The sequence below is a fragment of the Phycisphaeraceae bacterium genome, from assembly GCA_019636675.1.
In the GTDB taxonomy this organism is placed as follows: Bacteria; Planctomycetota; Phycisphaerae; order Phycisphaerales; family UBA1924; genus JAHBXC01.
Genome location: JAHBXC010000003.1, coordinates 287,892 through 345,562 on the forward strand (window position 1 = coordinate 287,892; position 57,671 = coordinate 345,562).

General features: G+C 70.2%; 45 protein-coding genes (2 of these 45 cut by a window edge). 18 read left to right on the forward strand and 27 right to left on the reverse strand.

What is annotated here, in order from left to right; translation table 11 throughout:
- The 3 genes in view from KF684_11510 to KF684_11520 are tightly spaced (each overlapping or abutting the next) and all read right to left on the reverse strand, a layout consistent with a single transcriptional unit that may run on beyond the window.
- Positions 1–614, reverse strand: the 5' portion of a protein-coding gene (locus tag KF684_11510) for a hypothetical protein (protein ID MBX3353549.1). 1,153 nt of this gene lie to the left of the window's left edge; 614 of the gene's 1,767 nt are visible here — the first part of the coding sequence; its start codon is at positions 612–614; the stop codon falls past the left edge of the window.
- On the reverse strand, positions 614–2,329 hold the full coding sequence (locus KF684_11515) for a hypothetical protein (GenBank protein MBX3353550.1): 1,716 nt from the start codon (positions 2,327–2,329) through the stop codon (positions 614–616). The genes KF684_11510 and KF684_11515 overlap by 1 nt, the downstream gene beginning before the upstream one ends.
- Complete coding sequence (locus tag KF684_11520) at positions 2,317–3,237, reverse strand: menaquinone biosynthesis protein (protein MBX3353551.1); 921 nt, start codon at positions 3,235–3,237, stop codon at positions 2,317–2,319. The genes KF684_11515 and KF684_11520 overlap by 13 nt, the downstream gene beginning before the upstream one ends.
- Before the next feature lie 69 nt (positions 3,238–3,306).
- Here KF684_11520 and KF684_11525 point away from each other — a divergent pair, with 69 nt between their 5' ends.
- Complete coding sequence (locus tag KF684_11525) at positions 3,307–3,951, forward strand: acetyltransferase (protein MBX3353552.1); 645 nt, start codon at positions 3,307–3,309, stop codon at positions 3,949–3,951.
- A gap of 524 nt (positions 3,952–4,475) precedes the next feature.
- On the opposite strand, the gene KF684_11530 is transcribed toward KF684_11525, so the two are convergent.
- From KF684_11530 to KF684_11540, 3 genes are read right to left on the reverse strand one after another with little or no spacing between them, the layout of a single operon-like run.
- Positions 4,476–4,895 (reverse strand): PEGA domain-containing protein, encoded by a 420-nt coding sequence (locus KF684_11530; GenBank protein ID MBX3353553.1) that lies wholly within the window; start codon positions 4,893–4,895, stop codon positions 4,476–4,478.
- A complete protein-coding gene (gene lptB, locus KF684_11535) occupies positions 4,892–5,701 on the reverse strand; it encodes an LPS export ABC transporter ATP-binding protein (protein MBX3353554.1) in 810 nt (269 codons plus the stop codon). The genes KF684_11530 and lptB overlap by 4 nt, the downstream gene beginning before the upstream one ends.
- A 54-nt stretch (positions 5,702–5,755) precedes the next feature.
- Positions 5,756–6,139, reverse strand: coding sequence for a DUF4870 domain-containing protein (locus tag KF684_11540; GenBank protein MBX3353555.1), 384 nt, complete (start codon positions 6,137–6,139; stop codon positions 5,756–5,758).
- Between the two features lie 119 nt (positions 6,140–6,258).
- On the opposite strand from KF684_11540, the gene pdxA reads away from it, so the two are divergent.
- Positions 6,259–7,332 (forward strand): 4-hydroxythreonine-4-phosphate dehydrogenase PdxA, encoded by a 1,074-nt coding sequence (pdxA, locus tag KF684_11545; GenBank protein MBX3353556.1) that lies wholly within the window; start codon positions 6,259–6,261, stop codon positions 7,330–7,332.
- Here the strand turns inward: pdxA and KF684_11550 are convergent.
- Complete coding sequence (locus KF684_11550) at positions 7,316–7,801, reverse strand: hypothetical protein (GenBank protein ID MBX3353557.1); 486 nt, start codon at positions 7,799–7,801, stop codon at positions 7,316–7,318. The genes pdxA and KF684_11550 overlap by 17 nt on opposite strands.
- A gap of 273 nt (positions 7,802–8,074) precedes the next feature.
- Between KF684_11550 and KF684_11555 the strand changes: the two genes are divergently transcribed.
- Both KF684_11555 and KF684_11560 read left to right on the forward strand, forming a co-directional pair.
- Positions 8,075–12,391 carry a PQQ-binding-like beta-propeller repeat protein gene (locus KF684_11555; GenBank protein ID MBX3353558.1) on the forward strand — a complete coding sequence of 1,439 codons (4,317 nt, stop codon included), beginning with the start codon at positions 8,075–8,077 and terminating at the stop codon, positions 12,389–12,391.
- A 64-nt stretch (positions 12,392–12,455) separates the two neighbouring features.
- Positions 12,456–14,015 carry a SpoVR family protein gene (locus tag KF684_11560; protein ID MBX3353559.1) on the forward strand — a complete coding sequence of 520 codons (1,560 nt, stop codon included), beginning with the start codon at positions 12,456–12,458 and terminating at the stop codon, positions 14,013–14,015.
- A 6-nt stretch (positions 14,016–14,021) separates the two neighbouring features.
- Here KF684_11560 and KF684_11565 read toward each other — a convergent pair whose 3' ends face one another.
- The 5 genes from KF684_11565 to KF684_11585 all read right to left on the reverse strand — a co-directional run bounded on the left by KF684_11565 (position 14,022) and on the right by KF684_11585 (position 18,791).
- Positions 14,022–14,921: an OmpA family protein gene (locus KF684_11565; protein MBX3353560.1), complete on the reverse strand. Its 900-nt coding sequence runs from the start codon at positions 14,919–14,921 to the stop codon at positions 14,022–14,024.
- Between the two features lie 47 nt (positions 14,922–14,968).
- Positions 14,969–15,748, reverse strand: coding sequence for a MotA/TolQ/ExbB proton channel family protein (locus KF684_11570; protein ID MBX3353561.1), 780 nt, complete (start codon positions 15,746–15,748; stop codon positions 14,969–14,971).
- Between the two features lie 210 nt (positions 15,749–15,958).
- Positions 15,959–17,527 (reverse strand): leucyl aminopeptidase family protein, encoded by a 1,569-nt coding sequence (locus KF684_11575; GenBank protein MBX3353562.1) that lies wholly within the window; start codon positions 17,525–17,527, stop codon positions 15,959–15,961.
- Positions 17,528–17,693: 166 nt separating this feature from the next.
- On the reverse strand, positions 17,694–18,260 hold the full coding sequence (locus KF684_11580) for a CHRD domain-containing protein (GenBank protein ID MBX3353563.1): 567 nt from the start codon (positions 18,258–18,260) through the stop codon (positions 17,694–17,696).
- Positions 18,261–18,476: 216 nt separating this feature from the next.
- A complete protein-coding gene (locus tag KF684_11585; GenBank protein ID MBX3353564.1) occupies positions 18,477–18,791 on the reverse strand; it encodes a (2Fe-2S)-binding protein in 315 nt (104 codons plus the stop codon).
- Positions 18,792–18,961: 170 nt separating this feature from the next.
- Between KF684_11585 and KF684_11590 the strand changes: the two genes are divergently transcribed.
- Entirely contained in the window at positions 18,962–19,675 is a 714-nt protein-coding gene (locus tag KF684_11590; GenBank protein ID MBX3353565.1) for an Rrf2 family transcriptional regulator, read from the forward strand.
- Between the two features lie 123 nt (positions 19,676–19,798).
- Positions 19,799–21,397 carry a lysine--tRNA ligase gene (gene lysS / locus KF684_11595; protein MBX3353566.1) on the forward strand — a complete coding sequence of 533 codons (1,599 nt, stop codon included), beginning with the start codon at positions 19,799–19,801 and terminating at the stop codon, positions 21,395–21,397.
- A 267-nt stretch (positions 21,398–21,664) separates the two neighbouring features.
- On the opposite strand, the gene KF684_11600 is transcribed toward lysS, so the two are convergent.
- Positions 21,665–23,269: a hypothetical protein gene (locus KF684_11600; GenBank protein ID MBX3353567.1), complete on the reverse strand. Its 1,605-nt coding sequence runs from the start codon at positions 23,267–23,269 to the stop codon at positions 21,665–21,667.
- A 297-nt stretch (positions 23,270–23,566) separates the two neighbouring features.
- Here KF684_11600 and carB point away from each other — a divergent pair, with 297 nt between their 5' ends.
- Entirely contained in the window at positions 23,567–27,037 is a 3,471-nt protein-coding gene (carB, locus tag KF684_11605) for a carbamoyl-phosphate synthase large subunit (GenBank protein ID MBX3353568.1), read from the forward strand.
- A 9-nt stretch (positions 27,038–27,046) separates the two neighbouring features.
- Here the strand turns inward: carB and KF684_11610 are convergent, their stop codons facing one another.
- Positions 27,047–29,815, reverse strand: coding sequence for a hypothetical protein (locus KF684_11610; protein MBX3353569.1), 2,769 nt, complete (start codon positions 29,813–29,815; stop codon positions 27,047–27,049).
- A 138-nt stretch (positions 29,816–29,953) separates the two neighbouring features.
- Between KF684_11610 and KF684_11615 the strand changes: the two genes are divergently transcribed.
- Positions 29,954–30,337: a DUF721 domain-containing protein gene (locus tag KF684_11615; GenBank protein MBX3353570.1), complete on the forward strand. Its 384-nt coding sequence runs from the start codon at positions 29,954–29,956 to the stop codon at positions 30,335–30,337.
- Between the two features lie 33 nt (positions 30,338–30,370).
- On the opposite strand, the gene KF684_11620 is transcribed toward KF684_11615, so the two are convergent.
- The 4 genes from KF684_11620 to KF684_11635 all read right to left on the reverse strand — a co-directional run bounded on the left by KF684_11620 (position 30,371) and on the right by KF684_11635 (position 36,075).
- Positions 30,371–33,091 (reverse strand): hypothetical protein, encoded by a 2,721-nt coding sequence (locus KF684_11620; protein ID MBX3353571.1) that lies wholly within the window; start codon positions 33,089–33,091, stop codon positions 30,371–30,373.
- Between the two features lie 144 nt (positions 33,092–33,235).
- Complete coding sequence (locus KF684_11625) at positions 33,236–33,826, reverse strand: HIT domain-containing protein (GenBank protein MBX3353572.1); 591 nt, start codon at positions 33,824–33,826, stop codon at positions 33,236–33,238.
- Positions 33,827–33,939: 113 nt separating this feature from the next.
- Positions 33,940–35,622, reverse strand: a complete 1,683-nt coding sequence (locus KF684_11630; GenBank protein ID MBX3353573.1) for a glycine--tRNA ligase — start codon at positions 35,620–35,622, stop codon at positions 33,940–33,942.
- 159 nt (positions 35,623–35,781) lie between these two features.
- Positions 35,782–36,075, reverse strand: a complete 294-nt coding sequence (locus KF684_11635; protein ID MBX3353574.1) for a hypothetical protein — start codon at positions 36,073–36,075, stop codon at positions 35,782–35,784.
- Between the two features lie 399 nt (positions 36,076–36,474).
- Here KF684_11635 and KF684_11640 point away from each other — a divergent pair, with 399 nt between their 5' ends.
- On the forward strand, positions 36,475–36,828 hold the full coding sequence (locus KF684_11640; protein MBX3353575.1) for a PilZ domain-containing protein: 354 nt from the start codon (positions 36,475–36,477) through the stop codon (positions 36,826–36,828).
- A gap of 148 nt (positions 36,829–36,976) precedes the next feature.
- Here the strand turns inward: KF684_11640 and radA are convergent, their stop codons facing one another.
- Positions 36,977–38,464: a DNA repair protein RadA gene (gene radA / locus KF684_11645; protein ID MBX3353576.1), complete on the reverse strand. Its 1,488-nt coding sequence runs from the start codon at positions 38,462–38,464 to the stop codon at positions 36,977–36,979.
- A gap of 123 nt (positions 38,465–38,587) precedes the next feature.
- On the opposite strand from radA, the gene KF684_11650 reads away from it, so the two are divergent.
- Both KF684_11650 and KF684_11655 read left to right on the forward strand, forming a co-directional pair.
- Positions 38,588–39,262, forward strand: coding sequence for a hypothetical protein (locus KF684_11650; protein MBX3353577.1), 675 nt, complete (start codon positions 38,588–38,590; stop codon positions 39,260–39,262).
- A 188-nt stretch (positions 39,263–39,450) separates the two neighbouring features.
- Entirely contained in the window at positions 39,451–40,128 is a 678-nt protein-coding gene (locus tag KF684_11655; GenBank protein ID MBX3353578.1) for a hypothetical protein, read from the forward strand.
- A gap of 769 nt (positions 40,129–40,897) precedes the next feature.
- On the opposite strand, the gene KF684_11660 is transcribed toward KF684_11655, so the two are convergent.
- From KF684_11660 to KF684_11670, 3 genes are all read right to left on the reverse strand, one after another.
- Entirely contained in the window at positions 40,898–42,130 is a 1,233-nt protein-coding gene (locus KF684_11660; GenBank protein MBX3353579.1) for a PD40 domain-containing protein, read from the reverse strand.
- A 61-nt stretch (positions 42,131–42,191) separates the two neighbouring features.
- Complete coding sequence (locus KF684_11665; protein ID MBX3353580.1) at positions 42,192–43,505, reverse strand: amino acid permease; 1,314 nt, start codon at positions 43,503–43,505, stop codon at positions 42,192–42,194.
- Between the two features lie 239 nt (positions 43,506–43,744).
- Complete coding sequence (locus tag KF684_11670; protein MBX3353581.1) at positions 43,745–44,323, reverse strand: DJ-1/PfpI family protein; 579 nt, start codon at positions 44,321–44,323, stop codon at positions 43,745–43,747.
- 267 nt (positions 44,324–44,590) lie between these two features.
- Between KF684_11670 and KF684_11675 the strand changes: the two genes are divergently transcribed.
- From KF684_11675 to lexA, 4 genes are all read left to right on the forward strand, one after another.
- Positions 44,591–45,106, forward strand: coding sequence for a hypothetical protein (locus KF684_11675; GenBank protein ID MBX3353582.1), 516 nt, complete (start codon positions 44,591–44,593; stop codon positions 45,104–45,106).
- A gap of 177 nt (positions 45,107–45,283) precedes the next feature.
- Positions 45,284–45,766 (forward strand): hypothetical protein, encoded by a 483-nt coding sequence (locus KF684_11680; GenBank protein MBX3353583.1) that lies wholly within the window; start codon positions 45,284–45,286, stop codon positions 45,764–45,766.
- A 157-nt stretch (positions 45,767–45,923) separates the two neighbouring features.
- The gene (gene dprA / locus KF684_11685; protein MBX3353584.1) at positions 45,924–47,165 is read left to right on the forward strand and encodes a DNA-processing protein DprA; all 1,242 of its coding nucleotides are present in this window, start codon (positions 45,924–45,926) and stop codon (positions 47,163–47,165) included.
- An 820-nt stretch (positions 47,166–47,985) separates the two neighbouring features.
- On the forward strand, positions 47,986–48,600 hold the full coding sequence (gene lexA / locus KF684_11690) for a transcriptional repressor LexA (GenBank protein MBX3353585.1): 615 nt from the start codon (positions 47,986–47,988) through the stop codon (positions 48,598–48,600).
- Between the two features lie 15 nt (positions 48,601–48,615).
- Here the strand turns inward: lexA and KF684_11695 are convergent, their stop codons facing one another.
- The 3 genes from KF684_11695 to KF684_11705 form a co-directional block, all read right to left on the reverse strand.
- The gene (locus KF684_11695; protein MBX3353586.1) at positions 48,616–49,977 is read right to left on the reverse strand and encodes a hypothetical protein; all 1,362 of its coding nucleotides are present in this window, start codon (positions 49,975–49,977) and stop codon (positions 48,616–48,618) included.
- A gap of 87 nt (positions 49,978–50,064) precedes the next feature.
- Complete coding sequence (locus KF684_11700) at positions 50,065–51,177, reverse strand: hypothetical protein (GenBank protein ID MBX3353587.1); 1,113 nt, start codon at positions 51,175–51,177, stop codon at positions 50,065–50,067.
- On the reverse strand, positions 51,170–52,201 hold the full coding sequence (locus tag KF684_11705) for a hypothetical protein (GenBank protein ID MBX3353588.1): 1,032 nt from the start codon (positions 52,199–52,201) through the stop codon (positions 51,170–51,172). The genes KF684_11700 and KF684_11705 overlap by 8 nt, the downstream gene beginning before the upstream one ends.
- Positions 52,202–52,309: 108 nt before the next feature.
- Here KF684_11705 and KF684_11710 point away from each other — a divergent pair, with 108 nt between their 5' ends.
- Both KF684_11710 and KF684_11715 read left to right on the forward strand, forming a co-directional pair.
- Positions 52,310–53,107: an SDR family oxidoreductase gene (locus KF684_11710; GenBank protein ID MBX3353589.1), complete on the forward strand. Its 798-nt coding sequence runs from the start codon at positions 52,310–52,312 to the stop codon at positions 53,105–53,107.
- Positions 53,104–54,084, forward strand: coding sequence for a hypothetical protein (locus KF684_11715; GenBank protein ID MBX3353590.1), 981 nt, complete (start codon positions 53,104–53,106; stop codon positions 54,082–54,084). The genes KF684_11710 and KF684_11715 overlap by 4 nt, the downstream gene beginning before the upstream one ends.
- A 6-nt stretch (positions 54,085–54,090) precedes the next feature.
- Here KF684_11715 and KF684_11720 read toward each other — a convergent pair whose 3' ends face one another.
- On the reverse strand, positions 54,091–55,077 hold the full coding sequence (locus KF684_11720) for a hypothetical protein (GenBank protein ID MBX3353591.1): 987 nt from the start codon (positions 55,075–55,077) through the stop codon (positions 54,091–54,093).
- 95 nt (positions 55,078–55,172) lie between these two features.
- Between KF684_11720 and KF684_11725 the strand changes: the two genes are divergently transcribed.
- Positions 55,173–56,906, forward strand: a complete 1,734-nt coding sequence (locus tag KF684_11725) for an NAD+ synthase (GenBank protein MBX3353592.1) — start codon at positions 55,173–55,175, stop codon at positions 56,904–56,906.
- On the opposite strand, the gene KF684_11730 is transcribed toward KF684_11725, so the two are convergent.
- Positions 56,835–57,671 carry the 3' portion of a hypothetical protein gene (locus KF684_11730; GenBank protein ID MBX3353593.1) on the reverse strand. It continues 48 nt past the right edge of the window, so the window shows 837 of its 885 coding nt (coding positions 49–885); the start codon falls outside the window, past its right edge; it ends in the stop codon at positions 56,835–56,837. The two genes, KF684_11725 and KF684_11730, sit on opposite strands and share 72 nt — an antisense overlap.

Sequence of the window (57,671 nt, forward strand, 5' to 3'; positions counted from 1 at the left end):
CCGCCCAGCTGCATCAACACCAGGATCACCGAGTGCCCGAAGCGCGTGAACGCCGTGGGCGTGTCGACCACCACCAGCCCCGTCACGCAGGTCGCGCTGGTCGAGGTGAACAACGCGTCGATGAAGCCCAGGCGCTGGCCCTCCGGCGTCGTCGCCGGGAGCATCAGCATCCCTGCGCCGGTGAGGATCACCGATCCGAACCCGCCCACGAGCACCAGCGGCGGGGAGACGCCCTTCTCGATGAGCAGCAGCAGGAACCGCACCAGGCGGGCCGCGAGCAGGGCCGCGGCGCACAGCGCCACCGCCTGGGGGAACGCGATCAGGAAAAGCCCGAGCACGCAGGCGACCAGCTCGATCCGCCCGGCCCGGTCGATGACCTCGGACCGCCCCTCGGCGTCGATCGCGCGCACCACCCGGACCACCGCGTAGAGCAGGTACCCGGCCAGCAGGGCGAACTGGACCATCGCGAGCGTTCGCACCGACAGCGGCGGCTCGCGCAGCCCGAACGCGAGGATGCTCGGCGCGTTGGCGGCGAGCGCCACGACGAGGCGTGTCCAGAACCCTCGCGAGAACGACGCGACGGGCTTCAGGTTGAGCAACTCGCGGGTGGGCATCAGCGCGCTGGAGGGTACCTTCGGCGAAGCGACGGCGTCGGGTTGAGACCCATCGCTGCGCGAGTGGCCTTGCGGACCCTCGCCCCGCAGGAGGGGAGCGTCAGCCCGAAGCCGGCGCCGACCTCCTCGAGCGTGAGGGGAGGGCGCCCGTCCAGCCCGAACCGCGCCCAGAGCAGGGCCTCGTCGCTGTCCGGGGCGTTGTCCGGGGGGCTGTCTGGGGCATGGGAGGCGCGGTCTGTGCCGGTGAGTCGCGGGCCGGGCTCGACGAATCGCCCCCAGGGCGTGGCGTCGCGCGTCCAGTCGTCGAGGGAGACGGCGCGAGTCCTCGACCGTCGAGCGCCGGCCCGGGGCGTCTCGCGTCGCTCGCGCAGGGCGTCGGTGAGGGCGTGGGTCAGGGCGACGGCGGCGCGTCCGGCGAGGCGCCCCTTCGCGAAGGGGTCGAAGCGCAGGGCCGCGTCGGCGAGGGCGCGCATCGCCGCCAGGTGCACGGCGCGCGCGAGGGGGTCGGGCAGGTCGAGCAGCGAGCCGCCCACGCGCTCTTCGATCGCGCCCAGGGCGACGCGCCGCTGGGTGCGCGCGAGTTTGACGACGAGCCGGTGGGCCCAGCGCAGGTCGGTCTCGGCGCGATCGAGCGCCGCCGCCGAGGGCGAGTGCGCCGGGAGGGAAGCGAGCGTGCGCCGCGCGCGAAAGCGCAGGAACGCGAGGGCGGTCGCGAGGGTCGCCTCGTCGCGCGGGTCGAGGGGCGGCTGGGCGCGCGCCTCGTCGACGAAGGCGCTCGCGTCGAGCGCCTCGGTCGCGAGCAGGCCCTCGCGCACGAGGGGAGGCGCGAGGAGGACCTCGTGCGCGTCGTCGCGTTCGAAGGTGGGCGCGACCGGCCCGCGCAGGTCGAAGGCGCGCAGGCGGACGAGGGTGCGCTCGAGGGCGATGCGCGCGACGGATTCGCGCGTGCGTCCGGTGGCGCTCGCCAGCTCGGCGAGGGGCACGCCGCGACGGTGCGCGTGCATGAGCGCGTCGCGCCGTCGCTCGTCGACGCCCCGGGCGCGCGGGAAGATCGGGTCGTCGGCGGCGCGGTCGTGGGCGAGCAGGACGCGGCGCACGGTCTCTCGCGCGCGCCCGGTGCGCAGCGCGATGCGCTCGGACGCCTGCGTGACCGTGCAGCCGAACCGGGCGCGATACCGGCGCGCGCGCCGGACGATCATCGCGCGCTCGTCGCCCGTGGTGCGCCTGAAACCGCCGGCGCGCGCGAGCAGCGCGGGCTGAAGCGTCTCGAACCCCTCGACGGCGCCGGGCGTGAACACGATGCGCTCCTCGCCGTCCGCGGCGCGCACGCGGCGCGCGACGAGCCCGCGCCGGCGATAGCGCTCCAGCGTCCGTCGCGAGACGGACCATCGCGCGCACAGGTCTTCGACGCGCAGCGCCCCGGGCGTTTCGTCCTCTCGCAGGGCGATGGCGCCGCAGATGTGCTCCGCCAGCGCCGACAGCTCGGCGTAGAGCGCCTCGCCGGCGAACAGCGCGCCCTCCTGGGCGTTCTCGGGCCGGTACCCGGTGAGCCGGTGCACGAGCCAGTGCTCGGCGTACGCGCGCTCCGGGTCGATCTCGCGCGCCAGGGCCTCGACCGCCGCCAGCGCCGCGATCGCTCGTGCGCGTGGCGCGAACCGGAACTGCTGCGCCAGCTCGCGCAGCGCCCCCACGCGCAGGGCGGTCAGACGGGGCATGGCGCGCCCTGGGCGCGCGGCGCGAGCGCCTCGTCGAGCCAGCGCAGACGGCGCACGCCCCCCAGCGCGCCGACGCCCTGCGCCATCGCGAAGAACCGCTCGACCGCCTCGCGCTCGCGCGGGCCGACCTCGTAGCGCAGCAGGTCGTGCAGATAGGTCTGCGCAAGATCGATCGGCCACCCCCGCTCCGGGGCGCGGGTCGAGATCAGCCAGTCCAGACGCGTCGCGTTGTGCCGGCGCTGGCGGTCGAGCGCGATCGCGGCGGCGCGCACGCGCGCCGACGACGCGTCGCGCTCCAGGCACGCCCAGACCGCGTAGACGAAGGGCAGCCCGGTGAGCGCCTTCCACGCGTCGCCCAGGTCGAGCTGGTGGGGGTAGCGGATCGCCGGGGGAGAGTCGGTCACGACCTTGTCCCCGATGAGCAGCATCGCGTCGGGCCACTCGGCCGGCTCGAGCGACTCGCGCTGCGCCATCCGCTCGCGCGCGTTGAACTCGATGAACTCCGGCTCGATGCCGTGCATCGCTTTGAGCAGGATGCGCAGCAGCGCCACCGAGGTGTGGCTCTCGCTGTCGACGAACACGCGTGCGACCTCGCCGATGGGCGTCGCGCTGTAGAGGCGCACGGTCATGGTCGGCCCGTCGCACCCGATCATGCCGCAGGGGATCAGCGCCACGGGCTCGGGCGAGCGCTGCGCGTCCACCAGCGACAGCAGCGCCACCTCGACCCGCCCCGAGAGCAGGAGGTCGATGAGTCGCGCCGGCGGCGCCGGGACCAGCTCGACGCCCCGGGCCTTGTCGAGCCCCTCGATCAGAGGCGAGGTGTTCAGGTACGACACGCAGCCCACGCGCACCGGGTCGGCGTGGTCGATCGCGTGTTCGGGCGTGGGCGGATCGGTCCGGGTGTTCATGCGTTGGGAATCGTATGATCCCGCGACTCGGAGACGACCCCACCCGATCCGCACGCTCCGGAGACACGGATGACCACCCGGCCCGAACCGCGACAGCCCACGCTCGGACCCCTCGCCCTGATCGGCGGCGGGGGCCACGCGATGGTCGTCGCCGAGGCGGCCCTCGCGCAGGGGTACGAGCTGCTGGGCTTCTACGACGACGACCCGGGCGCAGGGCTGGGCTCGCTCGCGCCGCTGCTGGGGGGGTTCCACGACTTGGCCGGCATGGGCGATTCGCCGCGGATCATCGCCGTCGGCACGGTCGCGACGCGACGCGCGCTGATCGAGTCGCTGCCCGGCCCGTTCCGCACGGTGATCCACCCCTCGGCGATCGTCTCGCCCTCCGCCGAGCTGGGCGCCGGGGTGTTTGTCGGCCCGCTCGCCGTCGTGCACGCGAGGGCGCGCGTGGGCGACCACGCGATCCTCAACACCGCGTCGATCGTGGAGCATGACTGCGCGATCGGGGTGAACGTGCACATCGCGCCGACGGCGGCGCTGGGCGGGAATGTGCGCATCGCGCCCGACACGCTGGTGGGCTTGGGCGCGAAGGTGATCCCCGGGTCGCGCGTCGGGACGCGCAGCGTGGTGGGCGCCGGCAGCGTGGTGCTGGGCGCCGTGGGCGACGACCGCACGGTCGTGGGCGTGCCTGCGCACGAGACCTCGCGCCGTTCCTGATGGAAAAATGACAAGCCGCGGCATCCTGGCCGCGGCCGTGTAGCGGAGCGCTCCGTTTTTCGAAATAGCGCTGGGTAGTGCCCCTTAGAAGGGCGGAATGCCCGACGCTCGTCGACTGCGCGCACGAGCGAGAGGTTTGCCTCCGCGCCTATTCGGTTGAGCCCCCGCCGGGCTCGTCGCGCTCGCTCGACGGCTCTTCGCCGTCGCTGTGGGCGCACAGATAGCGCCCGACCTTGCGACGATACGTCGTCGCAGGCCGCTCCCTGATCACGCGTGTCATATAGACACCTCCCTTGCTTCCGACACCCGCGAGAGGCGAAACGCACGGGCCCCCGAAGACCCCTTGAACCGCTCGCGAGTGGTAGTCATCGAAAGGTTCGATCGTCCGGTATTCCCAGTTCCAAGGGAAGACAACAATCGGAGTAAAAATTCATCGGTGGGGCTTGATTCGCGGTGAATCTCGATCGCCGCTCCCCCCGATCGGGGCACGCCGGAGCGACGTTCGCGCGGATCGTGCGCGATCGTCAGGGCGTGTCGAGGCGTTCGCGCGCGTCGCGCGCCCGCTCGAGCAGCGAACCCTCGTCCTCGACCGTCGGCGTCAGCACGTAGTGCCAGCGCACCGTCGTCTCGCGCACCCCCGGAGCGACCTCGGAGAAGAAATCGAAGAAGGGCTGGTCGTGCAGCGCGGGGGACGCCTTGCCGGTGGTCACGAGGGGTTCGTAGCCCGGCTTGGACAGGCGAACCTCGTAGACGCCGAACCAGGTGAACTCGGCCTCGAGGGGCGTGGCGCCCATCTGCACATCGTTGACGTGCACCAGCGCGCCGGGCGGGTCGGAGGTGATCACCAGCGTGCGCCGGTTCGTGCCGCAGCCGACCAGCATCGCGCCGGTCGCGCACAGCGCGAGCGCGGTCATCGCATCGCGAAGGGGGGCGGGCCGGCTCATCGTCCACCCCCGCCCGGGGGCCGGAGGGCGGCGGCGGGCGCGGGGCGCGCAGCGCGTTTGCGCTCGAGCGGCTCGTCGAACTCGTCGCCGCGGAACATCGACCCGATGTACGCGCGCTTCACGAGCTCGTCGTTGATCAGTTCTCTCGGCGCACCCTCGCGCAGCACCTTGCCGTCGGCGATGATGTACGCGCGGTCACAGACCTTCAGCGTCTGCTGCACGTTGTGGTCGGTGATGAGCAGGGCGATGCCCATGCTGCGCAGCTGGAGGAGTTCCTGCTGCAGGTCCTCGATCGCGAGGGGGTCGACGCCCGAGAAGGGCTCGTCGAGCAGGATGAGCGAGGGCTCGGTGACCAGCGCTCGCGCGATCTCGAGCTTGCGCCGCTCGCCCCCCGAGCAGGTGCGCGCCTGGTCGTGCGCCTTGTGGCGCAGCCCGAAGCGCGCGAGCAGCTCGTCGCAGCGCGACTCGCGCTGCTGGCGCGAGAGGGGGGTCACCTCGAGGATCGCCATCAGGTTGTCGCGCACCGTCAGGCGCGAGAACACGCTTGGCTCCTGCGACAGGTACCCCATGCCCAGCCGGGCGCGCCGGTACATGGGCAGGCGCGAGACCTCGCGACGGTCGAAGAAGACCTGGCCCCCGTCCGAATCGATCATCCCGATCGTCATGCGGAACGAGGTCGTCTTGCCAGCCCCGTTGCGACCCAGCAGGCCGACGATCTCCGCCTTCTCGACGTGGAACGAGACACCGTCGACGACCGTGCGGCCGCCGTAACGCTTCACCAGTCCCTTGGCGTCGAGAAGTGGCACGGGCGAAGTCTAGTGAACCCGACCCCCCGCCGCGAGCCGCCCGGCCCGGCACGCTCAGATCAGGCGGATCGTCATCGGGTAGCGATAGAACTCGCCCCGGCTGGCGGCCATGGTGGCCTGGATCACCGCGATGACCGCGATGATGAACATGGGTATGTAGAGCAGCACGCCCATGCCGCAGGTCAGCACCGTCGCGAGAGGGATGATCACCAGCGCGTAGAGGAACACGCTGATCCAGAAGTTCACCGCCTCGCGACCGTGGTCGTCGAGGAACGACGACTCGTCCTTCTTCACCAGCCACAGCACGAGCGCCACGATGATCCCCGGGACGGGCGTCGCGACCGCCAGCGCGCCCGACAGCAGGTGGGTCAGCGTGGCCCAGGTCCTTTCCTGGTCGGTCAGCGGCGTGATGGGCGCTCGGGCTGGGTCGTAGGGCATGGGTTCCTCGTCCTTCATCGCGTAGTTGGGACGCGCCGTCGCCAGATTTCGGCGTCCGGGAGCGCCCCGGGCCCGCCCGACCGGGAACGCCGGGCAGGGGTCGCCCGTAGCATCGTTCGGTGAGCCGACGCGACGAACAAGATCGGACAGCCGCGCCCCGGCGCCCCACGATCGCCCTGTCGATGGGCGACCCCCTGGGCATCGGCCCGGAGATCATCGTCAAGACCCTGGCTGACCCCGCGATCCGGCGGTCCGCGCGGTTCCTGGTCTTCGGCCTGCACGGGTGTCTCCTCGACGCCGCCGAGCGGGCCGGGGTCGAGCCCTTCTGGCGGAAAGTTCCGGCCCACTCGGCCCTCGCCGAGAGCGGGGCGTCGCACGACATTCTGGTGCTCGACGACGACCGCTTCGCCGACGCGGCGCACCTCGCGCGCCAGGGCGAGGCGCGACCCTCGAGGGAGGGCGGGGCCGCATCGTTCCAGTTCGTCGAGGACGCGATCGCGTCCACGCGGCGCAAGCCGGGCGACCCCCTTCGCGCCGACGCGATCGTGACCGCCCCCATCAGCAAAGAGGCGTGGGCCCTCGCTGGGCGCAGCAAGTACCCGGGCCACACCGAGCTGCTCGCGACGCGCTTCCAGAGCAAGCGTGTCGCGATGATGTTCGATTCCCCCACGCTGCGCGTGGTCCTCGCGACGATCCATGTGCCGCTGATGGATCTCCAGGGGTTGCTCACCATCGGTCGTGTCTTCGACCCCATCGACCTGGGCAACGACGCGCTGCGCCGGCTGGGCGTTGAGCGCCCGCGCATCGCCGTGTGCGGGCTCAACCCCCACGCCGGCGAGGGAGGCCTCTTCGGCGACGAAGAGCAGCGCCTCATCGAGCCCGCGATCCGGCTCGCGCAGGAAGCCGGCATCGACGCGCGCGGGCCCTTCCCGGCCGACACGGTCTTCAACAGAGCGGTCCGCGGCGAGTTCGACCTCGTGGTCGCGATGTACCACGACCAGGGGCTCATCCCCGTCAAGCTCCTCGCCTGGGATTCAGCGGTGAACGTCACCCTCGGCCTGCCGGTCGTGCGCACGAGCCCGGATCACGGGACCGCCTTCGACATCGCGCGACAGAACAAGGCCGACGCCGGGTCGCTCTCGCGCGCCGTCGAGCTCGCGGTGCGCATGAGCGCGATCAGCGACGCAGACTGACGAAGTGGTCTTTGGGTCCGAAGGGCGAGTCGACGATCTGCATCGCCAGGATGACCTCGTCGCTCGCGCTCGCGTACTTGCCCCACTCGAGCGAGACGATGAACATCGCGAGCACGCAGACCCAGGCGCCAAGCTCGGCCGAGCGCTTCGCGCGCAGCGCGATGAGGATCGTCGACGAAAGAGCGATCGTCGCCAGCTTGAAGCCGGCCAGCGTCGCCGAGCCACCGCTGTGCGCCAGCGCCCGGGCCAGCGGGTTGCCCTCGAACAGGCCCACCGTGTGCATGTACGCCAGCGTCAGCGTCAGATCCGCGACGCCCAGGACGGCGAACGCGAGAACAAGCACGCTGACGCGACGGGATCGCACGGCGTCCGTCGATACGCGTGCCAGCCAGGCGCGGATGCCCGCCCCGACGCGATCGCGCACGCCGCCGGCCACGACCCCCGCTCGACCGAGATGTGCGCGAAGCACCGTCGGCATAGACAGGGGCGCAGATCGACCCTTCCGAACCTTCGCTGAAGCGGGCGACCGAACTTTCCGACGCTAGAGTCGCGGCGGGCACGCCTGCGTGGTCTGGACCGCCCATTCCCGACCCGGGGCTCCTCTCCCCGGGCCCAGCCCCCCGGGGGGCGAACTCGCAGCGCTCTCCCCGCGAATGGTTTCGGGGGCGAGACGAACCCGCGACGATGCGCGGCGTCCCACCGGACGCCCCACCACGCGCACCCGCGCGGAGCCAAGGACGCGATGCAGAGCAGACCGCACCCCACGCACGGCGCACGACACGCGAGGAACCTCCTCGCGGCGGTGGTCGCGAGCGCGGGCCTCGTCGGCGCCGTCGCGCCCCTCGCCGTCGCGCAGCAGTCCAACCCGGTCTACGTCGACGACTCTCTGGCCGCAAGCGAGGCACTCGCGCGCGCGGGCGAGCTCTCAGCCGGCGGCAATCACGCCGAGGCGTCGCGCGTCCTCCAGCGCGCCCTCGACGACGACGCCGAGCGCCTCCTCGTCGACCCGCGCGACCCAGACCTCTTCCGCACCGTCCGAGACCGCGTTCGCGAGGCGCTCCTCTCCAGACCCGCCCTGCTCGACGAGTACCGGGCCGTCGAGGGCGTCGAGGCGCGCCGGCTGCTCGACGCGGGCGACGACGAGCGCGTCGAACGCACGCGCCTGCTCACGACCCCCGGGCTCGACGCGGCCCTGCGCGTCGCCCAGCGACGCATCGAGCGCGCCCAGTTCTGGTCCGCCCTGCGCGTGCTCGAGCAGCTGCCGGGCCACCCCGACCTGCGCGCCGACAAGCACGACCACGCGCTGCGCCTCGCCCGGCGCGCCGCCGGGTACATCGCGGCGCTGTCCTCCGAGGACGACACCCGCGCCGCCGAGGCGATCGTCGCGTCGATCGCCCGCGCCGCCGGCGCGTCGGCGCCCGACGCCGAGCGCCTCGACGCGCCGCGCCTCGAGCGCGCGCGCTCGCCCTTCGATCACGCCGGAGAGGTCTCGGTCCGCGCGATGCTCTCGCGCCCGCTTTGGTCCATCCCCTTCCAGCCCACGCAGGAGCCGACCCAGGGCCAGCGCGACGCCGGGCACCTGCCGGCCGATTCGCCGCTGCCCTCGGCGCTGGGGCTGCAGATCATCCCCACCATCGCGGGCGACACGATCTTCCTGAACAGCGGCGACGTGATCGCGGCGTTCGACCGGTACACGCTCGCGCCGCGCTGGCCGGAGCGACGCTTCGAGCCCTCGGGCTTCGTCGTCGCGCAGCAGCGCTCGGGGCGTCGAGGGATCCAGCGCATCGCCCTCGACGACACCAGTTCGATCGCCGTCTCCGAGCCGTGGGCGGTCGCCGTCACCGGCACGCCGGCCGGCAACCGGCGCCTGGGCGACCCGCGCGTGCACGCGCTCGACACGCAGACCGGCGTCATCGCCTGGTCGCGCGACATCTCGACCCTCGACCCGGGGCTCGAGGGCGCGACGGTGAAGGGGCGCCCGCTGGTCTCCGGGGGCGTGGTGGTGCTCGCCGCCAGCAGGCAGGCCGCCCAGCGCCGGCTCGAGAGCGTGCAGCTCGTCGGGCTCGATCTCTCGACTGGTGCGCTGCTGTGGCGCACGCCGCTCGCGAGCGCCGGCGCGCTGCCCTACAACGCGTCGGTGTCCGCCGCCGATCACGCGATCGAGTGGCGCGGTCTCGCGCTGCGCGCCGACGAGGTTGGCGTCGTCGCCGCCGTCGACGCCGCGAGCGGGCGCCCGTCGTGGATCCGGCGCACCCCGCGCGCCACGCTCACACGGCGCGAGTCCTGGCCATATGAGTCCCACGCGCCGGTCGTCGTGGGCGAGATGGTCTATTCCCTCTCCGCCGATTCCTCGCGCCTCTTCGAGGTCGACGGGACCACCGGCACGCTCCGGCGCGAGTTCGACGCGCAGATGCTGGGCGGCGCGAAGTACCTCCTCGTCGTCGAGGGCGTGATCTTTTCCGTGAGCGAGACCTCCATCGCGCGCGTCACCCTCTCCGACGACGCGCCGGCCAACGCGCGCGGCGTGCCCCGCGCCCAGGCCGAGGCGATCCTCTCCCTCTCGCGCCCCGGCCTGCGAGGGCGCGTCGTCCCGGCGCAGGGCGCGCTCGTCGCGCCGTTCCGCGACGGCGTGATCGTCGTCCGGCTCGACAGCGTCGACGACGCCGGGCGCCCGCGCATCGACCGCCTCACGCTCGACCGCCCGGGCACGGTGCTGCCGGTGAACGACCAGCTCGTCGTGGTCGACGACGCCGAGCTGCACACCTACCTGCTGTGGGAGACCGCCGAGCGCCAGCTCCTGCGGCGCATCGAGGCCGAGCCCGACGACCCCACCGCCGCCGTCGTCTACGCCGAGCTCGCGTACCGAGCCGAGAAACCCCAGACTATCCTGCCGGCGCTGCGCCTCGCGGTGCGCGCGCTCGACAGAGACCCGATCTCGCCCGTGTCGCGCGACCTGCGCGCCCGCCTCTTCGCGTCGCTGGTCGCGATGCTGACGCCCGAAGCGCCGGCCTCGTCGCCGGTCCTGCCTCGCGAGGTGCGCGCCGGCGTCGTCGACGCCGTGGCGACTCTGGCGTCGACGCCCTCGGACCGCGCCACGGCGCTGCTGCTTCGGGGCGAGCACGCCCAGACCTTCGGCGATGTGCAGGGCGCCGTCGCCGCCTACCAGGGCGTGCTCGACGAGCCCTCGCTCTCGTCGGCGCAGCTCCGAGACAGCGGCGTGCAGCGCTCGGCGTCCGAAGAGGTCACCCGGCGCCTGCGCGGGCTGGTGCGCGAGCACGGGCCCCACATCTACGCGCGCTACGACGCCGAGGCGTCCGACGCGCTGGGGCGTCTGGGGCTGTGGAGCGACGCGTCGGCCTTCGAGGACCTCGCGCGACGGTACCCGGTCAGCGCGTCCGCGGCGCGCGCGCTCATGCGCGCGTCCGAGGCGCACCAGCGCACCGGCCAGAACGAACGCGCCGTCCTCGCGCTCGAGCAGGGACTCCTCGCGGCCCGCGACGCGCTGATCGACGACCGCGCCATGCTGGGCGAGCTGGGGGGGCGCCTCGTGCTGGCCATCCAGAAGACCGGCAGGCACACCGCCGCCCACCAGGCGCTCGCGCGACTGCTCAGCGAGTACGGGGAGGACCTGCCCCTGAGCGCGATGGGCGAGCCGCTGAACACCGCGTCGCTGCGCACGACGCTCGCCGGGCTGGCGTCCGACGCGACGCGCCTCGCGCGCGTGGGGCCGATCGACGAGTCGGCCCAGCCCCAGGCCCTCATGGACTGGAGCATCGCCGAGCCCCTCGTGCGCGACGCCGGCGCGCCGGCCAGGGCGCACGTTGTGCTCACCTCCGCTGAGCAGTTCTCGCTGTTCGCGCCGACGCCCGGGGGCAAGGGCGGCGTCGAGGCCAGGTGGTCGTATCCGCGCGCGAACGCCGACGCGCTGGTGCGCCTCGACGACAGCGCCGCGTACTTCACCGTCGACTCGGCGCAGGGGCGCATCCTGACGCGCATCGACGCGCGCACCGGCGCGCCGGTGTGGAGCACGCCGGCGTTCCGCTCGCTCTTCGGCGAGCAGTCGGTTCGCAACGACCCGCGCCTCGCCCTCGAGGGCAACGTCCGCACGCCGCCCTCCATCGAGACGCCGGTCTCGGGCCGGCGTTCGCTGACCGAGCTTCTCGTGGTCTTCGACGAGCGCACGATGGCGCTCGTCGAGCGCAGCGGGCGCGCCGCCGCGTTTGATCTGGCCGACGGGTCGACGCTGTGGACGCGCGACGATCTCCCGGCCGAGGTCTACGACATCGCCGCCGAAGCGGGCGTGCTGATCCTCGGGGGCGCCGTCGCGGCGCGCGACCCTGCGCAGCAGCAGGCGGCGCGCATCGCGACCGTGGTCTCGCTCGACCTGCGCACCGGGCGCACCATCCACGAGACGCGCCCCGACGCCGGGCGCGTCCGCTGGGTCAGGCCCGCCGGCCCGGGTCGCGCGCTGGTGGGCTTCGACGCAGGCGTCCTCTGCAACGACGCGTTCCGGGGCACGACGCGCTGGTTCGCCGGCGCGTCGGCCCTGCGCGAGTCCGTCGAGGCGTGGGTCGTCAACGACCGCGTGTTCGTCATGGACCCCACGCAGCGCCTCTGGCAGCTCTCCCTCGAGGACGGCGCGATCCGGCGCGAGCCGCTCGACTCCGAAGGGCGCCTGGATCGCGGCGGGCCGGTGCGCGTGCGCGCCGTCGACGATCGCGCCGCCTTCGCCTCCATCTTCGGGCTCATCGTCTTCGGCCCGGGGGGCGAGATCGCCGGGCGCGACGCCGCCCTCGGGGGCGACACGACCGTCCAGACCGCCTTCGTCGACGCCGGGCTCCTCGCCGTCGACATCCAGCCCAGCGACTCGCAGGGCCAGCTCAACGTCTATCGCGTGCGCCGGTTCAGCTCGTCGACGGCGGCCCTGCAGGGCTCGCAGCGCATCGCGCTGGGCGTCGCCCCCAGCGTCATCGCCGCGATCGACGGGAGGATCCTCGTCACCGCCGGCAACGCCACGATCGTCTACGACGCGCCAGTCTCGCCCGCCAGGGGCGATTGAGCCGATCCTGAGCGTGACGCGCCGTCGCGCGTCGCGCCCGACGAGGTCCGCCGGAGGCCGACCCATGCCCGCCAGAACCAACACCGACCTGCCCCCCGAGCTCCTCGACCACATGCGCGCCATCAAGGCCAAGGCGGTCGAGTACGGGCTCGACTTCTTCGAGGTCGTCTTCGAGGTCGTCGACTTCGTCACGATGAACCAGCTGGCGGCGTACGGGGGCTTCCCCACGCGATACCCCCACTGGCGCTGGGGCATGGAGTACGAGAAGCTCTCGAAGCGCGACGCCTACGGGCTCGGGCGCATCTACGAGATGGTCATCAACAACGACCCCTGCTACGCGTACCTCCAGGAATCCAACGCCGTCGTCGACCAGAAGCTCGTGATGGCACACGTCTACGGCCACGCCGACTTCTTCAAGAACAACGCCTGGTTCGCGCGCACCGACCGCAAGATGATCGACCAGATGGCCAACCACGCGACGCGCGTGCGCCGCCACATCGAGCGCCAGGGCGCCGAGACGGTCGAGCGCTTCCTCGACGCGTGCCTCTCCATCGAGCACCTCATCGACCCGCACTCGATGTTCGTCCGGCGCGAGGACCCGCGCGCCCCGGCGCGCCGCCACGACCACGACGCCCCGCCCGAGCGCGACGACCCCTTCGCCCCCGACAAGTTCCCGGCGAAGCCCTACATGGACCCCTTCATCAACCCACGCGACGAGATGGAGCGTCAGCGCGCCGAGAAGATGAAGCAGCGCGAGGACTCGCGCCGGAAGTTCCCCGCCGAGCCCACGCGCGACGTGCTCCAGTTCCTCATCCGGCACGCCCCGCTCGAGGGCTGGCAGCAGGACATCCTCAGCATCGTGCGCGACGAGGCCTACTACTTCGCCCCCCAGGGCATGACCAAGATCATGAACGAGGGATGGGCGTCGTACTGGCACAGCAAGCTCATGACGCGCCACTTCGCCACCGACGCCGAGATCGTGCAGTACGCCGACCAGCACTCCGGCGTCGTGCACCAGCCACCCGGGGGCTTCAACCCCTACAAGATCGGGCTCGAGCTCTTCCGCGACATCGAGCGCCGCTGGGACACGGGCCAGCACGGCGCGTCGTGGGAATCGCTCGAGGGCCTCGGCGCGCGACTTGGGCACGACGACCGCTCGATGAAGGGGCGCGACAAGATCTTCGAGGTGCGCCGCGTCTACAACGACGTGAGCTTCATCGACGAGTTCCTGACCGAGGAGTTCGTCGACGAGCACCGCATGTTCATGCACCGCCCCGACCCCCAGACGGGCAAGATGCGACGCGTCAGCCGCGACTTCGGCGAGGTGAAGCGCGCCCTGCTCAACCAGCTCACCAACGCCGGCCAGCCGTTCATCTACGTCGTCGACGCGAACTACCTGAACCGCGGCGAGCTGTACCTCGCGCATCGCTGGACGGGGCTCGAGGTCGAGGGCGCCAAGGCGGTCGAGACGCTGCGCCACCTGCGCACGCTGTGGGGGCGCCCGGTGCGCCTCCAGGCGCGCATCGGCGACGAGACGGTGCTGTTCACCCTCTCGGACCCCGAGGGCGAGGTGAAGCGGGGCAAGATCAACGACGACACGCCGCCCCCGGCGCACACGCTCTGAGGGCGATCAGCCGATCGGCTCGTCGTCGGTCGTCAGCGTGACCGGCTCGGTGCGCTCGGGCAGGGTCGCCGGCTCGTCGAGGTGCGGGTCCTGGGGAAGGACCTCGCGCGTGACCATGATCTCGACGCGCTGGTTTGTCAGGTGGGCGGCGGCGTCGTACGCGATGGCGGTGTTGCGGTCGAAGTCCCCAGCGCCGACGATGCGCATCCGCGCCCAGGGGATGCCGTTGGCGTTGAGCGCCTCGGCGACCGCGACGGCGCGCCGGTAGGAGATGTCGTAGGCGGTCTTCGCGTCGCGTCGCGCCTCGATCGCGCTGGCGTGGCCGCGGATCTCGATGATGAAGTTCCGCCCCTGCAGGTTGTTGGCGATGGTGCGCGTCGCCTGGCGTGTCGCCAGCGTGAGCGAGGTGGAGCCCTGGTTGAAGGGGACCACGCCTCCCACGGTGTAGTAGTCGTTGGGACGGATCATCTGGACCTCGTCCTCGTTGCCCTGCACGCCGGTGCGCCGCCCGGTCCCCGAGTCCTGCTGGCGCTTCTTGATGCGCTGGATGAGGGCCTGGTCGTTGGGGTCGCTCGAGGACATGCTGACGGGGTTGTTGAAGCCCTGGCGGATGGCGATCGCCGCGTCGAGGAAGCCGGGGTGGGGCGTTCCGGCGGCGCCGCCGGACGCGGGGCCCTCGCTCTTCGCGCCGCTGTCGGGCGGGTTCATGTTCATCGCGAGCATGATCACGAAGAAGCCCATCATGAGGGTCACGTTGTCGGCGAAGGAGATCAGCCACTCGGGCGCGCCCTCTTCGTGGTGGCCCTTGTGCCCGCCCCCGTGCCCGTGGGACTTGTGCTTTTTCTTCTTGTGGCCGCCCTCGCCGTGCTCGTCGCCGTGCTCGCCTTTTTTCTTCTCGTCGGCCATGGCGCTGGTCGCTTACCTGAAGGAAGAAGGGAGGGAGGGAGCCGGGATCACGCCGCCTGCTGGAGGCCCGAGCGCCCGGACTGCGGGATGAACGCCACCATGCGGTCGAGCGTGACGCGCGGGTTGTCGCCCGCCTGGATCGAGAGCAGGCCCTGCAGCACCATCTCGCGGCAGAGGATCTCTTCGGCGCTGCGCAGGGCGAGCTTGTCGCCCATGGGCCCGGCGACCGCGTTCGCGATGATCGTCGCGTACATCGTCGCCACGACCGACACCGCGAGCATCTTGCCCATGATCTCGATCGAGCCGCCCAGGTTCGCGAACATGCCGATCTGACCGACCAGCGTCGCCGCCAGGCCCCAGCCGGGGCCGAACACCTTGATCAGGTCGAAGAACTTCTTGCCGGCGGCGTGGCGGTCCTGCATCGCCATCACCTCCATGCGCATGGTCATCTCGATGTTGTCGGGGTCGACGCCGTCGATCGCCATCTTCAGGCCCGACTTGAGGAACTCGTCGTCGAGCTTCTCGACCTCGGACTCGAGGGACAGGATGCCGTCGCGCCGGGCCTTCTCGCCCAGCTCGCCCATCAGCTTCACGACCTCGGTGGGGGACTGGGACTTGTAGAAGAAGAACTTCTTGCAGTAGCCCCCGATCTGCTTGATCTTCGACATGGGCATCGCCATGAAGATGACGGAGATGGTGCCCCCGAACACCATGATGAAGCCCTTGTCGGAATAGAACATCATCCAGTCGCCGTGGGAGGCCTTGTAGCCGACCACGAGCAGGCACAGCACTCCGAGCACCGTTCCGATGACTGATGCCTTGTCCATCTCTGGGCGACTCTCCGGTGAAGCGCAGGGCGCGACGAATGACCGGGAAGTCATCGGCGCACCGCGCGGACCGATACAGGGTCTGCCCGCGACGCGCAGCCGGTTCGCCCCACGCAGTCGCCAAGACCGCGCAGGCCCGCCCAGGCGTCACATCCCGGCGTCCGAAAACCCCGCTGTCCGCGATCCCGGCCCGCTGCGCCGGCTCGCGCGTCACATCGCGTCGCAGAGCTCGGCCAGCAGGCGCACGCCGAAGCCGGTGGGGGTGTCCTTGGCGTAGGGCCCGGACTCGCCGGTCACGCGATGGACGCCGGCGACGTCGAGGTGGCACCAGGGCGTGCCCTCGGTCACGAAGTACGACAGGAACGCCGCGCCCTGGATGGGGTGGGCGTCGCGCACCGGGGCGCTGTTGACGATGTCGGCGATGCTCGACTTCATCAGGTCGCGATATTCCTTGTGCAGGGGCAGGCGCCAGACGCGCTCGCCCGCCGACGCCGACGCGCACTCGACGGCGCCGCGCAATTTGTCGTCGTCGCACCACATGCCGGCGAAGGTCGACCCCAGCGCCGTGATGACGCCCCCGGTCAGCGTCGCCAGGTCGATGATCGCGCGCGGGTCCTCCTTCTCGCACGCCCAGCACAGCGCGTCGGCCAGCACGAGGCGACCCTCGGCGTCGGTGTTCGTGACCTCGACCGTCACCCCGTTGCGGAAGGTCATGCAGTCGTCGGGGCGATAGGCGTTCTCGTTGACGCTGTTCTCGGCGGCCGCGAGCAGCGCGACGACCGGGAAATCGGGCTTGACGACGGTGGCGATCGCGTGCATCGCGCCGATGACGGCGCACCCGCCGTCCTTGTCGCCCTTCATGCCGCGCATCCCGTTGCTGATCTTGAGCGAGAGCCCGCCCGTGTCGTAGGTGAGCGTCTTGCCGATGAGCACCAGGGGCCTGGCGCCCTTCTTCGGCTTCGCCGGCGTGTACTCGATGCGGATCATGCAGGGCTTGTTGATCGACGCCTGCCCGACCGTCACGAGCCCCATCAGGCGCTCGCGCTCCAGCGTCGCGCCCTGCATGACCTTCACGGTCAGGCCCTTGACCTTCTTCGCCATGTCGCGGCACTGATCGGCCATCCACGCCGGGGTCGCGACGTTGGGGGGCGTGTTCGACAGGAACCGCGAGAAGTTCGCGGATTCCGCGAGGTCGACGCCGCGCGACATGCCCTTGGTGAAGGTCGCCAGCGACGACGACAGCGAGATGCCCACGCGCTCCTTCTTGTTGTTCACCGTCCCACGGTAGTGGTCGAAGGTGAAGCCGAGCAGGCCGATGGCCTCTCCCACGCACTGCCCGGCCTTGTCCGCCTTGAGCGTCACGCCCTCGGCGCTGAGGGCGTGGTGCAGCTCGAAGTGGGCCTTTGCGCATCTGGCCCCGGCGAGGCGCTTGCCCACCCCGGCCGCCGCCGAGCGCATCGCCTCGGCGTCGAGCTTCGTCGGCTCGCCCAGCCCGAGCACGAAGACGCGAGCGGCGTGGACGCCCTTGCGCCTGGCGCCCTCGTAGGACGGGAACGCCTCGATGACCTGCCCCGCGTCGCCGGTGGATTCGGCCCGCTGCAACGCCGCGTCGATCGCGGCGCGCGTCGCGTCGTCGAGCTTTCTCGCCGTCGAGTCGTCGAGGGCGGGCTTGGGCGCCTGCTTGCTCTTCGCGCCGGCGTTCGCCGGTTTGAACACGCCTACGACGAGCGCGTCGGCGGACTCAGGGGCGGACGCGGCGACTCGGACGGACTGGAACATGCGGCATTCCTTCAATCAGGAGGTGGAGGGGAGGGTAGGGGCCCCGCGACCGGCTCTCTCCCGACGGGCTTTCGCCGCGACGGGCGACGCCCCATCAAACAACAACCCCCGGCGCTCGTTGCGTCGGGGGTCGTGGTGGATCGGGATGTTGATCGTCGATCGCTGCTCAGCGACGGCGCTTCGCGGCCACGAGGCCCGCGATGCCCATGAGGGTCGCGGTCGCCGGCGTGGGGATCGGCAGGCGCGGGATCTGCCCGCGGATCTCGCCGCCCGGGAAGGTGTTGGTGTGGATGTTCACATACAGGTTGCCGTCGATGAACGCCTGGATGACGGTCGCCGGGTCGCTGCTCACGCCGCCGTAGGTCCCGCCCGCCGTCACGCCCATCGCGGTAAGCGAGATGCCCAGGCCGTCCTGCTGGAAGGACGCGAGGAACCCGAGGTCGATGACGATCGGGCCGTTGCTCCCGGCCGGTGCGAGGTGGATGTGGACGGGCGTGCCGTTGGGCCCGACGGGGCGCAGCTCGGCGAGGGGGATGCCCACGACAAAGAGCGTGATGTCGAAGGTGTCGCTGGTGGTGTCGTAATCAATCGCTCCGATGCCCAGCGCGCCGGAGCCGTTCGCCGGAACCTCCTGCGCGCCGCTCAGACCGAAGTTGGCGGACAGGATCGCGGCATTGGCGCTGACGCTCAGCGCGAGCGACGCGACAGTGCAAAGACCGATGGTCTTCATCATCTCTCGTAACCTCCTCTGTGCCGCGGCGCGCGTGCCCACGCGCCGCGTGATGGAACTGACGGAATCCCTGATCTCGCGCCGGGTGTGCAGCCCGACGCGAGGAGGCAACATCGGCCCGATGGGCGATCGCCTCCACATTCTCTGTACCAAGACACCATACCGCGCGGCCCGCTGAAATCGGGCATTTTCCGCGCGTTTTCCCGTGAACCGGTGTTTTTACGAGCGCGACTCGGGCGCGTCGGAATCACCGATCGTCACCCGTACGCCCGTCGCCCGGTACGACGCGCGCGCCTTGGTGTAGGCCTCTGGCGACACCCTCAGGTCCGGCTCACCGTCGGGCCCAAGCCCCTGCCCGGATTGATGTTGCCGATGGAGTTCCTGCAGAAAGGGCACGCACCAGCGGCAGCCGGTTCCGGCGCCCAGGCAGTCGCTGATCAGCGACGCGACCGGCGGGTCCTCGCGCTCGAGGTACGCCCGGATTTTCCGCAGCGACACGCGGAAGCACAGGCAGACATGGTCGTCGGGGTCCACGCGCCCATCCTATCGGACCCTCACCCGCCCGGCCCGACCAGTGCGGACAAACCCCTCTCCCCATCCGAATCTAGGCCGGCGGGCCCGGCGAACCCACCCTTCCAACAGACACCACCCGGCGGTCCCTCTTCCGTTGACGAGGGTCGCGCTCGCCGGCACTGGAGGCCCGAATGCTTTCTCAAACCTGCGAATACGCCCTACGCGCGGTCGCGTGCCTCGCCCGCCAGCCCGGCGAGTTCGTCACCGCGAGCGCGCTCGCCGAAGCGACGACCGTCCCGCCGGACTATCTCTCGAAGGTGCTCCAACAGCTGGCGTCGGCCAAGGTCGTCCAGGGGCGTCGCGGCGTCGGCGGCGGGTACCGCCTGGCGCGTGACCCCAGGGAGATCAACCTCCACGACATCATCGACGCGATGGGCGTCATCAGCCGCATCCGCGCATGCCCCACCGGCGACCAGCGCGACGGGCTCTGCCCCCTCCACGAGACGATGGACCGCGCGATCCGCGCCGCCGAGCAGGTCTTCCGCGACACCACCCTCGCAGACCTCATCACGCGCGACACCACCACCGCCATGTGCGTCAAGCACTGCGACGGCGCCAGCGCCAACGGCTCCACCCCCGGCGCACGCGCCGTGACCAACGGGCACGCGCCCGGCGCCGGGACCGTCTCGACCTCGCGCCTGTCGTCGAGCAGCAACCTGCGCGAAGAGCGCTTCAGCCGCGCCGCGGCAGGGGCGCGACCCGCCGACGAAGAGTTCGACGAGGCGCACACCAAGCCGACCAGGTCGTCGCAGGACCCCGTTTTCACCGCCAGCGGCCGACTTCGCGCCAAGCCCCGCTCCTCCGGAGCCTCGGGCGCCAACGGCCACTCTCACGCCGGGCGCTGATCGCCGACACACACCCCGTCCTCGTTCCATCCCCTTTCCGATTGACAACGCCCGGCCCACGCCGGGCGTTGTCGTGCGCCATCGCCTCCACGCCCCGAACGACCCGACCCTACCATCGCCCCTATGCCCGACGAACCCTCGCTGCACGAACTCGAACTCCAACGCCGCAAGAACCGCGACGCCATCCGCGACCTCGGCGCCGATCCCTACGGGCATCGCGTCGACGGGCTCCTGGCCCTCGCCGACGCGCGCCTCCTCTACAACGAGAAGGCCGACGCCGACCACCAGGCCAACAGCAAGAACGAGGGCTTCCGCGATACCCGCCCCGTCGTGCGCGTCGCCGGGCGCGTCGTCCTCCATCGCGACAACGGCAAGCTCGTCTGGATGCAGCTCCGCGACCACACCACGGGCTCCGAGGGCTCCACCGACCTGCAGATCGCCGTCTCGAAGCGCGACTGCGCCGAACGCGGCTTCAACATCGCCAAACTGCTCGACCTGGGCGACATCGTCGTCGCCACCGGCCCCCTGATGAAGACCAAAGCAGGCGAGGTCACCATCTGGGCCAGCGACCTCGACATCGCGTGCAAGTCCCTCGCGCTGCCCCCCGAGAAGCGCGCCGGGCTGCAGGACCCCGAGCAGCGATACCGCAAGCGCTATGTCGACCTGTACACCAACCCCGAGACGATGCGCGTGTTCCAGTTGCGCTCGCTGCTGGTCTCGCGCCTCCGCCGCTTCTGGGACGAGCGCGGGTTCCTCGAGGTCGATACGCCCGTGCTCCAGACCCTCGCGGGAGGGGCCGCGGCCCGCCCGTTCACCACGCACCTCAACGCGCTCGACATCCCCCTCTTCCTGCGCATCGCGCCGGAGTTGTACCTCAAGCGACTGCTCGTGGGAGGCATGCCCAGGGTCTACGAGGTCGCGCGCAACTTCCGCAACGAGGGCATGGACCGATCCCACAACCCCGAGTTCTCGATGGTCGAGGTCTACGAGGCCTTCGGCAACTACGAACGCATGATGGACCTCACGGAGGCGCTGGTGCGCGACCTCGCACGCGTCGCGGCGGAATTCCGCACCGGGATGCAGGGCGAGGGGTCTCCTTCCAACACCGACAACCCCCCCGACCTGCGCCTCCCCTTCGACACGATCACCATCGACTACAGCAGGCCCTTCGCGCGCGTCACCTACGGCGAGCTCTTCCAGCGCGCCTACGGCTTCCCCATGTCCGACGAGGCCAAGGTTCGCGCGCAGGCGAAGGCGCAGCATGTCCCCAACGCCGACAAGCTCGCGCACGAGCTCCTCATCAACGCCCTCTTCGACAAGGCCGAGGAATCCATCGACCCCACCGTCCCCACCTTCGTGATGGACTACCCGGCGCCCCTCTGCCCCCTCACGCGACCCAAGGCCAGCGACCCCAGCATCGCCGAGCGCTTCGAGCTCTTCATCGGCGGCATGGAGTGCGCCAACGCCTACACCGAGCTCAACGACCCCGACATCCAGGAGCAGAAGTTCCGCGAGCAGCTCGCCGGCATCGACGACGAGGAATCCACCTTCCGCACCTACGACGCGGACTTCGTCGAGGCCCTCAAGGTCGGCATGCCCCCCGCCGGCGGCCTGGGCGTCGGCGTCGACCGCCTCGTCATGCTGCTCACGAACAACCGCTCCATCCGCGATGTGCTCCTCTTCCCCATGATGCGCCCGCTGCCGAGCGAACAGGGGTTGTAAGAGAAGAGATTCACCGCGGAGTTCGCGGAGGACGCGGAGGGGAGAGGCGGGTGAACACCCAGAGGGGTGGCGTGGTACGGCGCAGCCGTGCCACGACCGCTGACTGTGGTGTGATTTCCCCCCTCTCGCTCGCGGGAGGGGGCGGGGGGAGGGTCTTCGACGCCTCGTCACTCTCCGCCCCCCCTCACCCCTGCCTTCTCCCATGGGGGACGAGGGGGTGGCGCATCCGCCGACCTGCGCCCCGTTCGACCCAGGAAGCTCACCCGCTTACGGGGTCCAGTGGCGGCGCTGCAGCAAATCCACGATCTCAAGCCGCAGAACGATCTCACCGTCCCACGAGTGAAGGTCAACCGAACGGCGCACCGCCTCTTCATCGCAGCGGAGCACGAGGTACGAATCATCCGTCGATGCCCGGATCCGATCGACGAACAGCGACGACACATGGATTGCTGACCCGAGATAGGGGAGAGATCGTCTCAGAATGTGACGACCGAGAGGAATCTCTTCGTCGCCGATCCGGAGAAACATCTCTGCCGCGAAGCCCTGCTGCGGCGCGATCTCATCCAGCCAGAGGTATCCCATCATCGGCGTCGCCGAGTTGTTGAACGCGGCTGGCGCCTGAGCCGGGCCCATTCCTTCAAGATCAGGCGCAATCGTCAGTTCAACGCTGGGCACGGCACGGACTTCATTGGCCATGGTCGCGAATCCCTGCACGCGGCGGTAGTGGTCGCGAGGCACAAACCGAACGGTGTGCGTGGATTCGTGCTCCCACACACGGCGCAGGCCTTTGTCCGTCAGGACCGGGAGAGGTGGCCTGCGCCCCGGGCGCACCGAATCGCCCACATCAAACCGGCCTCGCAGCACGAATGTGCGCTCGCTCCCCGCGGCGCCGGCCCGGAGGAGTGACACCGCGCCTCCGGCGACATCGCTGCCAGACGGAACCTGCCTTCTCAGCGTGATGTGCGTCTGTTCACTGCTGAACGGCGAGGAGAGCGCCACCGACCGTGCGCCGAATGTCGGCCGCCAGACCGGCACTGTCCGGCCTTCGTCGATCGCGTCGAGTGTTGAATTCGCGATGATATAGAAACGAAAGATCGAGAGATCCGGCAACACTTTCGTGTCGTCTGGCCGCAGGCGAAGCGTGCCGTAAGCCTGCGAAAGCGAGTGGTAGTAAGGCGGCTGCCCGTGTCCTCTCCAATCCGCAGCGACCTCGACCGGGATCGGATCCCCCTCTTCGACCTCTTCGCGCACACGCGCCGTTATCAGCAGGATGTTGTTCCAGAACTCGCGAACCTCCGACTCGGGCACGAGCTCCTGCGCCGCGAGCGCGGCGAACACATCGCCGACAAAGCCCCATTCCACCGACTCATCCTTCTGCCACGCGAGGATGCGCCGGACCACGCGTGCCGCGCCGCTCGCGTCGATCTCGCCGGCGTCCGCGCGGCGGAGCAATTCGATCTGGTGCACATAGGCGTTCGCTTGCGTGTCCTTCGGCGCGCGGTCCAGCAGCATGAACAGGGGCAGCCAGGTGATCGTGTTGACACTCTGTGTGCGCGTGTAGACCTCCACGCCGGCCACAGCGCCCGTCAGCGCGAGCAGCAGCGCGCCGATCCCCACCACCCACCGCCGCGCGCGCCGTCTGCCCCAGCGCACGGCGCGCTCGCCCGCCGCCACGCGCCCGCACTCGGGGCAGGTGATCGGGTACGCCCGACCCGGGTGCGTCTCGCCCAGGAACGAGGTCAGGTCGTAGCGGCAGCGTCGCTTGCGGCACCGCGGCAGCGCGTCGACGCGCCTGCCGCGCAGGCCGAGGAGGAGCACCAGCAAGCCGAGGCCGCCGATCGCTGTCAGGATGGTCCAGTCGAGGAAGAGCAAGGTTGTCGTCGAGCGTACCTGATTCCGCGGCGAGACCGGGAAGAGAGTTCACCGCGGAGGACACAGAGGGGGCGGAGGGGAGAGAGGGGGTGGGAGAACGGGTGATGGGGAGTGTGCCCGCCGCTCGCCTCACCCCCACCCCGCCTATTCTCTGTTCTAAGCCCTCATCTGCCCCGGGCCCGCGGCACTGCCGCCCATCCCACGACGCACGGACGCGGTTTTCTGACGCGCCCGGCGCTTTCCCGCAGCCGCCCCCGGCCCGCCCCCCAGCCCCGCACCCTCGGAGCAACCACGACGATGCCCAAACGCACCGACCTGCGCACCATCCTCATCCTCGGCTCGGGGCCCATCGTCATCGGGCAGGGGTGCGAGTTCGACTACTCGGGCGTCCAGGCGTGCAAGTCCCTCAAGCAGGAGGGCTACCGCGTCGTCCTCGTCAACTCCAACCCCGCGACGATCATGACCGATCCGGCCTTCTCGGATCGCACCTACATCGAGCCCATCACGCCCGAGGCGGTGCGCAAGATCATCGAGAAGGAGCGCGACCTGGGCACGCCCATCGACGCGATCCTCCCCACGCTGGGCGGGCAGACGGCCCTCAATGTCGCGTGCAACCTGTGGGATTCGGGCGCGCTCACCGAGCTGGGCGTCGAGATGATCGGCGCCGACCGGCGCATCATCCATCGCGCCGAAGACCGCGACGAGTTCCGCAAGATCTGCGAGGCGATCGGGCTCAAACTCCCCAAAGCCAAATCCGTCACCACGATGGAGGACGCGGTCGAGTTCCTCGACGAGATCGGCCTCCCGGCGATCATCCGCCCCGCCTTCACGCTGGGCGGCGCCGGAGGCGGCATCGCCTACAACCGCGAGGAGTTCGAGGACATCGTCTCGCGCGGCCTGCGCGCCTCGATGATCGGGCAGGTGCAGATCGACCAGTCCGTCATCGGGTGGAAGGAATACGAGCTCGAGGTCGTCCGCGACCGCCACGACAACTGCATCATCGTCTGCGGCATCGAGAACATCGACGCGATGGGCGTCCACACCGGCGACTCCATCACCGTCGCGCCGATCATGACGCTGACGGACAAGGAATACCAGCGGATGCGCGACGCGGCGTTCGCGATCATGCGCGCCGTGGGCGTCGAGACCGGGGGCAGCAACGTCCAGTTCTGCGTCAACCCCGACGACGGCGAGATGCTCGTCGTCGAGATGAACCCGCGCGTGTCGCGCTCGTCGGCCCTGGCGAGCAAGGCGACGGGCTTCCCGATCGCGAAGATCGCCGCCAAACTGGCGGTGGGCTACACGCTGGACGAATTGCGCAACGATGTGACGGGCACGACGAGCGCGTGCTTCGAGCCGGCGATCGACTACTGCGTGGTGAAGATGCCCCGCTGGACCTTCGAGAAGTTCCCCGAGGCGGACCAGACGCTGACGACGCAGATGAAGTCGGTCGGCGAGGCGATGGCGATCGGGCGCACCTTCAAGGAGGCGCTGCAGAAGGCGATCCGCTCGATGGAGGTCAAGCGCTTCGGCTTCGGGCTCGACCGCAACGACCAGTGGTTCATGACGAAGATCACCGGGGAGCGCGAGCGCGACCGCATCCGCAACTCCGACGGCGAGCCGATGCAGTGGCCCATCGAGGACGAGAAGCTCACGCGCAAGCTGAGCATCCCCTCGCAGGGGCGCCTGTACTATGTCCGCTACGCGCTCAAGATGGGCTGGGGCATCGAGCGCGTCCACGAGCTGACCAACATCGACCCGTGGTTCCTCGACCAGTTCAAGCAGCTGGTGGACTTCGAGGACGAGCTGACGAAACACGAGACGATCGACGCGCTGCCGCGCGAGACGCTGGTCGAGGCCAAGCGTCTCGGGTATTCCGATGCGCAGCTCGCGAACCTGTATTTCGGGAAGATCAGCGCCGAGACGATCCTGAAGGTGCGCGCGCACCGCGAGGGGCAGGGCGTCACGCCGGTCTACAAACTCGTCGACACCTGCGCCGCGGAGTTCGAGGCGGTCACGCCCTACTTCTACTCGACCTACGAGACGGGTCGGAAGCATGTCGACGAGAGCGGGCGCGTGACCGAGATCGCGCCCGAGGACGAGATCCGCCTGACCGATCGCGAGAAGGTGATCATCCTGGGTGGCGGGCCCAACCGCATCGGGCAGGGGATCGAGTTCGACTATTGCTGCGTGCACGCCGCGTTCGCGGCGCGCGAGATGGGCTTCGAGTCGGTGATGATCAACTCGAACCCCGAGACGGTGTCGACGGACTACGACACGAGCGACCTGCTCTTCTTCGAGCCGCTGACGCTGGAGGATGTGCTGAATGTCGTCGAGCGTCTGAACCGCGGCAAGGGCAAGGCCGCGACGGGCAGCGAGGGCCCGGTGAAGGGCGTGATCGTGCAGTTCGGCGGGCAGACGCCCCTGAACCTGGCGCACGGGCTGGTGAAGGCCGGGGCGCCGCTGATCGGGACATCGCTCGATTCGATCGACCTGGCGGAGGACCGCAAGCGGTTCGACGCGCTGCTCGACAAGCTCTCGCTGCAGCGCCCGGCGTCGGGCATCGCGTACGCGCTCGAGGAAGCGGCGGAGATCGCCGGTCGCATCGGCTACCCGGTGCTCGTGCGCCCGTCGTATGTCCTGGGCGGGCGCGGGATGGAGATCTGCTCGGACGAGCGCGCGCTGCGCTCGTACATGACGCGCGCCGTCGATGTGTCGGACCTGTCCGACGCGCCGGTGCTGATCGACAAGTTCCTCGACGGCGCGACGGAGGTCGATGTCGATGTCGTCGCGGACTATGACCCATCGGGCAAGTCGTCGGAAGGCCAGGCGCTGGTCTGCGGCGTGATGGAGCACATCGAGCAGGCGGGCATCCACTCGGGCGACTCCACCTGCGTGGTGCCGCCCTTCGGTCTGCACAAGACGGTTGTGAAGCGGATCCGCGAGATCAGCCGCGCGCTGGCGAAGGAGTTGCGCGTGTGCGGGCTGATGAACGCGCAGATGGCGGTGAAGGACGACGAGGTGTACCTGCTCGAGGTGAACCCGCGCGCGTCGCGCACCGCTCCCTTCGTGAGCAAGGCGAAGGGCGTGTCGTGGCCCTCGATGGCCGCCAAGGCGATGCTGGGGCTGTCGCTGCGCGAGCAGGGCGCGCGAGAACTCCCGGACACGGGGTACTACTCGGTGAAGGAGCCGGTGTTCCCGTTCTCGAAGTTCCCGGGCGTGGATGTGGTGCTCGGTCCCGAGATGCGCTCGACGGGCGAGGTGATGGGCATCGACCGCTCGCTGCCCATCGCGTTCGCGAAGGCGCAGATGGGCGCCGGCGTGCACCTGCCTATCGCGGGCAATGTGTTCCTGTCGGTGCGCGAGGAGGACAAGCCGCTGGTGGTCGAGGTGGCGCGCTCGCTGCGTTCGATGGGCTTCGGCGTCTACACCACCAAGGGCACCGCGGAGTTCCTGCGTTCGCATTCGGTGAAGGTCGAGGCGCTGAAGAAGATCGCGGAGGGCGCGCGGCCCAACGTGCTCGACCTGCTGAAGAGCGGGGAGATCCAGCTGGTCATCAACACGCCCACGCGCACCGGGTGGAACACCGACGAGGGCAAGATCCGCGCGACGGCGACGCGGATGGGCGTGCCGATGATCACGACCGCCAGCGGCGCGCGTGCCGCGGTCCGGGCGATCGAGGCGCTGCGCGCCGGCGACTGGCAGGTCGCGGCGTTGCAGGATTACGCGAACGAAGCGCCCACGGAGGCCTTCGCCGGGGCGCGGTGATGGACCCGCTCAGATCGACGAGCCGTACGCGCTCAGCACCGCGTTCAGGTCCGCGAAGTCGACCGCCCCGTCGCAGTTCGCGTCGCCGAGCAGATCATCTCCGAGACGGCCGAAATCGCTGAGGACCGCGTTGAGGTCGGCGAAGTCCACGGCTCCGTCGGCGTTGACATCGGGCGAGCAGCCGGGCCTGCGCGCCGGGATCCAGCCGGTGGTGGAGAGGACTCCCTCTCTGGTCGTCGCGTCGTCGGTGCGTCCTTCGGCGATCGCGACGGCGCAGTGCACGGTTGGAAAGACGATCGAGCCGTCGAACCACGCGAGGCGGAGCTCGTCGGGAACGAGCGTCGTGAACGCCGATCCCTTCTCGATGCGGAGCGTGGTGAGGAGCCCGCCCGCGAGCGAGAAGGAGAGTTCGACAGATCCCCCGTGCCGGTCGTACGCGAGGCCGAGCAGGACCTGCTCGTCGCGCGACCACCGCGCGATCGTCGACAACGGCGCCGCGACGGTCGCCCCGTCTTCCACGACGGTCAGGCGAAGCGAGGCCTCGCTGCACACCAGCGCCTCGACGAGGATGTAGTTGTCGGCGTCGAGGTACGCCGCGAGCGCCGGGTACGCGAGGCGAGGTCGCCATCGGACATCGACCCCGTAGGGCTGCGTGCGGAACGCGTGGTACACGGTCATGCCGTCGGCGGCGTCGAAGCCCCGCACGCTCAGGGTCTCCGGCGCTGCGTGTGTGTCCTGGCCGTCGATCGGGAAGGGCGGCGGCAGCGCGGAGTCGCTGATCGAATCCACGCTCACGAGCACATCCACGGGCGTGTAATTCGCGGTCTGCATGCGCAGGTTCAGGGGCCCGGCCTCTGCTTTGACGCCCTGCAGGTCGATGGGGAACCACTGCTTGTTCGCGAAGTATGTCGCGCCGCCCCCGGTGGTCGGCGTCAGGCCTCCTGCGCCGCCGGGCGCGATGTCCGCGAAGGTGAGGAAGTTCCCCCCGTCGGCGAGGTTGTAGACCCACACGCGGCCCGACACCGGGCCCGGCGACAACGCCAGCGTGGCGTTGCCGGTGAACAGCAGCGCCCCGAGACCCGCAGGGCGCTGCGCGCGGAAGACGCGTCCGAACGCCGGCAGCGGCGCGACGCCCAGCGCGTCGAGCGAGTCGGTCTCGTCGGTGATGGTCACGCCGGCGCGTGGAGTCGGGGTGTAGTCGTCGAGCGTCCGACGCGTCGCGCCGTTGCTCAGCACCAGCCCTTCGAAGGTGCGCACCGCGGGGATACGGCGTCGTGTCAGCCCGTTGTTCGCCGGCGCGCCGAGGGCTGAGGCGACGAAGACGTGGCGGTCGCTCGCTCCGACCGAGGCGCCGTACAGCGTCGAGCCGTTGGCGGCGGACATGATCTCGGCCCAGTTCCGACCGTCGGGGGAGTGGACGACGCGCGCGTAGGTTGCTGGCGATGCGCCCTCGCCCTCACACGCCGCCTTGGGTCTCGTCGTCGCGAACCACCCCGTGGTCGTTGGCGCGTGCGGGTGGGGGTTCACGATGGTGAAGCACTCCTGGCCTGTGCCGTCGCTTTTGGCGGGTTTGTACGCGACCCTCGGGCTGCCCTTGGCGGCGCGCGCGTCGACGAGATAGATGGCGTCGGCCTGGGTGTCGCTGCCGATCAGCAGCGTTCCCTCATCGGGTCCGACGCACATCCCCACGCCCTGCAGGCCCTCGGTCGCCCCGGCGTTGGGATCGCCGAGCGATCCGTGCCAGGCGTCGTCCCAGGACCAGTTCGCCTGGTTGCGCCAGTCCGCCCTTGCGGCGAGCGATCCCTTGATGATGGCGTTGTCGTCGATGGTGTCGCCGACGGGAACGAGGACGATCATGCCGCCTTCGCCGTCGGACACGAGGCCCATGCTGTGCGCGTGGAATGCGCCGCCGAGAAACCCCTCGCGATCGTGCTGTCGGATTTTGGCGACCTCGATCGACCAGTCGTGGTCGGGGCTCTCACGCGCGGCGCGGACGAGGAAGCCAGACCAGCCCGCCGGCGTGCCGCCGCTGGCGCGGTAGTCCACCGCAGGGATCCAGACCTCGTTGGGCGTCTCGTCGGAGCGCGAGAGGGTGTACCACTGGCGCATGGCCCACTCGCGCACTCGTTTCAGGCCGTACTGCGGCTCGTTCGGGTAATCGCGCAGGACGGACCATGTTGCGCCCGAATCGACCGACACGACGAACGAGACGCCAGCGCTGACGTAGGCCATTTCCCCGGGATTCGCCGGGTCGTCGGCGTACACGCTGTACTGACACAACGCGACGAGCAGCCCCGGAGCGGCGCTGAAGGCATTCGGGAATCGCCTGACCGTCCCGGGGGTGTCTGTGGGTCCGCTCTGGAATGGCTCGTCGGTCTGGGCCGCGATCACCGTGCCGGTGAGCTCGCCGGAAGCGGGGTCGATGGCGCTGACCTCGACGCGGTTCAGCGCGCCGTTGTAGGCGCAGAGGACCCAGCCCGAGGAGTCGGCGGCGGGGCCGACCGCGAGACGCGAGTAGTTGCCCAGGGGAGCGACCGTCGCGAACGACGCGACGGCGCCGGCGATCGCGCCCCGGTCGGTAAAGCGGGGGTCGTCCGATGCCACAGGGAGGCCCGCGTCGTCGAGCGTGGCGAGCGGGCGCGAGAAGCGCGCCGTGAGGCCGCGATCCGCCTGGATCACGCCGTCGAAGAGGACGGCGCGCAGTGGCTGGGCCGTCGCCGGCGGAATCGTCGGGGCGCAGACGGCGCTGATCAACGCGATGACGATGCGGCTCGGCATGTTCCCTCGAGCAAAGGCGGTCGGATCTCCTGCCCTGGACCAGACTACCACGGGATCGCGGGTTTCCTCGAGAATCTTTGCTGAACTCTCCGGGCTTTACCGCGCCCGCGCCGGGGCGGGGGCCTGTAGGATCTCAGCGTGCCCGACCGCTCATCCCACCCCGACCTCGAGGCCCGCGCCGCCGACGCGTCGCTGGGGAAGCTGCGCACGCTGCGCGTCTACGCGCAGCGCGACCTGTCGCTGGCGTCGCTGGCGGATACGGCGCGCCGGTACCAGCGAGACTCGAAGCGTCTCGCCGGCGCGTGTGCCGCGTGGGAGGCGGCGTGCCCGCCCGACCTGCTGTCGCGCACCTCGATCGTCGCGCTGGCGAGGGGCGTGCTGACGGTGGGCGTCGACGGCGCGTCGACGCGGTACGCGCTCGACCGCGCGTTGCGCGACGGCGGGCTTGACGCGCTGCGCAGGGCGTCGTCGGCGGCGATCTCGAAGGTGAAGATGGTGGAGAGCCCATCGCTCAGGGCGTGAGGCCCTCGGCGCGCGTGCGCGTCGTCCGGGCTGTCACGGTGCGCTGCCGAACGCGCTCAGGATCACGTTGAGATCGGCGAAGTTCACCGCGCCGTCGCAGTTCACATCGCCGGGCAGACCCTCTCCGGCACGCCCGAAGTCGGTGAGGACCGCGTTCAGGTCGGCGAAGTTGATGACGCCGTCGCCGTTGGTGTCGATGCTGCAGGCGGTCTGCGCGGCGGGGATCCAGTCGACGCCGGAGAGCGTCGCTTCGCGCTGGCTTTGTGGGTGCGCGACGCCGTCGAGCACGCGGAGCGCGCACTGGACGCTGGGGAAGGTGGGCATGCCCTCGAACCACGCGAGGCGCAGCTCCTGTGGGAGGAGCGTGGTGAATGGGGCGCCCTTGCTGACCCCCATCGTGGTGAGAGTCGAGCCGGCGTGCGAGAAGGTGATCTCCACGGCGCCTGCGTCGCGGTCGAACGCGAGCGCGAGCAGCGTCTGCTCGTCGCGCGCCCACCGGGCGGTGTGCTCGGCGGGCGAGCCGATCTGTTTGCCTCCCTCGACCACGGTCATGCGCAGGACGGGAGTGTGGGAGATCTCGGCTTCGACGAGGATGTAGTTGTCCCTGTCGGCGTAGGCGCTGAGCAGAGGGAACCGCACGGGCATATGCCAGCGGGTGTCGACGCCGTGGCTTTGCGAGCGGAAGGCGTGGTAGACGGTGACGGCGTGGCTCGCGTCGAAGCGCGAGGCGGTGAGGGTTTCGGGCGCGCCGACGGCCCCGTGCCCGGCGAGGGCGTAGCCGGGCGGCGAGTGGCTGGTGGAGAGCGAGTCCACGCAGATGAGCATGTCGAGGGGCGACTGGGTGGCGGTCTGGACGCGCAGACTGACCGGCCCGGGCGCGCTTCGCACGCCCATGAGGTCGACGGCGTGCCACTGGCCCGCGGAGAGGTAGGTCGCGCCGCCCCCGAGCGTGGGGTTGAGTGCGCCGGCGCCGCCCTCGCCGGTGTCGGCGAAGCCGACGAAATTACCCGTCGGCGCGAGGTTGTACATCCAGACCCGCCCCGAGACCGGCCCGGGTGGCAGGTCTGACGACGCCAGCCCGTAGAGGATCACGGTGCCTGCGCCGGCGGGGCGCTCTGCGCGGAACACCTTGCCGTAGGAGGGCTGCTTCGGGACACCGAGGGAGGCGAGGTCGTGGGTGACTTCGGTGAGCGTGACGCCCGTGCCGCGAAAGGGCCAATACCAATCGAGGATTCGCTGCTCGCCGCCGTCGTTGAGAAGAAGGCCGCGCATGGTTCGGGCCCGGGGTGTGGCGCGCGAGCTGACGCCCATGTTGCCCGGGGCGCCCATGTGCGAGGCGACATAGAGGTTGTTCTGGCTGGCCGCGACGGTCGTCGCGTGGAGCGCCGAACCGGCGGCGGCGGACATCACCTCGGTCCATGCGCGCGCATCGGGAGAGAAGACCACGCGTGAATACGCGCCGGCCGCGCCCCCCTCGCCCCCGACGCCCAGCTTGGGACGCGTCGCGGCGAACCACCCGACGGTCTGGGGCGCGTGGGGGTGCGGGTTGACGATGCTGAAGCATTCCTGCCCGGTCGCGTCGCTCATCTGGGGCTTGTAGACGACTTTCGGCTCACCCTTGGGGGCGCGCGCATCGACGAGGTAGATCGCGTCGGCCTGCGTGTCCGAGCCGATGAGCAGCGTGCCTTCCTCGGGACCGACGCTCATGCCCACGCCCTGGAGGCCCTCGGTCGCGCCGGCGTTGGGGTCGCCCAGGGCGCCGTGCCACGCGTCGTCCCACGACCACGCGTCGGGATCTGCCCAGTTGGCGCCCGGGGGCAGCGAACCCTTGATGATCGCGTTGTCGTCGATGGTGTCTCCCACCGGCACGAGCACGATCATCCCGCCCTCGCCGTCGCTGACGAGCCCCATGCTGTGCGCGTGGAACGCGCCGCCCGTGAAGCCCACGCGGTCGTGCTGGCGGATCTTCGCGACGGCGACCTCCCATCGCTCGCCGGGGTTCGCGCGCGTCGCGCGCAGCAGGAAGCCCGACCAGCCCGACGCCGGGCCGGACGCCCATCGGTAGTCCACGGCGGGGATCCAGATCTCGTTCGGCACGCCTTCCGATCGCTCCAGCGTGTACCACTGGCGCATCGACCATTCCTTCACGCGCGACACGCCGGGCTGTGGCTCGTCTTCGAACTCGGCGAGCACGGTCCACGACGCGCCCCGGTCCGTCGAGCCGACGAACGACACGCCCTTCACGACCCCGGAGATCTCGGTCTGGCACAGCAGCACGATCAGCCCGGGCGCGACGCTCACGGCGCTTGGGCGTCGGGTCCGCACGCCGTGCGTGAACGGGTACAACGCCTGTCGGGTGTTGATCGTCCCGGTCAGCGCCCCGGTGTTCTCGTCGATGATGCTGACCTCCACGCGTGCGGCGGTGGTGCTGTACGCGCAGAGGATCCAGCCGGAGTAATCGGCGCTGGGACCCACCGCCAGGCGAGATCGGTTCTGGGCGGTGTGAATCGTGGTGAACGCGGCGGCGGCGCCGGCGATCGCGACGCCGGCGCCGAAGCGCGCCTCGTGGGGCGCCAGCTCGAGCCCGGCGTCGTCGCGCGTCGCGATCGGTCGCGTGAACTCGACATGCAGCCCGCCCGAGGTGTGGACCTCGGCGTCGAACAGCGCGGAGCGTCCGCCCTGAGCGTGCGTCGAAGGCGCAACGACACCCAGCGCACAGCACGCGACCAATGCGGAGAATGCGGGGCTTGGCATCGGTGGCTTCCCACGCCGGCGATGGAGCCGGACTGACCAGGCCAGTATCCGGCGGCGTGTCGCGGGACGCAAGCAAATGTTGGCGAAGAGCCGCGCGAAGCGGGGCAAGCTGGCAGAAACAGCGAAGAAACGACCCGCCAGCCGTCAGCGAACGCCCGAGCCGGCGCGGATCGTGGCCCAGACCGCCCGGTACCGCTCCGCCGTCGCGTCGACCGACACGGGGATCACGCGCGCGTTCGCCACCGTCGTCATGAAGTTCACATCGCCTTGCCAGCGCGGGACGAGGTGCGCGTGCAGGTGCTGGGGCACGCCGGCGCCGGCGGCGCGCCCCTCGTTGACGCCGTAGTTGATCCCCTGGGGCTGCAGCGCGCGCTCCATCAGCAGCGAGGCGCGCTCGACCAGATCCCACAGCGACGCGCGCTGCGCGGGCGAGTAGTCCAGCAGACGCGCGCGCGCCTCGCCCAGCGCCACCAGCAGGTGGCCCCCGGCGTAGGGGTAGAGGTTGAGCAGGATCATGCCCCCGGTCCCCTCGCGATCGTCGAGCGCGCCGCTCGCGTTGGGCACGCGCGCGATGACGTGGTTCTGCTCGTCCTGCTCGGGGCTCATCCAGTAGTCGCGCAGGAACGACCCGCTCGCGGAACGCGCCGGCGACGCGCCCTCCGCGCCCTCGTCAGACATGGAACGCAGGTACGCGTCGCGCCACGGCGCCTCGAGGTTTCGCGGCTGGTTGCTCATGGGGGAGTGTATGGGGAGGGAGTGGGGAGCAGGCAGCAGGCAGCAGGGCGGAGGGGATCGGGCAAGAGGCAGCGGGCCTTCCCGCTCCCTGCTGCCCATTCCCTGCTGCCTTCTTACGCCAACCTGTCGAGCAGGAACGACGAGACCTGATCGAGGCCGACGCGTGACTGCTCGAGCGTGTCGCGGTCGCGCACCGTGACGGTCTGGTCGGTCATCGTGTCGCCGTCGATGGTGAAGCAGAAGGGGCAGCCGGCCTCGTCCATGCGCGCGTAGCGCTTGCCGATGGACTGCTTGGGGTCGTAATCCACGCTGCCGAACTTGCGCCGCAGTTCCGCGTGCAGTTTCTCGCCGACCTCGGGCATGCCGTCCTTGTTCACGAGGGGGAACACCGCGGCCTTGATCGGCGCGACGCGCGGGTGGAACTTCATGACGACGCCGGAGGGGCGCAAGGGGTCGGGCGTGTACGCCTCGCAGATCAGGGCGAGCGTGCCGCGGTCGGCGCCGGCGCTGGGCTCGACGACATGGGGCATGTAGCGCTCGTTCTTCTCCTGGTCGAAGTACTCGAGCTTCGCGCCGCTGTGTTTCGCGTGCTGGGTGAGGTCGAAGTTGGAGCGGTCGGCGATGCCCTCGAGCTCGCCGTAGCCGGGGTTGGTGAAGGGGAAGCGGTACTCGATGTCGGCGGTGCCTGCGCCGGTCTTGGCGTAGTGGGCGAGTTCGTCGCGGTCGTGCTCGCGCATCTGGAGGTTCTCGGAGGACAGCCCCAGCGCGCGCCACCAGTTGAAACGCCACTCGCGCCAGAACTGGTACCACACGCCCGTCTGGTCGGGCGGGCAGAAGAACTCGATCTCCATCTGCTCGAACTCGCGCGAGCGGAAGGTGAAGTTGCGCGGCGTGACCTCGTTGCGGAACGCCTTGCCGATCTGCGCGATGCCGAAGGGGACCTTCACGCGCGTCGAGTCGAGGACATTCTTGTAGTTGATGAAGATGCCCTGCGCGGTCTCGGGGCGGAGGTAGGCCTTGTCTTCCTCGGTGGCGGTGGCGCCGATATAGGTCTGGAACATGAGGTTGAAGGCGCGGGGAGGAGTGAGATGCCCGGCTTTGTTAGTGAATGGCGACGGCACGAATTGCGTGTACTCATACTTCAGCGCTTCAGTGACCGGCGAAACCGAGAAGTGTTTCACGCCCTGTTTGAACTGTGCGGTGAAATAGTTTGGATCGTCTCTGTCCAGCATCGCGACAAAGCCGATGCGCTTCTGCGTCGCTTTGTCGGCCACGAGGACTTGAATCGCCTCTTCGGGGGAGGATGCGATGATAGTGAAATTCGGCACGGCTTGATGATCACTGACCATGCGACCTGGTTGGCCTGAGGGCAGCGTGCCCTCCCGTGGTGCCGATACATCGATCTTGCCGAACTCGCCTTGAATAAAGAGGCCCATCAGGTGATCCGCCCTGAACCGCTGCTTCGTCTCCTTGTCGTCCATGCGTGGGTCGTTGAAGCCGTCGACATGGCCGCTCGCCTTCCAGACATTCGGATGCTGGATGATGCACGAGTCGAGCCCGACCATGCTGACGGGCTTGCCGTCGGGGCCGTCGGGGGGGGTGAGGACGACATCCTGCCACCAGGCGTCCTTGAGGTTCTTCTTGAGCTGGGCGCCGAGGGGGCCGTAATCCCAGAAGCCGTTGATGCCGCCGTAGATCTCGGATGCCTGGAAGATGAAGCCCCGGCGCTTGCACAGGGAGACGATGTCGTCCATCGACTTTTTGGCGTTGGGCAGGGTGTTGGCGGCGTCGGTCATGGGTTGGTCTCGGCGATCGCGTGAGGAAAAGAAGACCCTCCCCCTGCCCGCTCCCGCGAGCGGGAGGGGTTGAACGAAGGAGACCCCGAGCGCCCCTCTCCTGCGAGGGGGAGCGGCGATGGGGGCACGATGCTAGTCAGCGGTCCCGGGCGGGTCGGCTCAGAGGTCGAGGGTGAAGGTCAGGGCCCGGTCTGGGGTCCTGGCGTCGGTGAGCAGGGGGGCCCGGTCGGCGTCGCGCGGCGCGAGGAGCGCGTCGAGATCGATGCAGAGCAGCGCGAGCATGGAGCGTCCGTCTGCGAGCGCGTCGTGGTGCGGGGCGTCGATCGCCGTGGGGAGCGTGATGAAGAGTGTCTCGGCGCGCTGGGGGATGAAGCCGCGCAGGTCCGGGCGCCCGGCGGGCGCGGCGCAGACAGTGACCGAGATAATCGCCGAAAGAACGCAGGCGGTGCGCAAGGGGGACTCTCCTCTGACCCATCCGAGTGTGCGCCGGGCGGATGCCCGGTGGGGGGGAGTTATCGGCAGGCGAGGGCGTCGATATCAAGCGAGACGGCGCGAATTCTGCGTGAAAGCGCGGGCGGGGCGGGGCGAGATCGCGCAGCGCACTGGGGCGCCACGGCTTGCGCGCCGGGGCGCTGGTCGTCGGTGAGGATGACGGATTCTCACACTTTGCTCGCGCGAGTCGTCAAGGTCGACCCCGGCAGCGCCGATAGATCGCCCGGAACGACACGCCGAGGCCGCGGGCACGGACGCCCCGCCCGGCTGGTCCACGCGACGGAGTGAAGTCGCGTGCGTCCGGCGGGTGATCGAGGGCGCGTAGCCGCCCCGGCGCGGACAGGACAAGGAGTCGTAGCCGTGGCGAATCTCCCCCGCCTGCACATGATGGACGAGCACGACACGGAGCGCGATGCGCTCGCGCCGCTGAAGTTCGAGCGGCGAGCCGGAGATCGGGCCCCTGCCGGGGGGTCTATGCAAGCGGTGATCGCGAGCGGGGTGGACATGCCCGTCCTCCTGCGCCTGCAGCTCATCGACGCGAGCGCGACTGGCCTGGGCGCCGTCGTGCCTTCCCCCATCGACATCGGCTCGCGACTCTCCATCCGCGTGGACCCGGTCCACGGCGCCTGGAAGACCGGCTCGGTCGTCCGCTGCGTCCCCTGCGAGGGCGGCTATCGCCTGGGCGTGCTGTACAGCCAGCGGAAAGCTGCCTGAGTCGGGAGGGAGCAGGGAAGAGGGAACAGGGAGCAGGGGAGGACCTTCGCCGCACCCGACGACGATGTCGCACGCGCTTCGCGTCACATACTCCGCTTCCTCCTCATCCGGCCTGCTCCCCACTCCCCACTCCCTGCTGCCTTCTACCTCACAGCAACTGCTTGATCGCCTCCGTGATCGTGCGGACCTGCACGATCTCGATGCCCGCGCGTACGAGTGGCTTCGTGGGTGATCCCTGCGGCACGACGATCGTCGTGTAGCCCAGGCGCGCCGCTTCGCGCACGCGCTGTTCCAGGCGCGACACGAGGCGGATCTCGCCGCCCAGACCGACTTCGCCCACCACCGCCGTCGCCGGCGCGACGGTGCGCTTGAGGTGCGAACCCGCGACGGCCAGCGCCAGCGCGAGGTCGGCGGCGGGCTCGACGACCTTCACGCCTCCCACGGCGGACGAGAACACATCGCGGTCCGCGAGGCGCAGCCCGGCGTGCTGCTCCAGCACGGCGATCAGCATCGCGAGCCGGCTCGAATCGACGCCCGACGCCTTGCGCTTGGCGGCGCCCAGGAACCCGGTCGCGGTGAGCGCCTGCATCTCGACGAGCAGGCAGCGCGTGCCGCTGATCGTGGGGCAGACCACCGAGCCTGGCATGGGCTTGTCGGAACTGGCGGCGACGCCCGCGCCGTCGGCGATCTCGCGCAGTCCGGCGTCGCCCATCTCGAAGAGGCCGATCTCGAGCGTCGTGCCGAAGCGGTTCTTTACGCCTCGCAGCACGCGGTGCGCGTGGTGGCGGTCGCCCTCGAAATAGAGCACGGCGTCGACGAGGTGCTCGAGCAGGCGGGGCCCCGCGAGCGCGCCCTCTTTGGTGACATGCCCGACGAGGATCACCGTCATCCCGCTGAGTTTCGCGAGGTAGACGAGTTCCGTGCAGCAGCGACGCAACTGCGCGATGGAGCCGGGCGACGCGTCGAGGTCGGCCTTGTAGATCATCTGCACCGAATCGATGACCAGCACGGCGGGGCGCGCCTTGCGCGCCTGCTCGACGATGCGCGCGAGGTTGGTGTCGGCGAGGAGCCAGAGTTCCTCGCGCACGCGTCTGGTGGCGCTCGCGTTGGGTTTCTCGTCGCGCGACGCGTCGAAGCGCAGGCGCTCGGCGCGCAGTTTCACCTGTTCGGCGGATTCCTCGGAGGTGACATAGAGCGTGCGCACCGAGCGCGACGCGAGCGACGCCGCGGCCTGGAGCAGCAGCGTGCTCTTGCCGATGCCCGGGTCGCCCCCGATGAGGATTGCGGACCCGGGGACGAGCCCGCCCCCCAGCACGCGATCGAACTCGGCGATGGTGGTGGGGATGCGACGGCGCCCGATCGCGTCGTCGCTGGCGTCGCTGATCTGCCCGATGGGCGCCGCGGCGGGCGATTCTAAAGACGCGATGCCGCCCGACAGACCGACGCCCTCGCCCGCGCTTTCCGGATCGAACGCGAACGACGCGGCGAGGCCCTTCTGGGGGTCGAGCGCGGCGGACGGCGCGGCGCGATGCTCTTCGAGCGAATCCCAGGCGCCGCAGTCCGGGCACTTGCCCATCCACTTGAGTTGCACGGCGCCGCAGGAGCGGCAGAGGAAGGTTGTTCGGGTCTTCGCCACGCGAGGAGGATACCGGCGCGCGAGAAAAAAGGTGTTCGCAGTGACACCCCCTGTGCGCGAATCTCGCTCCGGGTTGTGCACAGGGAGCGAGTGCTCGCTCCCCCACACACAGAGGAGACAGACATGAAGATCACCATGATGCTCGCGGCGGCCGGGGTCGCCCTTTCGATGCACGCGACGGCGTTCGCGGCACCCTCCCCGAACGCGTACATCGACGCCCAGGGCGACGAGCTCCGCCCCTACGACGGGAAGGGCTTCGCGCACGACCTCGCGTACATCAACGCGTTTTTCGACCTGAGCCGCGAGCGGTTCATCATCGAGGCCGGGTTCCACAACCCGATCAAGCCCTCGTGGGGCGCGCCGGAAAGCGTGAGCGATGACGCGGCCCTCGTCGGATTCATCGGCTTCGACCTCGACAACGACCCGACCACCGGCTCTCGCCCCATCCAGAACGACTTCGGGGACATGTTCCCTCGTCTCGGCCTCGGGCTCGACCTCGAGCTCGCGCTGACGCGCTACAACCCGCAGGGGTATCTCCGCGGCGTGCTGTTCGAAGAAGAGATCGAGGCGCGCACGAAGTTCTATGCCGACCGCTTCGTTGCCTCGATCGATCTCGCGCTGTTCCGTGACCGGGACATCCCCTTCGGTGAGTACGGCTTCGCGGCCATCTTCGGCACGGAGTTCCAGCCCACCGACGCCACCGACTCGATCGGCACGACCTATGTCGTCCCGACCCCGGCGACCGGCGCGCTGGCGGCGCTGGGCGGCGTGGCGGCGATGATCCGGCGTCGCCGGTAATCGCGTGAACGGACAGTCCGTGAACTCGGGCGGGCCCTCCGGCGACGGGGGGCCTGTTTCGTCGACGGGGTGCAATACGGGCCCGGGCGGGTCGTTCTCCCGGGCGAGAGCAAGCCGGAGAGAGAAGCGACGGATCGGCCGTCGCCCTGCACGACACGGACGGAGACCCAGACACCATGAAGAATCCCATGAACACCACTCGGACCCTGCTGCTCGGCCTGATCGCGTCTGGCGCGATCGTGGGGGCGGCGTTCGCCGACGGCCCCCAGGGCCACAAGGCCCATCGAGGCCCGGGCCCGCACGGCGCCGGCATGATGATGCAGCCCGACGAGGCGACCATCGAGGTCGCGAAGGCGACGGCAGAGCAGATGCGCGCGGTGCGCGAGGGCGCGTTCGAGAGCGTGCGCGCCGCCGCGACGCAAGGCGTCGACACCGTAAAGGCCCTCGGCGAGAAGGGCGTGCCGACCGAAGCGATCACGCTCGCGGCCCAGCAGGCGCGCGATTCGATCCTCACCGCGATCATCGACGCCGACGCCCAGATCGGCGCGATCGCGTCGAGCAAGGTCGCGGAGCTTCGCGCCCAGGGCGCGTCGGCCCAGCAGATCATGGCGGTCCTGCGCGTGCGCGACCGCTCGCTCCAGGCGCTGCACCAAGGCGCGATGCGCGGCCAGCACGCCGTGGGCCGGGCTGTGCGCATCGCGACGGGCGAGGTCGACGCGCCTGAGCGTCCCGAGCGCCCCGGGCAGCGCCCCGAGGGGCGACGCCCGGCGATGGACGGCGCCGAGGGCCAGCGCCCCGGCCCCGGCCCCGGCCCCGGCCCCCGGAACGGTCGCGGCCAGGGCGGGCGCGGGCCCATTCAGGACTGACGCCGCCGAACGACAGATGAAACAAGGACGACTCCACGATCGCCGCCCCGGCCAAGGCCTTGCCGGGGCGGCGTTCTTTTCGGGGCGCACCCCGGGATCTTGCCCACAATGAGGGGTGTTTCGGGGCGGGTCGCACTCGGCGACACCGCCCAGTTTCACACGGGTTGTCCAGATTGCCCCCTCGGGGGTGCAACCTTCTTCACGAACCGTTGTTTTTGTCTTGCAAGAACTTGCGGTCCGTGTAGACTGCATGCAGGTCGTCCCCGGCGAATGCACAGGCGCCAGCGACCAAGAGTCAGGACCGGACACCACACGACGCGTTGTTTGCCGCTGCCCTCTGTGGACGCGGGTTCAACTCGCCCGTGGGGTGCGAGGCCGCTGCCCCGTGAACGCGACCGATCGCGCGCACGCCCGAACTCACTCCTTCGAACTTCTGTGCACCGTCTCGCGCGGCCTCCAGCCGGGCGGGGCCTTCTGCGTCTGCGCCACTGGGGCGTTGGACGCCTGCCGCGCGACAACGGAATGTCGGCGCGCGGGAGGCATGAGAGGGAGCATGGTCGCACCCCCGACCACGGCATTGAGCCGGTGCAGACGCACTTCGCCGCTCGGCAGCCCACCGCGCCGAGCGGTCTTTCTTTTGGGAAGGCATTGGGGAGCAGGGAACAGGCAGCAGGGGGAGAGGGTGAAAAGCAGTTGGCTCAAACGCCGCACGCACCCCAGGGCACGCTCTGCGGGTCCGCTCTCTGATCTGCTCCCTACTCCCTATTCCCTATTCCCTTCTCCTCGCACACCACACCTGGCTGCCCGGGTTCGCGTCCGGGGCGTCGGTGTCGGACAGGCGCTGGCTCGTCCACATCATCCAGCGGCCGTCCTCGCTGAAGACGGGCAGCCCGTCGAAACCGGCGGTGTGGGTGATCCGCTTCCGAGCCAGCTCCGACGCCGGCAGGGCCTGGTCGCCTGTGTTCGACTCGATCAGGAACACCTCGTAGTTCGTGTGCCCGACCTCGCTGGTCGAATAGGCGACCCACTTCCCGTCCTTCGACCAGTAGGGCGCCCAGTTCACATGCTCGTTGGCCGTGACCTCGCGCTCCCACTCGATGCCGGTCGGCACGCCGTTCTCGAAGGCGAGTTTCGCGACGAAGACCTGCAGCAGGTCGTTGCCCACGCGGTCGCTGCGATAGGTGATGAACTCCCCGTCGCGCGAGAAGAACGGCCCGCCGTCGTATCCGGGCGCCGTCACCAGCGCGTGGTGGGCGCCGGTCTCCGTGTCGTGCACGAAGATGTCGCCCTCCTTCGTGCCCGGCTTCACATTGACATACAGCACGAAGCGCCCGTCGCTCGACCACGAGCACTCCGCGTCGTAGCCCTCGCGCGCGAAGAGCGTGCGCTGCGTCATCGGGCGCGGATTGATCATCGGCGAGAAGCACGAGTCCTTGATCGCGATGCCCCGCTCGATCGGCGGCGCGCCGGGCAGTCGCACCTCGACGATCTCCATCTCTTCGGGGAACTGCCACACATAATCGCGGCTGGACCGCTGGTACCCGCTGGCGGCCTGTTTGGCCGGCTCGACGATCGTGCTGCCGAAGAGCACCGACCACGTGTCCCTGGGGTGGAACCAGCCGCAGGTGTTGGCGCTGTGGTCGGGCGAGACGCGGACGATGTCCCTGAGCCCGCTGGGCAGCCCGCGCTCGTCGCGGGTGATGGTGGCGACATACATGGAGTAGTGCTCGGCGCTGGCGCCGCTGTCCCAGTCGCCGCGCGGGACCGCCTGGAAGATGATGCGTTTCATGTCCTTGTCGAAGTAGGCCTCGCCGGCGCGCGCGAACATCGCGGGGTCGGTGAGGCGGACATGGTCGCCCAGCGTCTCGCGCTCGGCCTCGCGCCAGACGCTGGGCGCGTCGAGCGCCGGGCGGGCGCGCTGCTCGGGCCCGTGGGCGAACACGGCGCAGGCGAGCGCGCCGGGGAGGATGGCGATGAGCGTGCCGCTGCGAAGGCGGGGCATGTCGGGCTCCTGGGGGGCGTGGAGAGAGGCGACACTTTACTCCCTCGCCAGGCGCGCCGGATCAGGCCCGGGCGAGCGTGGCGCGGCAGATTGCCCGGATTGCCAGCCCTCCGGCGATGATCCCCAGCCCGATCGCCCAGACGCGCACCTCGACGAAGAACGCCAGCGAGACGCACGCCGCCAGACCGGCCCACGCGATCCACGCCGGGTACATCCGGTCCTCTCGCGCCAGCCGGATCGCCGCCAGATTCGTGATCGCGTAGTACACCAGCACCGCGAACGCGCTGAACGACCAGGTCAGGCGCACATCGCCCAGCAGCGCCAGCGCGCCCACGCCCAGCCCCACGAACGCGACGGCGATCGTCGGAGAGCCGCCGACGCTGACGCGCGCGAGCGCCGGGGGCAGGTCGCTCCGGCGCCCCATCGCCAGCGCGACGCGCGACAGCCCCAGGATCAGGTTCAGCAGCACGCCCAGCATCGCGGTGATCGCGCCGATCGCCACGACGCGCGCGATGATCGGGCCGTCGGTGTGGCGCGCCGACGCCTCGAGCGGGGCCGCGGCGTCGCGCGTGGCTTCGAACAGGTTCGTCGCCCCGAACGCGCCCAGCGCCACGAACGCCACCAGCGAATAGATCGCCAGCGCGATCACGAGCGTCCCCAGGATCGCCAAGGGGATGACGCGGCGCGGGTCGCGGATCTCCTCGCCCATCGTCGTGATCCGCGCGTAGCCGGCGTACGCGACGAACATCAGCGCCGACGCCTCGAGCACGCGCGCGAACGCCGGACGCGTGTCCGACGCGTCGCCAGGCGCGAAGAAGGGCGTGAACGCGACATTCGCCCTTCCCGCGGCGTCGCGGAAGCCGGTGAGCACGAACACGCCCAGCGCGACGATCGTGAGCGAGACGATCACCGTGTTCGCGAGCGTGGACCGGCGCACGCCGCTGAGCACCAGCAGCGTGAACAGCGCGACCGCGCCGATCGCGACGGGGACCCTCCACTGCGCCGGATCGATCGCGAGGGCGCGCAGCAGGTACCCCGAGAACCCCAGCGCCGCCGTCGCGGCGGAGAACGACTTGGCGACGAGGAACATCCACCCCGCGGTGAACCCCAGCGCGGGCGTGAGCAGGCGATAGCCGAACTCGTAGGTCCCGCCGCTGACCGGGTGGGCGGCAGAGAGTTGCGCGCTGCTCATCGCGTTGCACGCCGCGACGAACGCCGAGATCACGACCGCCAGCAGCAGCGCGTTGCCGGCGATCCCCGCGGCGACGCCCAGCGACACGAACACGCCCGTCCCGAGGATCGACCCGAGCCCGACAAGCACGGCGCCGGGAAGGCCGACGACGCGATGCAGTTCGTTGGGTGGGGTGGAGGACACGGCGGGATGGTACCGCCCCCTTCCCCCGCCGTGGGAAGGTGTCTGGCGCAGCCAGACGGATGAGGGCTACCCCTTCTCATCTTCTTCTCCATCGCCTCGTCCCGCACAACGCGCACGGCCCAGCAGGCGTGCGCGTTGCTTGCATTCAAGGCCCGGAAGCACGGAAGAACGGGTAGCACTCACCCGCGTCGCTTCGCTCCGCGACCTCTCCCTAGGGAGAGGTAGGGAACACCGCGATCTCACACGGAGATCTTCACACCCAGCAGCGTGAAGAACTCGCGCATCATCGCCGGGTGGCCGGGCCACGCGGGGCTGGTGACGAGGTTGCCGTCGACGACCGCTTCGGTCGCGTCAGTGTTCTTGAAGGTTGCGCCTGCGCCTGTGCACTCGGGGCCGACGGCCGGGTAGCCCGTGCAGGTGCGTCCCTTCAGCACGCCGGCGGCGGAGAGAATCTGGAGGCCGTGGCAGATCGCGGCGACGGGCTTCTTCGCGTCGAAGAAGTGGCGCGTGATCTCGAGGACGCGCTGGTTGAGGCGCAGGTATTCGGGCGCGCGCCCGCCCGGCACATACAGCCCGTCGTAGTCCGAGGGGTTCACGCGCGCGAAGTCGTGGTTCAGCGCGAAGCCGTGCCCGGGCTTCTCGGTGTAGGTCTGGTCGCCCTCGAAGTCGTGGATCGCGGTCTTCACCTTCTCGCCCGCCTTGCGGTCCGGGCAGACGGCGTGCACGCGCAGCCCGACGAGCTGACACATCTGGAACGGGACAAAGACCTCGTAGTCTTCCACGAAATCGCCGGCGAGGATGAGGACGGATTTGACCATGGGGGATGGTATGTCTGAGAAGGCACGAGGGATGAGGCACGAGGCACACGGGAAGAGCGCGCGAACGATCACCACTGTCAGCGCTGAACCCCTCACCACAGCCCTCTTTCCTCGGGGGGAGAGGGGGCCGGAGAGCAGACGCCGTCATGCATCAACATGGACAGCAACAGATGCAACGCTCGTCGCGTATAGTGGGAAGACATGCCGAACGGCTCTCGACGAACTCGACGAACTCGACGAAGGTGGATTGGTGCGAGCATCGCTGGAGTGTTTCTCCTTGCCGCGGTCGTGGTGCTCCCGGCGGTCGCGCGCTCGTATAGTTGTTCAGTCATCCTGACCGAGTCTGGGCATGAACGGGATCGCATCGAAGCGATCGCGGCATCATTTCAGCGTTTCCACGACGAGTCCGGGCGATTCCCCGAGAACGAGGCCGAGTGGCGGGGCGCTACGCCCGAGCACGCGACCCTGCTCGATGCTGGACCATTCAGCGTCGAACCGAAGTATCGGGTGCGATGGGATAATTTCGGTGACAAAGACAGGATCGTCACCATGTCGCCGGATCGCGATTTCCGTCGCGCGAGCGTGCTGATGCTTCCCGGAGACAAACGCGGCGCCGAGCGGTACTCGAACCGCACGGGCCACAACCGCTGGATGATCCTCGGCGACGGATCGGTCGTGCACGCGCGTCTGTGGGGCGTCGGTGAAGGGCTCTGGGAAGCGCGCAAGGACTTCGCGGACTGGGCCGGCTGGGAGTTCAACGAAGAGCGGCCGCGCGAGCGGTGACGAGCGCGCGGCGTGCGCATTTGTCAGATCGCCCTCCCCCTGCCCCCTCCCGCGAGCGGGAGGGGGGAAGATCGAATCCCATTGCCCATTGCCCATTGCCCATTGCCCATTGCCCATTGCCCATTGCCCATTGCCCATTGCCCATCGCCCACCCCCGCGAGCCCATACGATGCGGCCATGAGCCGAATCGAGATGTTGTCGCGTCTGTTCGAGTTTGATCGCTGGGCCAACCTGCGCGTGCTGGACATCCTGGGGGGTGTGGCGCGTCCTCCGGCGAAGTCGGTCGAGCGGATGGCGCATGTGGTGCGCGCCGGGGAGTTGTGGCTGTCTCGCCTGGGCGCGGGCGAGTGGGAGGAGGGACGCGCCGTGTTCCCGAAAGATGCGGCACTCTCGCGCGTGCGCGCCGACGCCGAACTGCTTGGCGCGCGCTGGGCGCAGTTCTGTCGATCGATGCACGAGGGGGCTCTCGACGAGGTGATCGGCTACACCTCGACCGACGGCAGCGCCTTCACGACGCGCGCCCTCGACATCATGCTGCACGTCTCGCACCACGGGACCTATCACCGGGGGCAGATCCCCCTCGACATGAAGAGCGCCGGCATCGAGACGCCGCCCTTCGCGACGGACTACATCTTCTTCGTGCGAGAGCACGCGCTGTGAGCGCGCCGCGATCGAGCGTCAGCAGGGCGTGACTTCGCACCAGTCAGATCTCCCTCCCCCCGCCCGCACCCGCGAGCGGGAGGGGGGAAGATCTGATCCCATTGCCCATTGCCCATTGCCCCCTTGTGCCCCGGATCGCCTTTGGTAGACTGCCCCCATGGACCCCGCGCCGGTCGCGAGTGAGGTCTGTTCCCCGGGGGCGTCGTCGCTGCTGCGCCTCACGATGGTCGACGGGCTCGGCCCGACGCTGATCGCGCGCGCCGTGCGCGCCTTCGGCTCGCCCGAGCGCGTCCTCCACGCGTCCATCCGCGAACTCTCGCACCTCCAGGGCGTGGGCGACAAGAAAGCGCGTCAGATCCGGCGCGGGCTCGACGACTCCGAGCGCGCGCTGCGCGACGAGCTCGACCTCGCGCACTCGCTGGGCGTGCGCATCGTCGCGCAGGGCGACCCCGACTACCCGCCGCTGCTCGCCGAGACGCCCGCCTCGCCCCCGGTGCTCTATATCCGCGGCACGCTCGATCCCCGGCGCGATCTGTTCGGCGTGGGCGTCGTCGGCTCCCGGCGCGCGTCGCACTACGGCATCGAGCAGACCGACCGCTTCTCCCTCGCGCTCGCGCAGGCCGGGCTCACGATCGTCTCGGGCGGGGCGCGCGGCGTCGACACCTCGGCGCACCGCGCCGCGCTGCGCGCCCACGACGGGCGCACCGTCGCCGTGCTGGGCTGCGGGCTGGCGAGCTGCTACCCGCCCGAGAACGACGAGCTGTTCACGCAGATCGTGGACGCCGGCGGGGCGATCGTCAGCGAGCTGCCCCTGCGCACCGGCCCGAGCCCGGAGAACTTCCCGGCGCGCAACCGGATCATCTCGGGGATGTCGCTTGGGGTGCTGGTGGTGGAAGCGCCGCTGAAGAGCGGCGCGCTGATCACCGCGAGGTACGCCGCCGAGGACCAGGGTCGCGAGGTGATGGCGATCCCCGGGCGCGTCGATTGGGCGTCGGCCGAGGGGACCAACGAGCTGCTGAAGACCGGGTGCGCGGCGATGGTGACCTCTCCTCGCGATGTGATCGACATCCTCGAGAACGCCGCCCGGCACGCGCACGCAGGGACGCACGCGGCGAGGGCGCGCGGGCTCTCCATCCCGGGCGACGACGAGGGGCTGTTCACCCCCGAGGCGTCCGAATCGCGCGAGGGCGCGGCGGGGCGCGCGACCGTCGCGCTGAGTGAGCGCCAGCGATCGATCTACGAGGCGATCGAGGACGCCCGGACGCTCGACGAACTGGTGGAGACGACGGGGCTGGAGGCCGGGGCGATTCTGGCGGACGCGACGATGCTCGAGCTGAAGGGGCTGATCGCGCGCCGGGGCGACCGTTTCGAGCGCCGGTGCGACTCGCGCCCAAACTGATTCCTATCAAAGGGTTGCGGTAGATCCGCCCGATTCCGGCGGTTCTGTTTGGGTGATTTTTGGATGAAATACCCTACATCTTCCGAAAAACACTTGCACGGGCCCGAACCCTCGGGTAGACTGGTCCGAACAAAGACCGAAGCAACCCCCCGACGCCGGGATGCGGACAGACAGGCAATCCGCGACGGTGTTCGGAGGAGAGTCGGAGGTCAGGTGGGCGGCGCGAGGCGCCGTCGTTGAGTGCTCGTCGCCGGATCGCGACGGGCGTGTTCAAGAGTCCCTCACGGGCGCCCGCGGAGGCGTCGCCCGCGTCTTGCAGTCACGCACGCGGAGGCATCCATGCCCATCCCTACAGACGCGGTGCTCAGACTCGGCCCGGGCGGATCGTTCGTCGACCTGTATGTCGCCGACGAGAGCCGCACGCGTCTCGAGCGAGCCGAACTCGAACCCAGCGCAGACACCTTCGGCGAGAACGCCCAGGGCGGCGGTCGCGGCGGGTGGGGGGGCGCGTTCGCGAGGGGCCAGGCGGACGACGCGTACGCGCCCAGCGCCGGGCGCGACGCGGAGGGATCGCAGGCGGCGCGCGGCATCGACAGCGTGCGCGTGTCGGCCCGTGCGTCGAAGGCGGCGGCGATGCTGCTCGCCGAGACGCTGCTGGCGCATCAGGGGGAATCGACCAAGGGGGTTTCGTGCACGATCGCGTGGTTCGCTCGCAGGCCGGCAGCGCCGGCGTCGGGCGTCCCGGGTCGTGGTCTTCGCTCGACATTCGCCTCGTCGGCGCGCGCCCAGTCAGGCGCCCGCCGCTGGAACCTGGTGCAGTATGAACCTCACTCCCAAGCAACTGAAGATTCTGAAGCTGATCCGCGACTGCCGCGTGCGCTCGGGCTATTCCCCGACGATGCAGGAGCTCGCCGACGAGCTCGGCGTGAGCAAGGTCACGGTCTTCGAGCACGTCGAAGCGCTCATCCGCAAGGGCGCCCTCAAGCGCGAGCCGAACAAGGCACGCTCTTTGTCGATCGCTGAGGGCATCTCCGTCCCCGACGAGGAACAGCCCCTCAAGTTCCCCCTCGTGGGCAAGATCGCCGCCGGCTACCCCATCGAGAAGTTCGAGGACAACGACGAGCTCGACCTGACCGATGTCTTCGGCCCGCGCGTCGGCGCCAAGGCCGGATCGTTCGCGCTCCGCGTCGACGGCGACTCGATGCGCGACGAGGGCATCCTCGACGGCGACTATGTCATCATCGAGCGCCGCGACATCGCGCGCAACGGCGACCGCGTCGTCGCCCTGCTCCCCGACGGCCAGACCACCCTCAAGACCTTCTTCAAGGAAACCGACCACATCCGCCTGCAGCCCGCGAACCCGGCGTTCGAGCCGATCCGCGTCAAGGACTGCAAGATCCAGGGCGTCGTGATGGGCGTGCTCCGGCGCTATTGAGCCGCCGGGCCGGTCTCAGAAACAGCTCACGCCAAACGCGCTGAGCACCGCGTTCAGGTCGGCGAAGTCGACCCGGCCGTCGGCGTTGACATCGCCGGGGACAGCGCCCCCCATGACGCCGAAATCGCTCAGCACCGCGTTGAGGTCGGCGAAGTTGATCACGCCGTCGCCGTTCGTGTCGGCGTTCGCGCCCGCCGGGCATTCGCCTCCACCGACAGGGACATAGCTCGTGATCATCCCGAATGTCACCTCGCCGGCGAACGAGTGCACGCCGCCCGACACCTGCGAGGGGATGAACCCCACGGTCGCGGCACGCATCTTCGTCAGGTCCTCGCCGTCCAGCGGCGCGCTCAGCAGGACCGCCAGCGTGTCGCGCCGCTCGCCCCACACGCCGTAGCCCAGCACGAACCGCGGCACGGAAAGCCCCATCAGGAAGTCGGACAGCAGGATCGCCGGCCCGGCGCCGTCGACGCGCGCGCGAAGCACATTGTCGGGCAGCTGCGCCGGGTTCGTATCGCTCGGAGACACGGAGTTGTCGCCGTCGGTCACCAGGGGCATGTCCGCCGTCACGAGCAGGAAGATCCCGGCAGAATCGACCCGCGCCGACACCGGGCGCACCAGCGTGGGAGAGGTCCGCACGCAGAAGTATTCCGTCGGGACCGCCGACCCGGCGCCGTCGCTGAGCACGAGCAGGCCCACGCCGAACCCCATCACCGAGCCCTCCCCGCCGTCTGCGCTGCCCGGCGCGCCGGGGTCGATCACGCCGAAGTCGCGCGCCGGGAACGCCACGCCCCCCGTGGCGAGCGTGGTCGGCGCGAGGTCGGCGTCCGTGAAGTTCAGGCCGGGCCCTGTGCCGCCCGTGAAGCCGGGGTTGTCGAGGAAGACGCGCACATAGTCGACGCCCGGCGTCGCGCCCGAGAGGAACGCGTCGAGCTGCGCCATCGTCGAGATGGTCCCCGCGGCGGTCTCGGTCAGGAAGATGAACGACGAGGCCGCGACCGTTGGCTCGAAGCCCGGGCTGGCCTTCACCACGAGCGAGGGCGGGTTCGCGCTGTTGACATCAAACACGGCCAGCACGCCGCGGCTGCGGTTGCGAACACCGGCGCCCGTCGGGTCCGCGGCGTTCTGCACGAGCGTCGCGGTTCCACCGAGGTTCGCGATGGGCAGCGCGGTCGGGATCGTCGTGTTCACGATCTCGCGCGGCGAATAGATGAACGCGACAGGGTCGGCGCCGGTCACAGGCAACGACTCGCTCGAGGGCCCGGCGTTCAGCACGCTGAGGGGGATGTCGGCGCCGATCGCCATGCCGCAGAACGCGACGCACGACGCGATGGATGCCGAAAGACCCGCGGCGAATGACCCGTTGTGCTGACGCATGGCGTGCTCCCTTGAAGACCGAGGACAGCGGCAGCAACGCCCGGCGCCAGGCCGGAGGCACGCGCCCCGCGCGCCCAGCGTACCCGGTCAGCCCGGGATCTCCAACCCTTTTTCCGGTTCGCCTTCCTCCCGAGGGATGGCCTCGCCTCTCGCCGCGTCCCAGCGTGACTCCCTAGGGTGCAGCCAGAGACGCCAGAGCATGACCAGGCGTGGGTCGCGCTCGCTCGGGAACTCGAGGGCCTCCCGCTCCCCGTCGCGCCGGGTGATGGTCGCGAGCGCGCCGCTGACGCGACGGAAGTTGCGATGAATCACGAGCACGCTGTCGTTGCGCGTGAAGACGCGATCCGGCCCACCGCCGCGCGACACGACCAGACCCGGCGCGGCGACCAGCGAGCGCTGCCCCCCGGGCATCCCGCGCGTCGGCGCGCGAAACAGGCGCCACGCCGCCACGAGGGCGCCGGCCACTGCGATGACCCACGGGCTGACGACGCTCCCGGACGGGCGCGGCAGCGCGATCACCACGATGAGCGTCACCGACGCGAGGAGAAACAACCAGACGCTCGGATCGCGCAGGATCGCACGCGCTTCGTCGGCGTCCACCGCCCGTCCGATCTCTTCGGGCTCGAGCATCTCAACGGGGATCTCGGCGCTGCGGAGCGCAGGAAAACGGTCACGCGCGCCCACGACGACGGCGACCGGCGGCGCCACGCCGAACGAGCGCGCGACGCGATCGACCTCGTGCCACCGCGTCGCTCCCGCCAGCGGCGAGCAGGCGCGCAGCACGGCGCGCCGTCGCTCGCGCAGCGCATCGTCCCCCGAGAATCGCTTCTCTGCGATGAACGCGTCGACGCCTTCCGGGGTCGAGAGCCGCGCCCAGGGCCCTCTCAACCTCGCCAGATGCACCCTCGGCAGGAAGAGCGCGACGACGAACAGCATCGCCGGGACCACGAGCAGCGCCGAACCGCCGACCCAGACCGACCACGACAACCCAGGCGCTGCCCGGGCTCGCGCCGACACGATGACCCACGACACGATGAAGAGGATGCTGACGACGATCGCCGCCCGCGCGAGGCGAGCGAGCCACGCGCGTCGCGGGCGCTGCCGCACGAGGTCGAAACCGTCCAGCAGAACAAACCACGCCCGCTCGCGCGGTCGCGCCTCGGCGCCCTGTCCCGACGCTGGCGAGCGCGGCTCAATCACAGGGAACCCTCGTTGCGATCATCGGTGGGTGCTCAGGCACGATCTCGGCGCTCGACGCGTCCCAGCGCGACGCTAGGGGGTGCAGCCACAGCGACCAGAGCGCGAGGAGTCGAGGGTCCTCGGCGCCCGCGTATTGCAGCGCGACGCGCTCGCCGTCGTCCCTGGTGAGCGTGACGGAGGTCTCGCCCATCCTCTGCCGGTGTCGCGCGAGCACGAGGACGGAATCATCGGCGCGAAAGACCAGTGTGCGCCTGAGCGAATGCACGACGACGAGCGAGGGCGCCGCGACGACCGTGTCGTCGAGGCCGGGGATCAATCGCCGGCGCGCCGGGCGGAAGAGCTCGAGCAGCAGCACGATCAGGAAGAACGCTGTGAGCGTGAGCGCGTAGCGAGCGCTGATCCCTTGCAACATGAACTGGTTCGCGATCATGTACGCCAGCAGCAGGAGCATCCCCATCGTCGGGAGCGACAGGAATCGCTTCTTCGCGGTCGCGCCACGGGCCCACCCGCCCACATCCTCGGGCTCCGGAAGATCCGGCCGCGTCTCCCGAGGGAGCGAGTTGAACCGCCCCGTCGGGTCGATCACCACGGCGCGAGGGGCAGGCAACTCGAACGCCGCCGCCGCTGCCTGCAGGCGCTCCCAGCGGGGTCGCCGGTGCGCGGGCCACGCGGCCCTCACCGCGCCGAGCGCGCGCTCGTGCTCGTTGTCGTCCCACGGTCGTCCTCGGCGCGCGAGCGCCGCGCGCACGCCCTCGGGGGAAGCGAGCGCGTTCCACGCGCGCCCGGCGCTCGACATGGTCCACAGGCAGAGAAGCGCTATCAGCGCGATCGCCGCCGAGCCCGCCGTGAAAATCGCTGCTGCCAGCTCGACGCCCAGCACGAAGTACATCGCGATCACCGCCGCGACGATGATGAGCATCGCTCCCATCGCCCCCAGCCCCATCACGATCGACCTCTGCCAGCCCGCGAGCGCCCAGGGGCCGAACTCCGGGAGCAGCGCGACCGTCCAGACCCCGGTTCGCACCGCGCCCCCCTCTGCGCGCGTACCCTCAGCGGCAGCGCTGGGCGACCCCTGAACGCTCACGCCGGACCGTCGTTCATCCTCGCCCGCTCGCTCCATCGGACCATCAGTATGCCACACTCCTCGCCACTGCGCGGCCGCATCGCGGTCATCACCGGCGCCTCCTCCGGGATCGGGCGCGCCACGGCCCTCGAGCTGGCGTCTGCCGGCGCGAGCGTGGTCGTCAACGCCCGGCGCGCCGAGAAACTCGACGCCCTCGTTGGCGAGATCAACGCGAGGCCCGAAGAGGGGTGGGGGCGCGCCGTCGGCGTCGTGGGCGACTGCGTCGAGCAGCCCGTCATCGCCGACCTCTTCGACACGGCGCAGCGCGAGTTCGGCAAGACCGCCGACCTGGTGGTCGTCAACGCCGGCCGCGGCCTGCGCGGGTCGCCCATGTCGTCCGACGACACGCAGTGGGAGGAGATCATCCGTCTCAACCTGCTTGGCGCCGCCCGGCTGATCCGAGAGGCCGGCACGCGCCTGAGCGCCGACGCGGAGCACGCGAAGGACTGGCCCCGCGCCGCGCGCGACATCGTGGTGCTCTCGAGCAGCGTGGGCAAGCACATTTCGCCCTTCTCCTCGATGTACGGCAGCACCAAGTTCGCCATCACCAGCATCGCCGAAGCCGTCCGGCGGGAGTTGGCGCCCAAGGGAATCCGCGTGAGCGCCATTCACCCCGGCGTGGTCAGGAGCGAGTTCCAGGACAGCGCCGGCTACGACCCGGTGACCTTCGGGCAGTTCATGGAGTCCATCGGCCCCGTGCTCGAGCCCGAGGACATCGCGCACACCATCGCGTTCATCGTGTCGCAGCCGCCCCATGTGCTGCTCAACGACATCATGATCCGCTGCACGCGTCAGGAATACCCGTGAAGGCCCACCCAGCGGTGCGCATCGCGGTGCAGGCGCTGGGCGCGGCGATCGGCGTCGTGCTGTTCGTATGGACGATCCGGCTCGCGTTCACGCCGCAGAACCAGGAGTCGATCCAGGGCCTGCTGCGCGCCGGCCCGCTGCTGATCTTCGTGATGTTCCTGCTGAACCTGGCGACGATCGTGATCAACGGGCTTGGCTTCTGGATCGCGTCGAAGCCCGTGCGGCCCGTTCCGGCGCTGAGCTGCATCCTGACCAACGCCGTCGCGTCGTTCCTCGCGTTCCTGCCCTTCAAGACGAGTTTCATCGTCCGCGTGCTGATCCACAACAAGCGCGACGGCGTGTCGATGCGCCTGATGGTCCCCTGGATGCTCGGTTTCGGGCTGAGCACGATCGGCGCGTTCTTCCCGATGCTGCTCGCGTCCACGCTGGCGCCGCAGATCGGCTGGCGCTGGGTCCCGCTGGGCGTCGCCGGCGCGTATGTCTGCACCGTGATCGGCTCGCTGCTTGGGAAACTCGCGTCGAAGCGCGTCGCATGGCTGCGCGCACTCTCGCTTGGTTCGTATGTCGTGGTGCGAGACACCCCGGTGATGCTGTGGGCGTGCACCTTCCGGCTGCTGGACACGGGCGTGCAGGCGGGCCGGTTCCTCGTCGTCGCCGCCGCGATGGGCATCTCGCTGCCCATCGAACGCGCGGTGTTCGACGCGACCGTGTACTACATGATCGGCAGCGCGTCGCCCGGGGGCGTGCTGGGGTTCCGAGAGGGCGGCCTCGCGTGGTTCGCGTCGCTGCTCAACCTCGACGACGACGCGATCAACGAGGTCGCGCTGCTCGCGCTGGCGGTCACCGGCGCCGAGGCGGCGTTCTTCTGCGTGTTCGCGGTGATCGCCGCCGGCGTCATGCGCCTCGACAGGCTCGTCCTGAAGCGCACCCTCGGCGAGACGCTCGAAGAAGCGCCGAACGCCGAAGAGCTCCGCTGAGGGCCCTCAGCGGGTCAGCAGCTCGACGGCGGCGGTTGTTTCCTGCTTCTGCGTCAGCGACATCGCGCCGATGGTCCACACCGTCGTGATCGACTGCTTCGCCTCGCGGCGCTGCAGCAGGCCTCGCGTGTGGTCCCAGAGGATCATCACCGAGCCCGACTGGTCGGCGATGCGCACCGTCGGCGCCGTCGGGTCCGTGGCGGCCGGGGGCAGGACCGCGGCGCGAGGGCGCCCGTCGATCTTCGCGAGCCGGTTGCTGATCTGGTCGACCGCCCACTCGGTGGCGATCTCGATCGCGCCGGCGGCGCCCATCTCCACGCGCTCCGTGCTCTGCCAGCCGGTCTTCGCGCGACGGGGCCGGTCGAGCGCGCCTTCCACGAAGAACGCCGAGGTCAGCGCCTCGCCGAGCTGCTCGTTGGCCATCATCCCCAGCACGCTCATGTCGAACACCGCCTGGTTGTCCAGCGCCGTCGCCGGGCTCTCGAAGCCGGAGACCGTCACGCGCCCGGGGGTCGAATCCACCGGCATGTCCACGCGCACGCGCAGCGTCGATTCGCGCGCCCGCTCGCCCATCAGACGCAGCAGCACGAAGGGGGGCATCGGGACCGCCGGCGCCTCGGTCGTCAGCTGAGGCCAGGCGTACTCGTAGAAGTTCCCCCGCCAGTCGGTCCCCAGTTTCACGCCCACGACCGAGCCCTCGAGCACCGCGCCGCGCTCGTCGACGCTCGCGACCGACAGGTCCAGCGTCAGCGACTGCTCGAGGCGCAGCGTGATGGGCTGGCCCTCGCCCTCGGTCTGCGTGACGTTGGTCGCGATGCCGATCGAGTAGCGCATCGACTCGCCCGCCTCGAAGAACGCGGCGAGGCGCACGGACTCGGGCGCGCCGGCGGCGGCCTGCTGGGAAGAGGATTCCATCTCGGCGCTCCCTGCCAGCGGGCAAGCCAGCAAAAGCCCGGCGGACAGCGCGATCACGAACGGTTTGCGAAGGTTCATCGGGGGTTGCTCCGTGTCGATTCCGGACGACTCTAGCCAGCGAGCGAGACCCGGGCCGGGCGCCCCCGGGCCGGGGCTTTCCTACTATCACGCCCATGCGCGTGGCGCTCTGCCGTCTCAACCCGACCGTCGGCGAGATCAGCGCGAACGCCGCGCGCATCCTCGACGCCGCCCGCGACGCCCTGGTTCCCGGCGCCGACCTGCTGCTGCTGCCCGAGCTGGCCCTCGTCGGCTACCCCCCCAAAGACCTGCTGCTCCACCACGGCTTCGTCGACGAGGCCATGGCCGCCGCCCACGGGCTGGCGCGCGATCTGGGGGCCCTCGCCCCCGGCATGCTCGTGGTCGTGGGCGCGCCCTGGTTTGAAGCGGGGGCGCTGCGCAACGCGCTGCTCGCGATGCGCAACGGTCGCATCGAAACCGTCTACTCCAAACAGCTCCTCCCAACCTACGACGTCTTCGACGAGGACCGCTATTTCACACCTAGCGACGAGCCGCGCGTCGTCGAGGTCGCCGGCGTGCGCGTCGGGCTCACCATCTGCGAGGACCTGTGGCGCGGCGCCGACGCCGGCGCGATCACGCGCTATCGCTCCAGGCCCGACCCTGTCGCGCAACTCGTCGCGCAGGGCGCCTCGCTCGTTGTCAACGCGTCGGCCAGCCCGTTCGTGCTCGGCAAGGCCGCCGCCCAGCGACGCATCCTCGCCGAGCACGCCGCCCGCGCCGATGTCGCGGTCTGCGGCGTCAACCAGCTCGGGGGCAACGACGAGCTCGTCTTCGACGGGCACGCCATCGCCTTCGTCCCCGACCGGCGCGCCGAGGGCGGCGCGCGACTCGTCGCCTGCGGCCGGCGCTTCCGCGACGACCTCGTCGTCTTCGACCTTCCGGCCGATCGCGCGCAGTGGCCCTCGATCCCCGACGCCCACGACCTGCTGCGCGACACCACGCCCGAGTCGCTGCTGTATGACTGCCTCGTCCTGGGCGTGCGCGATTACTGCCGCAAGACCGGGTTCTCGAAGGTCGTGCTGGGCGTCTCTGGCGGGATCGATTCGGCGGTGACCGGCGCGATCGCCGCCGCCGCCCTCGGCCCCGAGAGCGTCCTGACTCTCGCGATGCCGAGCCGCTTCTCGTCCTCGCACGCGCTCGACGACGCGCGCTCGCTGTGCGACGCGCTCGGCCTGCGCATGCTCGTCACGCCCATCGAAGACGCCCACGCGCTCTTCGAGCGCACGCTCGCGCCCCAGTTCGCTTCGCTCGGCTTGCCCACCGAGCCCGGCGTCACCGAAGAGAACATCCAGTCGCGCCTGCGCGGGCTCACCCTCATGGCGTTCAGCAACAAGACCGGCGCGCTGCTCCTCACCACCGGCAACAAGAGCGAGCTCGCGGTCGGCTACTGCACGCTCTACGGCGACATGAACGGCGGGCTCGCGGTGCTCTCCGATGTCACCAAGGAGTGGGTCTACCGGCTCGCGCGACACATCAACGCGAACCACCTCGACAGCGGCTTCGCCCGGGCGCCCATCCCCGTATCCAGCATCGACAAGCCCCCCAGCGCGGAGCTGCGCCCCAACCAGACCGACCAGGACTCGCTCCCGCCCTACGAGGTCGTCGACCGCCTCGTCGAGCTCTTCGTCGAGGAGCGCCTGCACCCGCGCGAGATCGTCGCGATGACCGGTTTCGACCCGAAGGACGTCGCGCGCATCGTGCGACTGATCGACCTCAACGAGTACAAGCGCAAGCAGGCCGCGATCGGCATCAAGGTCTCAGGCGTCGCCTTCGGCTCGGGCCGGCGCATGCCCATCGCGCAGGCGTGGCGATCCGACCGCGCCCTGTGACGCGCCCGCGTCGCGCGTGAGCGCGTACGCGATGTGGCGCAGCAGGCGCTCTCTCCACAAAGGCGGCGCGTCGAGCGCCGGGGGGCGAACGACGACCGAGAGCGACGGCGCGGGCGCCGGATCGTCGCGCGCCGCGGCCTTCGCCCACGCGCGCAGCGACGCGCTCGAGCACTCGAGCAGGCCCCAGCCCTCGGGCAGCTCGCGGCGTCGGATCATGCCGCGAGGCGCCGCGATCAGCAGGACATCCGCCAGCCGGTAGCGCGTCATCTCGAAGAACTTCGTCTGCCCGCGCAGCTTGCGCTCGACGAGCGACAACTCCGCGAGGATCTCGCGCCGAGCCGGGCTGTCGACCGTCGAGAAGTCCCACTGCGCGAGGTCGCCGAAGAGCATCGGCTCCGCCGGCGCGCCCACGCCGCGATCGCGCAGCGACCGCTCGACCTTCTCCCGGCGCGCCAGCAGCGCGTCGCGCGCGTTCAGCAGTTCGTCGCGCTCCGAGCCGTCGCGCAGGAAGTCCTCGCGCGTGGCCTTGCACTCGACGACGACGGTGCGCGCGCGGAGCTGTTCACCCGTCCACGCGTTGGACGCGTCGCGGGCGCCGTCGCGAGCCCGGAGCCCGGCCCGGGCGTCGGTGAAGAGCCCCGTCTGGGCCGACTCTGCCTCGCTGTGGCGCGGCGAGCGTGGGAAATAGCCGGCCACATCGAGCGCCCGGCGCCCCATCGGGCAGCGGACCTCGCACGCGACCGCCCGGGCGCCACGATCCAGAAG

Bases quoted from the DNA above. Each gene is read 5' to 3' on its own strand.
- KF684_11725 (MBX3353592.1), top strand. From the start codon at position 55,173: ATGCGCGTGGCGCTCTGCCGTCTCAACCCGACCGTCGGCGAGATCAGC.
- KF684_11720 (MBX3353591.1), bottom strand. From the start codon at position 55,077: ATGAACCTTCGCAAACCGTTCGTGATCGCGCTGTCCGCCGGGCTTTTG.
- KF684_11575 (MBX3353562.1), bottom strand. From the start codon at position 17,527: ATGTTCCAGTCCGTCCGAGTCGCCGCGTCCGCCCCTGAGTCCGCCGAC.
- KF684_11620 (MBX3353571.1), bottom strand. From the start codon at position 33,091: ATGCCAAGCCCCGCATTCTCCGCATTGGTCGCGTGCTGTGCGCTGGGT.
- KF684_11570 (MBX3353561.1), bottom strand. From the start codon at position 15,748: ATGGACAAGGCATCAGTCATCGGAACGGTGCTCGGAGTGCTGTGCCTG.
- KF684_11625 (MBX3353572.1), bottom strand. From the start codon at position 33,826: ATGAGCAACCAGCCGCGAAACCTCGAGGCGCCGTGGCGCGACGCGTAC.
- KF684_11670 (MBX3353581.1), bottom strand. From the start codon at position 44,323: ATGGTCAAATCCGTCCTCATCCTCGCCGGCGATTTCGTGGAAGACTAC.
- KF684_11680 (MBX3353583.1), top strand. From the start codon at position 45,284: ATGAGCCGAATCGAGATGTTGTCGCGTCTGTTCGAGTTTGATCGCTGG.
- lexA (MBX3353585.1), top strand. From the start codon at position 47,986: ATGAACCTCACTCCCAAGCAACTGAAGATTCTGAAGCTGATCCGCGAC.
- KF684_11710 (MBX3353589.1), top strand. From the start codon at position 52,310: ATGCCACACTCCTCGCCACTGCGCGGCCGCATCGCGGTCATCACCGGC.
- KF684_11520 (MBX3353551.1), bottom strand. From the start codon at position 3,237: ATGAACACCCGGACCGATCCGCCCACGCCCGAACACGCGATCGACCAC.
- KF684_11695 (MBX3353586.1), bottom strand. From the start codon at position 49,977: ATGCGTCAGCACAACGGGTCATTCGCCGCGGGTCTTTCGGCATCCATC.
- carB (MBX3353568.1), top strand. From the start codon at position 23,567: ATGCCCAAACGCACCGACCTGCGCACCATCCTCATCCTCGGCTCGGGG.
- dprA (MBX3353584.1), top strand. From the start codon at position 45,924: ATGGACCCCGCGCCGGTCGCGAGTGAGGTCTGTTCCCCGGGGGCGTCG.
- KF684_11525 (MBX3353552.1), top strand. From the start codon at position 3,307: ATGACCACCCGGCCCGAACCGCGACAGCCCACGCTCGGACCCCTCGCC.
- KF684_11650 (MBX3353577.1), top strand. From the start codon at position 38,588: ATGAAGATCACCATGATGCTCGCGGCGGCCGGGGTCGCCCTTTCGATG.
- KF684_11610 (MBX3353569.1), bottom strand. From the start codon at position 29,815: ATGCCGAGCCGCATCGTCATCGCGTTGATCAGCGCCGTCTGCGCCCCG.
- KF684_11540 (MBX3353555.1), bottom strand. From the start codon at position 6,139: ATGCCCTACGACCCAGCCCGAGCGCCCATCACGCCGCTGACCGACCAG.
- KF684_11660 (MBX3353579.1), bottom strand. From the start codon at position 42,130: ATGCCCCGCCTTCGCAGCGGCACGCTCATCGCCATCCTCCCCGGCGCG.
- lysS (MBX3353566.1), top strand. From the start codon at position 19,799: ATGCCCGACGAACCCTCGCTGCACGAACTCGAACTCCAACGCCGCAAG.
- KF684_11560 (MBX3353559.1), top strand. From the start codon at position 12,456: ATGCCCGCCAGAACCAACACCGACCTGCCCCCCGAGCTCCTCGACCAC.
- KF684_11555 (MBX3353558.1), top strand. From the start codon at position 8,075: ATGCAGAGCAGACCGCACCCCACGCACGGCGCACGACACGCGAGGAAC.
- KF684_11630 (MBX3353573.1), bottom strand. From the start codon at position 35,622: ATGACCGACGCCGCCAACACCCTGCCCAACGCCAAAAAGTCGATGGAC.
- KF684_11565 (MBX3353560.1), bottom strand. From the start codon at position 14,921: ATGGCCGACGAGAAGAAAAAAGGCGAGCACGGCGACGAGCACGGCGAG.
- KF684_11530 (MBX3353553.1), bottom strand. From the start codon at position 4,895: ATGAGCCGGCCCGCCCCCCTTCGCGATGCGATGACCGCGCTCGCGCTG.
- KF684_11655 (MBX3353578.1), top strand. From the start codon at position 39,451: ATGAACACCACTCGGACCCTGCTGCTCGGCCTGATCGCGTCTGGCGCG.
- KF684_11515 (MBX3353550.1), bottom strand. From the start codon at position 2,329: ATGCCCCGTCTGACCGCCCTGCGCGTGGGGGCGCTGCGCGAGCTGGCG.
- KF684_11580 (MBX3353563.1), bottom strand. From the start codon at position 18,260: ATGATGAAGACCATCGGTCTTTGCACTGTCGCGTCGCTCGCGCTGAGC.
- KF684_11590 (MBX3353565.1), top strand. From the start codon at position 18,962: ATGCTTTCTCAAACCTGCGAATACGCCCTACGCGCGGTCGCGTGCCTC.